50 protein-coding genes (1 of these 50 cut by a window edge) are annotated in these 56,200 nt (G+C 70.7%); 30 read left to right on the forward strand and 20 right to left on the reverse strand.

Annotated elements, in window-relative coordinates; genetic code table 11:
* The 5 genes from NON00_RS04055 to NON00_RS04075 form a co-directional block, all read right to left on the reverse strand.
* A partial coding sequence (locus tag NON00_RS04055; protein ID WP_256017806.1) for an iron chelate uptake ABC transporter family permease subunit occupies window positions 1-1,039 on the reverse strand: 1,039 nt, incomplete at its 3' end.
* Window positions 1,032-1,868 carry an ABC transporter substrate-binding protein gene (locus tag NON00_RS04060; protein ID WP_256017807.1) on the reverse strand — a complete coding sequence of 279 codons (837 nt, stop codon included), beginning with the start codon at window positions 1,866-1,868 and terminating at the stop codon, window positions 1,032-1,034. The genes NON00_RS04055 and NON00_RS04060, both read right to left, overlap by 8 nt.
* Before the next feature lie 98 nt (window positions 1,869-1,966).
* On the reverse strand, window positions 1,967-4,378 hold the full coding sequence (locus NON00_RS04065; RefSeq protein ID WP_256017808.1) for a TonB-dependent siderophore receptor: 2,412 nt from the start codon (window positions 4,376-4,378) through the stop codon (window positions 1,967-1,969).
* 167 nt (window positions 4,379-4,545) lie between these two features.
* Window positions 4,546-5,511 carry a FecR family protein gene (locus NON00_RS04070; protein ID WP_256017809.1) on the reverse strand — a complete coding sequence of 322 codons (966 nt, stop codon included), beginning with the start codon at window positions 5,509-5,511 and terminating at the stop codon, window positions 4,546-4,548.
* A complete protein-coding gene (locus tag NON00_RS04075) occupies window positions 5,508-6,011 on the reverse strand; it encodes a sigma-70 family RNA polymerase sigma factor (protein WP_256017810.1) in 504 nt (167 codons plus the stop codon). Before NON00_RS04075 ends, NON00_RS04070 begins: the two co-directional genes overlap by 4 nt.
* Before the next feature lie 172 nt (window positions 6,012-6,183).
* Between NON00_RS04075 and NON00_RS04080 the strand changes: the two genes are divergently transcribed.
* Both NON00_RS04080 and NON00_RS04085 read left to right on the forward strand, forming a co-directional pair.
* Window positions 6,184-7,203 carry an ABC transporter ATP-binding protein gene (locus tag NON00_RS04080; RefSeq protein WP_256017811.1) on the forward strand — a complete coding sequence of 340 codons (1,020 nt, stop codon included), beginning with the start codon at window positions 6,184-6,186 and terminating at the stop codon, window positions 7,201-7,203.
* On the forward strand, window positions 7,200-8,108 hold the full coding sequence (locus tag NON00_RS04085) for an ABC transporter ATP-binding protein (RefSeq protein ID WP_256017812.1): 909 nt from the start codon (window positions 7,200-7,202) through the stop codon (window positions 8,106-8,108). The genes NON00_RS04080 and NON00_RS04085 overlap by 4 nt, the downstream gene beginning before the upstream one ends.
* 75 nt (window positions 8,109-8,183) lie before the next feature.
* Here NON00_RS04085 and NON00_RS04090 read toward each other — a convergent pair whose 3' ends face one another.
* Window positions 8,184-8,726: a hypothetical protein gene (locus tag NON00_RS04090; RefSeq protein WP_256017813.1), complete on the reverse strand. Its 543-nt coding sequence runs from the start codon at window positions 8,724-8,726 to the stop codon at window positions 8,184-8,186.
* Window positions 8,727-8,986: 260 nt separating this feature from the next.
* On the opposite strand from NON00_RS04090, the gene NON00_RS04095 reads away from it, so the two are divergent.
* Window positions 8,987-10,330, forward strand: a complete 1,344-nt coding sequence (locus NON00_RS04095; RefSeq protein WP_256017814.1) for an FAD-binding oxidoreductase — start codon at window positions 8,987-8,989, stop codon at window positions 10,328-10,330.
* 127 nt (window positions 10,331-10,457) lie between these two features.
* Here NON00_RS04095 and NON00_RS04100 read toward each other — a convergent pair whose 3' ends face one another.
* Window positions 10,458-11,429, reverse strand: a complete 972-nt coding sequence (locus tag NON00_RS04100) for an AraC family transcriptional regulator (protein ID WP_256017815.1) — start codon at window positions 11,427-11,429, stop codon at window positions 10,458-10,460.
* A 202-nt stretch (window positions 11,430-11,631) separates the two neighbouring features.
* Between NON00_RS04100 and NON00_RS04105 the strand changes: the two genes are divergently transcribed.
* The 8 genes from NON00_RS04105 to NON00_RS04140 all read left to right on the forward strand — a co-directional run bounded on the left by NON00_RS04105 (window position 11,632) and on the right by NON00_RS04140 (window position 19,769).
* Entirely contained in the window at window positions 11,632-12,810 is a 1,179-nt protein-coding gene (locus tag NON00_RS04105) for an ABC transporter substrate-binding protein (protein ID WP_256017816.1), read from the forward strand.
* Entirely contained in the window at window positions 12,810-13,727 is a 918-nt protein-coding gene (locus tag NON00_RS04110) for a branched-chain amino acid ABC transporter permease (RefSeq protein WP_256017817.1), read from the forward strand. The genes NON00_RS04105 and NON00_RS04110 overlap by 1 nt, the downstream gene beginning before the upstream one ends.
* A complete protein-coding gene (locus tag NON00_RS04115) occupies window positions 13,724-14,692 on the forward strand; it encodes a branched-chain amino acid ABC transporter permease (RefSeq protein ID WP_256017818.1) in 969 nt (322 codons plus the stop codon). The genes NON00_RS04110 and NON00_RS04115 overlap by 4 nt, the downstream gene beginning before the upstream one ends.
* On the forward strand, window positions 14,692-15,444 hold the full coding sequence (locus tag NON00_RS04120) for an ABC transporter ATP-binding protein (protein WP_256017819.1): 753 nt from the start codon (window positions 14,692-14,694) through the stop codon (window positions 15,442-15,444). Before NON00_RS04115 ends, NON00_RS04120 begins: the two co-directional genes overlap by 1 nt.
* Window positions 15,444-16,139 carry an ABC transporter ATP-binding protein gene (locus NON00_RS04125; protein WP_256017875.1) on the forward strand — a complete coding sequence of 232 codons (696 nt, stop codon included), beginning with the start codon at window positions 15,444-15,446 and terminating at the stop codon, window positions 16,137-16,139. The genes NON00_RS04120 and NON00_RS04125 overlap by 1 nt, the downstream gene beginning before the upstream one ends.
* Window positions 16,140-16,157: 18 nt before the next feature.
* Entirely contained in the window at window positions 16,158-16,607 is a 450-nt protein-coding gene (locus NON00_RS04130; RefSeq protein WP_256017820.1) for a cupin domain-containing protein, read from the forward strand.
* Window positions 16,608-16,775: 168 nt separating this feature from the next.
* Window positions 16,776-18,008, forward strand: coding sequence for a flavin-dependent oxidoreductase (locus NON00_RS04135; RefSeq protein ID WP_256017821.1), 1,233 nt, complete (start codon window positions 16,776-16,778; stop codon window positions 18,006-18,008).
* 168 nt (window positions 18,009-18,176) lie between these two features.
* On the forward strand, window positions 18,177-19,769 hold the full coding sequence (locus NON00_RS04140; protein ID WP_256017822.1) for an ABC transporter substrate-binding protein: 1,593 nt from the start codon (window positions 18,177-18,179) through the stop codon (window positions 19,767-19,769).
* 63 nt (window positions 19,770-19,832) lie between these two features.
* On the opposite strand, the gene NON00_RS04145 is transcribed toward NON00_RS04140, so the two are convergent.
* Together NON00_RS04145 and NON00_RS04150 are read right to left on the reverse strand one after the other, a co-directional pair.
* Window positions 19,833-21,170 (reverse strand): LLM class flavin-dependent oxidoreductase, encoded by a 1,338-nt coding sequence (locus NON00_RS04145; protein WP_256017823.1) that lies wholly within the window; start codon window positions 21,168-21,170, stop codon window positions 19,833-19,835.
* 13 nt (window positions 21,171-21,183) lie between these two features.
* Window positions 21,184-22,185 (reverse strand): tripartite tricarboxylate transporter substrate-binding protein, encoded by a 1,002-nt coding sequence (locus tag NON00_RS04150; protein ID WP_256017824.1) that lies wholly within the window; start codon window positions 22,183-22,185, stop codon window positions 21,184-21,186.
* A 140-nt stretch (window positions 22,186-22,325) separates the two neighbouring features.
* On the opposite strand from NON00_RS04150, the gene NON00_RS04155 reads away from it, so the two are divergent.
* The 5 genes from NON00_RS04155 to msrP all read left to right on the forward strand — a co-directional run bounded on the left by NON00_RS04155 (window position 22,326) and on the right by msrP (window position 28,031).
* A complete protein-coding gene (locus NON00_RS04155) occupies window positions 22,326-23,369 on the forward strand; it encodes a TauD/TfdA family dioxygenase (protein WP_256017825.1) in 1,044 nt (347 codons plus the stop codon).
* Window positions 23,370-23,511: 142 nt separating this feature from the next.
* Window positions 23,512-24,186 (forward strand): RraA family protein, encoded by a 675-nt coding sequence (locus NON00_RS04160; RefSeq protein ID WP_256017826.1) that lies wholly within the window; start codon window positions 23,512-23,514, stop codon window positions 24,184-24,186.
* 260 nt (window positions 24,187-24,446) lie between these two features.
* Complete coding sequence (locus tag NON00_RS04165; protein WP_256017827.1) at window positions 24,447-25,535, forward strand: glycosyltransferase family 2 protein; 1,089 nt, start codon at window positions 24,447-24,449, stop codon at window positions 25,533-25,535.
* Window positions 25,532-27,007, forward strand: coding sequence for a glycosyltransferase family 39 protein (locus NON00_RS04170; RefSeq protein WP_256017828.1), 1,476 nt, complete (start codon window positions 25,532-25,534; stop codon window positions 27,005-27,007). The genes NON00_RS04165 and NON00_RS04170 overlap by 4 nt, the downstream gene beginning before the upstream one ends.
* Before the next feature lie 79 nt (window positions 27,008-27,086).
* On the forward strand, window positions 27,087-28,031 hold the full coding sequence (gene msrP, locus NON00_RS04175; protein ID WP_256017829.1) for a protein-methionine-sulfoxide reductase catalytic subunit MsrP: 945 nt from the start codon (window positions 27,087-27,089) through the stop codon (window positions 28,029-28,031).
* A gap of 66 nt (window positions 28,032-28,097) precedes the next feature.
* On the opposite strand, the gene NON00_RS04180 is transcribed toward msrP, so the two are convergent.
* The 6 genes from NON00_RS04180 to recG form a co-directional block, all read right to left on the reverse strand.
* Window positions 28,098-28,538 carry an NUDIX hydrolase gene (locus tag NON00_RS04180; RefSeq protein ID WP_256017830.1) on the reverse strand — a complete coding sequence of 147 codons (441 nt, stop codon included), beginning with the start codon at window positions 28,536-28,538 and terminating at the stop codon, window positions 28,098-28,100.
* Window positions 28,535-29,641, reverse strand: coding sequence for a DUF4340 domain-containing protein (locus NON00_RS04185; RefSeq protein WP_256017831.1), 1,107 nt, complete (start codon window positions 29,639-29,641; stop codon window positions 28,535-28,537). Before NON00_RS04185 ends, NON00_RS04180 begins: the two co-directional genes overlap by 4 nt.
* A 13-nt stretch (window positions 29,642-29,654) precedes the next feature.
* The gene (locus NON00_RS04190; RefSeq protein WP_256017832.1) at window positions 29,655-31,607 is read right to left on the reverse strand and encodes a GldG family protein; all 1,953 of its coding nucleotides are present in this window, start codon (window positions 31,605-31,607) and stop codon (window positions 29,655-29,657) included.
* Between the two features lie 3 nt (window positions 31,608-31,610).
* Window positions 31,611-32,342: an ABC transporter permease gene (locus tag NON00_RS04195; RefSeq protein WP_256017833.1), complete on the reverse strand. Its 732-nt coding sequence runs from the start codon at window positions 32,340-32,342 to the stop codon at window positions 31,611-31,613.
* Window positions 32,342-33,070: an ABC transporter ATP-binding protein gene (locus tag NON00_RS04200; RefSeq protein ID WP_256017834.1), complete on the reverse strand. Its 729-nt coding sequence runs from the start codon at window positions 33,068-33,070 to the stop codon at window positions 32,342-32,344. The genes NON00_RS04195 and NON00_RS04200 overlap by 1 nt, the downstream gene beginning before the upstream one ends.
* A gap of 116 nt (window positions 33,071-33,186) precedes the next feature.
* Window positions 33,187-35,268 carry an ATP-dependent DNA helicase RecG gene (gene recG, locus NON00_RS04205; protein ID WP_256017835.1) on the reverse strand — a complete coding sequence of 694 codons (2,082 nt, stop codon included), beginning with the start codon at window positions 35,266-35,268 and terminating at the stop codon, window positions 33,187-33,189.
* 34 nt (window positions 35,269-35,302) lie between these two features.
* Between recG and NON00_RS04210 the strand changes: the two genes are divergently transcribed.
* Together NON00_RS04210 and mfd are read left to right on the forward strand one after the other, a co-directional pair.
* Window positions 35,303-35,644, forward strand: coding sequence for a succinate dehydrogenase assembly factor 2 (locus NON00_RS04210; RefSeq protein ID WP_256017836.1), 342 nt, complete (start codon window positions 35,303-35,305; stop codon window positions 35,642-35,644).
* Complete coding sequence (gene mfd / locus NON00_RS04215; RefSeq protein WP_256017837.1) at window positions 35,641-39,081, forward strand: transcription-repair coupling factor; 3,441 nt, start codon at window positions 35,641-35,643, stop codon at window positions 39,079-39,081. The genes NON00_RS04210 and mfd overlap by 4 nt, the downstream gene beginning before the upstream one ends.
* Before the next feature lie 94 nt (window positions 39,082-39,175).
* On the opposite strand, the gene NON00_RS04220 is transcribed toward mfd, so the two are convergent.
* Window positions 39,176-39,898, reverse strand: coding sequence for a DsbA family oxidoreductase (locus tag NON00_RS04220; protein WP_256017838.1), 723 nt, complete (start codon window positions 39,896-39,898; stop codon window positions 39,176-39,178).
* 123 nt (window positions 39,899-40,021) lie between these two features.
* On the opposite strand from NON00_RS04220, the gene NON00_RS04225 reads away from it, so the two are divergent.
* Window positions 40,022-40,690 carry a metal-dependent hydrolase gene (locus NON00_RS04225; RefSeq protein ID WP_256017839.1) on the forward strand — a complete coding sequence of 223 codons (669 nt, stop codon included), beginning with the start codon at window positions 40,022-40,024 and terminating at the stop codon, window positions 40,688-40,690.
* Here the strand turns inward: NON00_RS04225 and NON00_RS04230 are convergent.
* On the reverse strand, window positions 40,687-42,105 hold the full coding sequence (locus tag NON00_RS04230) for a PLP-dependent aminotransferase family protein (RefSeq protein ID WP_256017840.1): 1,419 nt from the start codon (window positions 42,103-42,105) through the stop codon (window positions 40,687-40,689). The genes NON00_RS04225 and NON00_RS04230 overlap by 4 nt on opposite strands.
* Window positions 42,106-42,220: 115 nt before the next feature.
* On the opposite strand from NON00_RS04230, the gene NON00_RS04235 reads away from it, so the two are divergent.
* Window positions 42,221-43,081: a DMT family transporter gene (locus NON00_RS04235; RefSeq protein ID WP_256017841.1), complete on the forward strand. Its 861-nt coding sequence runs from the start codon at window positions 42,221-42,223 to the stop codon at window positions 43,079-43,081.
* A gap of 172 nt (window positions 43,082-43,253) precedes the next feature.
* On the opposite strand, the gene NON00_RS04240 is transcribed toward NON00_RS04235, so the two are convergent.
* The gene (locus NON00_RS04240) at window positions 43,254-44,369 is read right to left on the reverse strand and encodes a class I SAM-dependent RNA methyltransferase (RefSeq protein WP_256017842.1); all 1,116 of its coding nucleotides are present in this window, start codon (window positions 44,367-44,369) and stop codon (window positions 43,254-43,256) included.
* A 214-nt stretch (window positions 44,370-44,583) separates the two neighbouring features.
* On the opposite strand from NON00_RS04240, the gene NON00_RS04245 reads away from it, so the two are divergent.
* The 10 genes from NON00_RS04245 (at window position 44,584) to mazG (ending at window position 54,609) form a co-directional block, all read left to right on the forward strand.
* Window positions 44,584-45,627: a lipid A deacylase LpxR family protein gene (locus NON00_RS04245; protein WP_256017843.1), complete on the forward strand. Its 1,044-nt coding sequence runs from the start codon at window positions 44,584-44,586 to the stop codon at window positions 45,625-45,627.
* 205 nt (window positions 45,628-45,832) lie between these two features.
* Entirely contained in the window at window positions 45,833-46,804 is a 972-nt protein-coding gene (locus NON00_RS04250) for a lytic transglycosylase domain-containing protein (RefSeq protein WP_256017844.1), read from the forward strand.
* A gap of 4 nt (window positions 46,805-46,808) precedes the next feature.
* Entirely contained in the window at window positions 46,809-47,720 is a 912-nt protein-coding gene (locus NON00_RS04255) for a septal ring lytic transglycosylase RlpA family protein (RefSeq protein WP_256017845.1), read from the forward strand.
* A gap of 23 nt (window positions 47,721-47,743) precedes the next feature.
* Entirely contained in the window at window positions 47,744-48,958 is a 1,215-nt protein-coding gene (locus tag NON00_RS04260; RefSeq protein ID WP_256017846.1) for a D-alanyl-D-alanine carboxypeptidase family protein, read from the forward strand.
* Between the two features lies 1 nt (window position 48,959).
* Window positions 48,960-49,604, forward strand: coding sequence for a dTMP kinase (tmk, locus tag NON00_RS04265; protein ID WP_256017847.1), 645 nt, complete (start codon window positions 48,960-48,962; stop codon window positions 49,602-49,604).
* Entirely contained in the window at window positions 49,601-50,605 is a 1,005-nt protein-coding gene (locus tag NON00_RS04270) for a DNA polymerase III subunit delta' (protein WP_256017848.1), read from the forward strand. Before tmk ends, NON00_RS04270 begins: the two co-directional genes overlap by 4 nt.
* A gap of 11 nt (window positions 50,606-50,616) precedes the next feature.
* Entirely contained in the window at window positions 50,617-52,182 is a 1,566-nt protein-coding gene (metG, locus tag NON00_RS04275; RefSeq protein ID WP_256017849.1) for a methionine--tRNA ligase, read from the forward strand.
* Window positions 52,182-52,955 (forward strand): TatD family hydrolase, encoded by a 774-nt coding sequence (locus NON00_RS04280; protein ID WP_256017850.1) that lies wholly within the window; start codon window positions 52,182-52,184, stop codon window positions 52,953-52,955. Before metG ends, NON00_RS04280 begins: the two co-directional genes overlap by 1 nt.
* A 55-nt stretch (window positions 52,956-53,010) precedes the next feature.
* Window positions 53,011-53,757, forward strand: coding sequence for an MBL fold metallo-hydrolase (locus NON00_RS04285; protein ID WP_256017876.1), 747 nt, complete (start codon window positions 53,011-53,013; stop codon window positions 53,755-53,757).
* Window positions 53,758-53,817: 60 nt separating this feature from the next.
* On the forward strand, window positions 53,818-54,609 hold the full coding sequence (gene mazG / locus NON00_RS04290; protein ID WP_256017851.1) for a nucleoside triphosphate pyrophosphohydrolase: 792 nt from the start codon (window positions 53,818-53,820) through the stop codon (window positions 54,607-54,609).
* A 52-nt stretch (window positions 54,610-54,661) separates the two neighbouring features.
* Here the strand turns inward: mazG and NON00_RS04295 are convergent, their stop codons facing one another.
* Window positions 54,662-55,486 (reverse strand): inositol monophosphatase family protein, encoded by an 825-nt coding sequence (locus NON00_RS04295; protein ID WP_256017852.1) that lies wholly within the window; start codon window positions 55,484-55,486, stop codon window positions 54,662-54,664.
* 12 nt (window positions 55,487-55,498) lie between these two features.
* Window positions 55,499-56,200, reverse strand: the 3' portion of a protein-coding gene (gene hflX / locus NON00_RS04300) for a GTPase HflX (RefSeq protein ID WP_370688665.1). It continues 657 nt past the right edge of the window; 702 of the gene's 1,359 nt are visible here — the last part of the coding sequence; its start codon lies beyond the right edge, outside the window; the stop codon is at window positions 55,499-55,501.

Here is a 56,200-nt window from a genome sequence, read left to right on the forward strand (position 1 = left end):
CCTCGGCGGGGGCCGCCGGTTGCGGCGCGGCACCCGCCGCCCGCTGCCGCGCCACGAGCCAGAGCAGCAGCGGCGTGCCCAGCAGCGTCGCCAGACTGCCGGCGGGCGCGGAAGGGCCAAGCAGGGCGAGCAGGCCCTGATCCGTCAGCGCCAGCAGCCCGGCGCCGGCCAGCGCGCTCCAGCTCAGGCGCTGCCCTGGGCGCCGCGCTCCGGCCATCCGGGCCAGGGCCGGGGCGATCAGGCCAATGCCCCCCAGGGCACCGAGTTCCGCCGTCACCAGCCCCGCCAGCAGCATGGCCAGGAGCAACCCGACGAGGCGCAGCCGCGCGGGAGAAAGGCCGGCGGAGCGTGCCCCCTCCGCCCCCAGTTCCAGCAGCGCCAGCGGCCGTGGCAGCAGGGCCACCAGCGGCAGCAGCGCCAGCACCGGCAGCCCGAGCCGCGCCACCCCGCGCCAGCCATTTTGCGCCAGCAGCCCGGCCTGGGTGGCGCTGAGTTCCAGAAGGGCCTCGAACTGCACCAAGAGCAGGGCCTTGTTGGCCGCCTCCAGCGCGAGGGTGACGACCAGCCCGGCGAGAATCACCGCCAGCGGGGCGAAGCCCTGCCGCCGCGCCAGCAGCAGCACCAGACCGACCGCCATCGCCCCGCCGCCGAGCGCGACCGGCCAGGGGCCGAAGGCCAGCAGCCCCGGCGCCCAGAGCGTCGCCCCCACCAGCGCGAAGCGCGCCCCGGCGAAAAGGCCCAGCGTGCCCGGCTCGGCCAGAGGGTTGCGCAGCACCTGCTGGAACACTGCCCCGGCGAGGCCGAGCACCGCCCCTGCCAGCAGCGCCATGGCGAGGCGTGGCAGCGCCGCCTGCCAGAACAGCAGCCCCGCCAGGGCATCGCCCTGCCCGGCGCGACCGAGGAGGGAGAGGGCCTGCGGCAGCGCCAGCAGCAGCGCCAGCAGCACGGGCAGGCCCAGGAGTGACAGACCCAGGAGTGACAGGTCGGGGAATGACGGGCCGGGGAGCGGCCGGGCCAGGGGCAGGCGCCGTTCAGCCATGCGGGCTCTCCCCCACGGCGCGGGGCAGAGCCTCCGCCAGTGCCCCGGCGAAGCGGCGGGCCGAGACGAGGCCGCCATTCGGATAGACCACCGGCAGGGCCAGCACCCTCCTGGCCAGCAGCGCCGGCAGGTGAGGCCAGAGCGCGCCCTCGGCGAGGCGGGCCAGGGCGCGCCCCGTCTCGGCCCCGCGGTCGAAATGCACCAGCCAGGCTTCCGGCATGGCGAAGAGGCTCTCCAGCCCTGCCACGGCCACACCCGCGGCATTGCCGCGCCCTGGCCAGGCATTGCGCAGCCCGAGCGCCTGCAGGACATGGCCCAGCATACTGTTGCCACCGAACAGGGCGATGTTGCGGCCATCCTCCAGCAGCCTGGCCAGAAAAACCGGCCGCCCGGCGCAGGGGGCGAGGCGCGCCCGTGCTGAGGCCAGGGCGGCGGCGAAGCGGGCTTCCTCGGCCGCTGCCTCGGCCTCCCGTCCCGCCAGGGCGGCGATGCGGCGCAGCAGCAGGGTGGCGAGGCCAGTGGCATCGCCCTCCGGCGCGAGGGTGGGCAGCCAGAGCACCGGCGCCACCTGCCCGAGGCGCGCCAGTGAGGCGCGCAGCCCGGAGGGGGCCAGGATGGCATCCGGCGCCAGTGCGGCCAGGAATTCCAGGTTCGGCTCCTGCGCCGGGCCAAGATCGGGCAGGCCGGCGGGAGGGGCGGGCTCCGCCACCAGCCGCCGGTAGAGCGGCAGATTGGCCAGCGCCGCCGGGCGCAGCTCCAGGGTGAGCAGGCACTCCGCATGCAGCAGGTCGAGCGCCACCAGCCGGGGCGGGGCCGCCGCCCACGCCATCCCGCTTCCTGCACCCAGGGCTGGCAGCGCCAGGGCTGCCGCCCGCAGGAGCTTCCTGCGCCGCAGGTTCGTCTGTCCCGGCCTCACCCGGAGGCGCCTCACCAGCGGTAGCTGAGCGTGGCGAGCCAGCTGCGCGGCGCGCCATAGCGGCAGCCCGTGCTGGTGCCCGAGCAGGTGAAATACTTCTCGCCCGTCAGGTTGGCGACATTGAGAGAGAGCGCGGCGCCCGGCAGCTGCGGCAGCAGGTCGCCGAGTTCATAGCGCGCCATGGCGTTGACCAGCGTATAGGCCGGCACATCGCCGCTATAGCCGGGGATATTGTCCTCGCCGAAATACCGCAGGCCGCCACCCAGCGTCAGACCCTGCGCGCCGAGGCGGTCCATCCTGTAGGTGGCCCAGAGCGCGGCGGTGTTGAGTGGCATGAGGCCGACGCGCTGGCCCACCTCCTCCGGCAGCGCGCTCTTGCGGATGCGGGCATCGGTATAGGCATAGCTCGCCACCAGCCCGAGCGGCCCGAACTGCCCGCGCGCCTCCAGCTCCAGCCCGCGCGAACGCACCTTGCCGTATTGCAGGCTGTTGCCGGCGGCATCCGTCGTCAGCGCATTGGTCTGGGTCAGCTCATAGACGGCGGAGGAGAAGAGCAGCTCCGTCCCTGGCGGCTGGTAGCGCAGCCCCGCCTCGTATTGCGTGCTGTGCGAGGGATCGAGCGGATTGCCATTGGCATCCACCGCGATGACCTGGGCGAAGGACTGGCTGAAGCTCACATAGGGCGCGAAGCCGCTGTCGAAGAGATAGACGGCGCCGGCGCGGCTCGTCACCGCGCTGTCATTCTGCTTCACGTCGCTGCCGCTGCGGTAGACATGCGTCAGGCGGTTGGCCTCGTCATAGCGCAGGCCGAGGGAGAGCACGAGCCGGTCGATCCGCGCCTGGTCCTGGAGATAGGCGCCATATTGCTCGCCCGTGGTGCGCGAGCCCCGGTCGACGCTGCGGTTCACCACGGGGGTGCTGCCATAGACGGGGTCGTAGATACTCAGGCTGGTGGCGCTGCCCTGGTAGCGGTGCGAGCTGTAGAGGGCATGGAAATAATCGATGCCGGCGAGCAGCGTATGCTGGACCGGGCCGGTGGCGAAGCGCGTCTCCAGCGAATTGTCGAGGGTGATGCTGCTGGACTGTTCATCGCGCACGCTCACGCCACGGCTGAGGCGGCCATTGGCCGCGAGGCTGCCATAGGTGAGGTAGTCCCACGCCCCGGTGGAGGAGAAGCCGCGCGCGCTGCTGCGCCAGGTGACCGCATCGCTCAGGCGGCGCTCCAGCGTGTAGCCGAGGCTATAGGCCTCGACCTCGAACTTGTCGAAGCCCGGCTCGCCGATGAAGCGGTCCCGCGGCATGGTGCCGGCGCTGAGCACGGCATAGGGCATGGGCGGTGCGAATTGCGTCGAGGTGCGCTGGTAGCTGGCGAGCAGCGTCAGCGCCGTCTCGGCATCCGGCTTCCAGGTGATGGCGGGGGCGATATAGACGCGGTCATCCCGCACATGGTCCACCCAGTTCTGGCCATCGCGCCACAGGCCGGTCAGCCGGTAGAGCAGGGTGCCATCCTCGTTGAGGCGGCCACTGGTGTCACCTGAGACCTGGGCGCGGCCCTGGCTGCCGGCGCTGAGATTGACCTCGCTGAAGGGCGCCTCGGTCGGCCGCTTGCTGAGGCTGTTGACGAGGCCGCCGGGGGCGAGCTGGCCATAGAGCACCGAGGCCGCGCCGCGCACCACCTCGATGCGCTCCAGCCCGTAAGGCTCCTGCGCCATGGCATAGACATTGGGGGCGAGGCGCAGCCCGTCGCGCATCATGCCGCTATAGGCATCGGCGACGTTGAAGCCGCGGATCATGAAGTCATCCACCGCCCGGCTGAAGGTGGAGGATTGCGAGGTGACGCCCGGCGTATAGGCCAGCGCATCGCTGAGGCTGGAACTGGCCGTGTCGCGCATCTGGTCGCGCGGGACGACGGAGAGGGATTGCGGCGTTTCCACCAGCGGCGTGTCTCCGCGCATGGCGGAGGCGCCGAGCGTGGCGAGATAGCCCTGGACGGGATCGGTGGCGCGTGGCGTGGCGGCGGCCACGCTGACCTCGGGCAGGGTGGTCTCGGCGGAGGAGGCAGGGGGGGCGGGCAGGGGCTGTAGCATCACCACCCCGCTCTCTCCCCCACGGGCGGCAAGGCCGGTGCCGGCGAGCAGGCGGTGCAGCGCGGCCGCGCGGCTCATCCGCCCCGTCACCCCCGGCGAGGCGCGCCCTTCGAGCAGGCTGGCCTCAGCCGAGAACTGCCACCCCGCCTGCCGCCCGAACAGCGCCAGCGCCGAGGCCAGGGGTTGCGGGGCAATGGCGAAGTCGAGCGCTTCCGCCGCGGCGGTGGCGGGCGGCTGCTGCGCCCGGGCGCCGGGCGAGGCCGGGGCGGGCGCGAGCAGGGCGAGGGCGGTGCTGGCCAGCAGCCAGGCCAGGCGGCCGATCCGGGGATGGGGCATGGAGGGGGTCGGTCCTTGTCGTGACAGCCATTGCGGCGCCGTCGCATGGAAGGCATTGCGACGCACTCGCAGTCAGGGTGTCAGACGAGGCCATGCGGCGGGTTTTTCAGAAATTCCGCATTCGTGATGAAAAACGGGCCGTATGAAAAAATTGGCCGGGGCCATGCTCAGGCGGCCTCGACCAGATAGAGCAGTGGCGAGAGCCGCCGCACCATACCCCCCACCGGCGCCACCATGGCCCGCAGCGCCCGCTCAGGCTCGCGCGGATCATACAACCCGGTGAGGCGGCGCTGCCCCAGGGTCGCATCCCGCAGCAGCACCCAGCCGTGATGATAGCGCCCGATCAGGTCGATGGCGTCGGACAGGCTGGTATCCTGCAGGAAGAGCGGGCCATCGCGCCAGGTGGCGATGCTGGCCGGGGCCTGCCGCCCGCGCTGCCAGCTGCAGGCCCCGGGCGCGAGCCGGAGGCTCTCCCCCGCCGCGAGTTCCTGGCGCAGGGCCGGGGAAGGCCGGTCATCCTCCAGCGTGACCTGCCCGCGCTGCACCGCGACCTGAAAGCCGCCGCCGAGCAGTTGCAGGTCGACATCCGCCCCCGGCACGCGCAGCCGCGTGCCCTGGGCCAGCACCAGCAGGGGTTGTGCCGGGGCGGTGGCGGCTTCCAGGAAGGCGCCGCCCTCCAGCACCTCCAGCAACCGCCGCTCCGGCCCGAAATCCAGCCGCAGCGCGCTGCGTGGCGCCAGGGCGATCCGGCTGCCATCCGGCAGAGTGGCGTTGCGCTGTTCGCCGGTGCCGGTGCTGAGATCGGCCTGCCACGCCCGCCGCAGACCGGGGGCGAGCAGGGGCAGGGCGATGCCGGCGGCCAGGGCCGGCCAGAGCGCGCGGCGGGCCAGGGCCACCGGAGCCACCGCACGGGCCGGCTGCCGGGCGTGCGGCAGGCTTTGCTGCTGGGGCCCCACGGCGCCGAGGCCGTGCCAGAGGTGGGCCGCCCGTGTCCAGGCGGCGGCATGGGCGGGGGCAGCGGCCAGCCACGCCGCATGAGCCCGGCGCAGGCCCGCATCATGCGGGGCCTCGCGCAGGCGCAGCAGCCAGTCCAGTGCCTCTTCCAGCGCCGGGTCTGCGGCGGGGCCGGTCATGGCGCGGCATCCGGCAGGGCGGCGGCAAGACGCAAGAGGGCATCCTTCACAAGGCGATGGGCCGTCGGCACCGACACGCCGAGGCGGGCGGCGATCTCCTCCAGCCGATAACCGCCAAAGCGGTGCATTTCGAGCGCGATGCGGCTTTGTTCGGGCAATTCCGCGAGATGCGCAGCCAGATGCCGCAGGCTCTGGCGCAGGGCGGCCTCCTCCTCCGGCGTGGGGGGCGGGGCGGGGTGCAACCAGTCCTCGGGCTGCTCGCGGTGGCGCTGGTCGGCCAGATGCCGCCGCCCCCGGTCCCAGACCAGGTTGCGCACGATGCGGAAGAGATAGGCGAGGGGGCGGCGGATCTCCGCCGTGCTGGCCTCGGCCGGCAGGCGGAAATAGGCGTCCTGCAGCACATCCTCCGCGCTGCTGCGATCCCCGGTCAGGGCGGCGGCATAGTCGAGCAGCCGCGGCTGATGCCGCAGATACAGCTCAAGGGGGCTGTGGTCGGGCAAACCGGCACCTGCGCTGCGGCTGACTGATATTGATACTTATTATCACTTTATGAAACCCGACGGCAAGAGGCGCAGGCCAAGCCTGGCCCCGGGGCCATGCCGCTGGGCCATGTGGCTTGCAGGCACCTCAAAATTGATATTAAGAATCATTCGCGATTTATCGGAGCGCCGCATGCCCCTTCTCGACATCCAGGACCTCACCGTCCGCTTCGATACCGGCGAAGGCACGGTCCATGCCGTCAACGGGGTCACCTACAGCCTGGAGGAGGGCGAGACCCTGGGCGTCGTGGGCGAAAGCGGCAGCGGCAAGAGCGTGCATGTGCTGAGCCTGCTCGGGCTGATCCCGCGGCCGCCGGGGCGCATCGCCGGCGGCCGCGCGCTCTTCCGGGGGCGCGACCTCCTGGCCATGTCCGAGCCGGAACTGCGCGCCATCCGTGGCGCGGAGATCGGCATCATCTTCCAGGACCCGATGACCGCGCTGAACCCCGTGCTGCGCGTCAGCACGCAGATCGTCGAGGCCCTGGTCTGCCACCGCCGCATGAGCCGCGCTGCCGCGCTGCGCCGCGCCGTGGAGCTGCTCGACCTCGTCGGCATCCCCGAGCCGCACCGGCGCGTCACGCAATACCCGCATGAATTCTCCGGCGGCATGCGGCAGCGGGTGATGATCGCCATCGGCATCGCCTGCGAGCCGAAGCTGCTGATCGCCGATGAGCCGACCACGGCCCTCGACGTCACCGTCCAGGCCCAGGTGCTGGAACTGATGCGCGACCTCAAGAAGCGCCTGGGCATGGCGATGATCTGGATCACCCACGACATGGGCGTGGTCGCCGGCATCGCCGATACCGTGCAGGTCATGTATGGCGGGCGCATCCAGGAGCGCGGCCCGACCCGCGCCGTCTTCCACGATACGCGCAGCGCCTATACCTGGGGCCTGCTGCGCTCCCTGCCGGATCACGGGCAGGCGCCGGAGCCGGATGCCGAAGGGCGGCGGCCACGCCTGCTGCAGATCGGCGGCCAGCCGCCCGATCTCTTCCAGACCCCCAAGGGCGACCCTTTCGCCCCCCGCAACCCCTGGGCCACCGAGCGCTGCCAGCAGGAGGTCCCGCCGCTGGTGCAGGCCCCCGGCGGGGCGCCCGGCCACATGGTCGCCGCCTGGTATGACCTGCGCGCGGCGAAGGAGAAGGCAGCATGAGCAGCACCGGGACACCCCTCCTCGCGGTCGAGGGCCTGACGCGGGATTTCGTGACACGGCGCGGCCTCTTCGGCCAGCCGGTGCAGGTGATGCGCGCGGTGGACAATGTCGCCTTCGACATCCAGGCCGGCGAGACGCTCGGCCTTGTCGGCGAGTCCGGCTCGGGCAAGAGCACCACGGGCCGCATGGTGCTGCGGCTCGACGATCCCAGCGCCGGCAGCATCCGCTTCGAGGGGCAGGACATCACCCGCCTCGGCGGCGCCGGCCTCGCCGCGGTGCGGCGACGCATGCAGGTGGTGTTCCAGGACCCTTACTCCTCGCTCAACCCGCGCATGCGGGTGGGGGAAAGCGTGGGGGAGCCGCTGCGCACCCATGGCCTCGTCGCCGGCAAGGGCGAGCAGCGGGACCGCGTGGCCGCGCTCTTCACCCAGGTTGGCCTCGACCCGCGCTTCATGGACCGCTTCCCGCACCAGTTCTCGGGCGGCCAGCGCCAGCGCATCGGCATAGCCCGCGCCATCGCGCTGGGGCCGAAGCTGATCGTGGCGGATGAGCCGATCACCGCCCTCGATGTCTCGATCCAGGCGCAGATCATCAATCTCTTCCTGGATCTGCAGGAGCAGATGGGCATGGCTTATCTGTTCATCGCTCATGACCTCGGCATGGTGCGCTATCTCTGCCACCGCGTCGCCGTCATGCTGCGCGGACGGATCGTGGAAATGGGGCCGACGGCGCAGGTCTTCGGCGATCCGCGCCACCCCTATACCCGCGCCCTGCTCTCCGCCGCGCCGATCCCGGACCCGGACCGCGAGTTGCAGCGCCAGCGCATTGCCTACGAGATCGTGCCGCCGCCGCCCGGCGCGGTGATGCAGGAAGTCACCCAGGGCCATTGGGTCATGGCCGCCTGAGCGGCGGCTTGAAGGCGCTGGTTGATGACGCTGGTCTGAGGGGGCCTTGCCCCCTCAGCCATCTCCCGCCCCCTCTCAGTGGAGGCAGGTGGAGGGCGCCGGACCTTCCCAGGCCCGCAGCGCGCGGAAGCCATGCCGGCGCAGCGCCGCCGAACCGCGCGGCAGGTGCAGCCCCGCCTGGTGCAGCAGCGCCACCAGCATCCCCGCATGCTGCGCGATGGCCAGCGCATCGCGCGGCGCCGCCATCCCCAGCAGCACGGCCACCGCATCCTCCTGCCGCCCCTCCTGCTGCAGGGCGAGCAGATCGACGAGGTCAAGCTCATCGGCGCTGAGGTTGGGATGACAGACGCAGTTGACGTCGATCATCCGCGTGGCGCCCTGGTTGAGGGCCAGCATCATCGCGTCCAGCACGGCGGCGCCCTCCGGAATGCCGAGATCGGCATAGAGGGCGGCGATTTCCTGGCCCGTGGCGATGCCCCGGCTCAGCCCGATCGCCCAGGCGCGCATGCTCCACAGCAGGGCGCCCTCCAGCGGCGAAAGCGCCGCGCAGAGGTTGGGCTGGTCCCCGTCGGCCCCAGGAGCTGGCGCGGTGGCGGCATTCCGGTGGGTCATCTCCATGGCGGCTTTCCTTTCCCTGCGGCACGAGGCGGAGATTATCGCTATTGATAATCATTCTCAATAACCCATCCTGCATCCCGCGAGGGCACAGAAAGAGGGCAGGGCGCGCAGAAAACACACATCCCGCCGCGGCGGGCGGGCGATACGGCAAAATCTTTTTCGGCCCGTGACCCGGCTGGCATTTGCTGCCCCTCCAGGCCCCGTTAGAGTCCTGCCTCTGGCGCACCAAACCGTTACGCCGATCAAGGGAAGCCATTCGAATGCCGTTGCTTGCCGAGCCCGTCGCCGACGACGCCACCCTGCCGCAGGAGGTGGATGTCGCCATCATCGGTGGCGGCATCGCCGGGGTCACGGCCGCCTATTTCCTCGCCAAGGCCGGGCAGCGTGTCGCGGTGCTGGAAAAGGGCGTGATCGCCGGGGAGCAATCCAGCCGCAACTGGGGCTGGTGCCGCGTGCAGAACCGTGACGAGCGTGAAATCCCGCTGATGCTGAAGAGCATGGCGCTGTGGGAGAGCCTGCCAGCCGAGGCGGGCATCGATGTCGGCTTCCGCCGCACCGGGCTGATCTATGCCACCAGCAGCCGGCAGGACATGGAGAACTGGCGCACATGGCTGGATATGGCCCGCGCCTACCAGGTCCATAGCCGCCTGCTGACGGCCGAGGAGGCCCGCGCCATGACCCCGGGCCATAGCGGCGCGGATCAGTGGATCGGCGGCGTGCATTCCCCGAATGATGGCATGGCAACGCCGAGCCGGGCGGCCCCCGCCATCGCCGGGGCGGCGCGCGCCCTGGGCGCCACGCTGCATCAGCGCTGCGCGGTGCGCGGGCTGGATATCCAGGGTGGGCGCATCGCCGGTGTCATCACCGAGCGCGGCACCGTCCGCGCGGGCTCGGTGCTGCTGGCCGGTGGCGCCTGGTCCTCGCTCTTCCTCAAGCGCCATGGCATCGACCTGCCGCAATCCAGCATCCGCTCCACCGTCTTCGCCACGGAGCCGGCGGCGGAAGTGACACCGGGCGGCCTCTACACGCCGGAAATCACCATCGGCCGGCGCGAGGATGGCAGCTACATCATCGCCGCCAGCAACCGCGGCGATATCGAGATCACGCCGCAGGGCATCCGCTACGCGCTCAAATTCTGGCCCACCCTGGTGGCGCGCCGGAAGATGGTGCGCTTTGCCATCGGCGAGTCGTTCTTCCGGGGGCCGCAGGCGTTGATGCGCCCCTGGCGCATGGACCGGCCCACCATCTTCGAGGCTGATGACATGCGCATCCTCGACCCGACGCCGAAGGAGAGCATCGTCGCCCCGGCGTTGCGCCAGCTTGGCATCTCCTTCCCGGCCCTCCAGGGCGTGAAGCGGGGGAAGCTGTGGGGCGGCTGGATCGACTCCACGCCGGACGCCGTGCCCGTCATCTCTTCGGTGCAGGCGATGCCGGGGCTGTTCCTCTCCACCGGCTATAGTGGCCATGGCTTCGGCATCGGGCCCGGCGCCGGGCATCTGGCGGCCGATCTCATCCTCGGCCGCGCGCCGATCGTCGACCCGACGCCCTTCCGCTATGAGCGACTGGTGGATGGCTCGCCGATCCAGAAGCCGGGAATGATGTAAAAACAAGAAAGGGTTCTTTTTTGTAAAAAAGAACCAAAAAACTTTTCTCAGTTTGGTGTCCCGCCTCAGGCCGTGGGGCGCCAAACTGAAAGAGTCTTTTTGCTTCTTTTTCTTCAGAAAAAGAAGATTAGACCCTTCTGGTCTGCGAGGGCATCTCGCCAAACCGTGCCCGGTATTCCTGGCTGAAGCGCCCGGGATGGCCGAAGCCGCAGGCAGCGGCCACCTCGGCCACACTGCCTCCCTCGCCGCACCGGAGTTTCTCCCGCGCCATGTCCAGCCGCACCTGCCGCAGATAGCGGATGGGGCTGGTTTCCCGGAAACGCGCGAAGCCCTCCAGCAGGGTCCGCACCGGCACGCCCGCGGCGGTGGCGATGCGCTGGAGGTCGAGTTCTTCCGTGGCATGGGCGTGGATGAAGCGTTCCGCCCGCACCACCATGGCCGGTGCGGCTCCACGGGCCGGGGGGGCCTCCACCGCGCGGCGAGGCAGGCCGGCCAGCAACAGGCTGATGAGCAGTTGCTCATACTCCGCCCCGATACGTGGCTGGTCGCGGGCCAGTTCCGCCAGTCCCTCCTCCTGCATCAGCAGGCGCAGCAGGCCGAGGGCAGGGGCCAGGGCCGGGCGTGCCAGGTCGATCTGCGGCGCCAGGGCCAGGGTGCCCTCGCCATGGTGGCGCGCCAGGGCCGCACGATCGAGGCGGACAAAGAACTGCTCGCAATCGGCGGAGAAGCTGGCCTCGAAGCTCTGGCCGGGGGCGCAGGCGAAACCGTGGCGCTCATCCAGGCGGATCTCGTCACCGCCGCGCAGCCGCACGACGCCACTCCCCCGCGGGCAGAGGATGAGGAGGTGATAGCCCGCCATTTCGGGCACCCGCACCCCCATGGCGCCCCCGTAGCGCAGCGCCCCGAAGCCCAGCCCGGCCATGCGGACGAAGCTCATGCGGGAAACGCCATCCTGCGCCACGCCCTGCGGCAGCAGGTGGTGGGGCGCCAGGACGCGCGTGATGCGCTCCCGCGTCTCGTCCAGGTCGTGCGATTCGAAATAGCGCCAGGCGCGCAGCAGGGGCGCGGGGGCAAGCGTGCTCGCCAGGGGCGTCGCCATCGTGCGGGGCCTCGTCCATGCGTCGTGTCTTTTATTCCGCACAGCTTATGCAAGTGGCACGCCATGGCCAGCCCTATCCGCCGGCGGCGGGTGGGCGGCGCCCTGTCCGGTTTCCGCAACAAATTGCGCCGGCATGGCGGAAGGCCCTTGCCGGCCTGCCTGCCCCACCGGCCCAATGCGGCAACGGAGAGGGACTTCACGCATGCTCAGACGAACCGTCCTCGGTGCCGCCGCCCTGCCGCTGCTCGGTGGGCTGGCGCGCCCCGCCCTGGCGCAGAACGCCCCGGTCAAGGTTGCCTTTCTCGGCACCCTGTCCGGGCCGGCCGCCAGCCTCGGCAACCAGCTGCGCGATGGCTGGCTGACCGGTGTGAAGCACCTGGAAGGCAGGCTCGGCGGCCGCCCCGTCGAGACCCTGGTGCTCGATGACGAGCTGAAGCCCGATGTGGCCCTGACGAAGATCCGCGCCGCGCTGGAGCGGGACAAGGTGGATTTCGTCGTTGGCGTGGTGTTCAGCAACATGCTCCAGGCGATCTTCCGCCCGGTGACGGAGAGCGAGACCGTCCTGATCACCACCAATGCCGGGCCTTCGACCTATGCCGGGCGCGGCTGCAACCCCTTCATGTTCACCACCGCCTACCAGAACGACCAGCCGCACGCGACCATGGGGCAGGTGGCGCAGGAGGAGGGCTACAAGCGCGTCTTCATCCTCGTTCCCAACTACCAGGCGGGCAAGGACGCCGTGAACGGCTTCAAGAGCCGCTTCAAGGGCGAGGTGGTGGACGAGGTCTATGTCCCGCTCAACCAGCTCGACTTCTCGGCCGAGGTGGCGCGCATCGCGGCGTTGAAGCCGGATGCCATCTTCACCTTCATGCCCGGCGGGCTCGGGGTGAATCTGGTGCGGCAATACCGGCAGGCGGGGCTGGCCAATATCCCCTTCCTCTCCACCTTCACGGTGGACGAGGCGACGCTGCCGGCACAGCAGGATGCGGCGCTGGGCTTCTTCACCGCCGCCACCTGGGCGCCGGACTTCCCGGGCGAGGCCAGCCAGCGTTTCGTGCGTGATTTCGAAGCGGCCTATAACTACGTCCCCGGCAATTACGCCGCGCAATCCTATGACGCCGCGCTGCTGATCGACTCCGCCCTGAAGGCCACGGGTGGCCGCACCAGCGACAAGCCCGCCCTGCGCGCCGCGCTGGAAAAGGCGGATTTCCCCTCCCTGCGCGGGCGCTTCGCCTTCGGCCGCAACCACTATCCGGTGCAGGATTTCTGGCTCTGCAAGGTGGTGAAGCGTCCGGACGGGAAATTCGCCACGGCAACGGTGCGCAAGGTGCTGGAGAACGACACCGATCCCTATGCCGGCGAATGCCGGTTCCGCGGGTGATGTCCGGCCTCTTCCTGGTCCAGCTGCTGAATGGCGTGCAACTCGGCGTGCTGCTTTTCCTGGTGGCCGCCGGGCTGACGCTGGTCTTCGGCGTCATGCACTTCATCAACCTGGCGCATGGCGTGCAGTACATGCTGGGCGCCTATCTCGCCGCCTCGCTCGGCATCTGGACGGGCAGCTTCTGGCTCGGCCTGCTGCTGGCGCTGCCACTCTCGCTGGCGGCGGGGCTGCTGCTGGAATTCCTCGTCTTCCGCCATCTCTATGACCGTGACCATCTGAGCCAGGTGCTGGCCACCTTCGGCGTCATCCTCTTCCTGGACGAGGCGGTGCGCGCCCTCTGGGGCAGCGCGCCGCTGCCGGTGCCGCAGCCAGAGGGGCTGGGCAGCATCGTGCTGATGCCGGGGCTGCTCTACCCGGTCTACCGGCTGGTCATCATCGGCGCCGGGCTGGGGGTGGGGCTGCTGCTGTGGCTGCTGGTGGAGCGCACGCGCATGGGCATGCTGGTGCGCGCCGGGGCGAGCAATGCGCCGATGGTCTCGGCGCTTGGCGTCGATATCCGCCGCCTCTTCACCATCGTCTTTGGCTTCGGGGCGATGCTGGCGGGCTTTGGCGGCGCGCTGGCCGGGCCGGTCTTCGCCGTGGTGCCGCGAATGGGGGATACGGTGCTGATCCTCGCCTTCGTCGTCATCGTCATCGGTGGCATCGGCTCCATCCGGGGCGCTTTCCTGGCGGCTTTGCTGGTCGGGCTGGTCGATACGCTGGGCAAGGCCATGCTGCCGGACTTGCTGCGGCTGGTGCTTGATGCCGCCCCGGCGCGGCAGGCGGGGGCGGCGCTGGCCTCCATGCTGGTCTATCTGCTGATGGCGGGCATCCTCGCCTTCCGCCCGGCCGGCCTGTTCGGGGGCGTGCGGGCATGACCGCCCTGCTGCGCCGGCAGGCGCTGCCGCTCGCCCTGCTGCTGGCGCTGGCCCTGGTGCCGGTGCTCGGCGTGCAGGATGGCTTCTCGCTCGGGCTGCTGGCACGGGCGATGATCCTGGGCATCGCTGCCACCAGCCTCTCGCTGCTGGTCGGCGGCGCGGGGCTGGCCAGCCTGGGCCATGCGGCGGCACTCGGCATCGGCGCCTATGCCGTGGCCACGCTCGACCTGCTTGGCATCACGGAGGGCGCCGTCGTCTTCCCCGCCGCCATCCTGGCGGCTGCCCTTTATGCGCTGCTGACGGGCCTTGTCTCGCTGCGCACAGGGGGCGTGCATTTCATCATGATCACCCTGGCCTTCGGGCAGATGGTCTATTTCGCCACCTCCTCGCTCTCCGCCCTGGGCGGGGATGATGGCTATACCCTCTATGGCCGCACGGAATTCCTGGGCGCGCGGCTGCTGGAGGGGCGGCTGCCCTTCCATTACCTCTGCCTGGGGCTGGCCGCCGCCACCTGGCTGTTCTGCTCCATGCTGCTGGAGAGCCGCTTCGGCCGGGTGCTGCGCGCGGCGAAGGAAGAGCCGATGCGGGTGCGCGCGCTCGGCCTGTCCCCTTACCCGTATCGCCTTGTGGCCATGACCATCGCCGGGGCGCTGGCCGGGCTGGCCGGGGCGCTGATGGCGAATGCCATGGAATTCGTCTCTCCGGCGATACTCTCCTGGCCGCGTTCGGCGGACCTCCTGTTCATGGTGATCCTGGGCGGGGTGGGGCATCTGCATGGCGCCCTGCTCGGTGCCCTGGCACTGGTGCTGGCGGAGGAGGTGCTCTCCCATCTCTGGGACCACTGGCGGCTGCTCTTCGGCCCGCTGCTGATCCTGGCGGTGATCTTCCTGCGCGGCGGGCTGGCGGGGCTGCCGGCGCTGCTCGCCCAGAAGCTTGTCCAGACTCTGGACCGGAGGGCACGGTGATGGCGCCCCTCCTCGAACTGCGCGGCCTGAGCAAGAGCTTCGGCGCCCTGGCGGTGACGCGCGGCGTCTCGCTGGCGGTGGCACCGGGCGAGATCCATGCGGTGATCGGCCCCAATGGCGCGGGCAAGACGACGCTGATCCACCAGATCAGCGGCACGCTGCGCCCTGATGCCGGGCAGGTGCTGTTCCGCGGCCAGGATGTGACGGCGCTGGACCTGCCGGCGCGGGCGCGGCTCGGCTTGGCGCGCAGCTTCCAGATCACCTGCATCATCCCCGGCTTTACCGCCCTGGCCAATGTGGCGCTGGCGGTGCAGGCGCGCAGCGGCTCCTCTTTCCGCTTCTTCCGCCGCGCCGAGGCGGAGGAGGCACTGAACGCCCCCGCCCGCGCGGCGCTGGAACGCGTCGGCCTCGGCCATCGCGCCGGGGCGGTGGCGGGCACGCTCTCGCATGGCGAGAAGCGGCAGCTGGAACTGGCTATCGCGCTCGCCTCCGCCCCCAGCCTGCTGCTGCTGGACGAGCCATTGGCCGGGGCCGGGCCGGAGGAGACGGCGCGCCTCGTCGCGCTGCTGCGCGCCCTGCGCGGCGATTACGCCATCCTGCTGGTCGAGCACGACATGCAGGCCGTCTTCGCCCTGGCGGACCGCATTTCCGTGCTGGTCTATGGTCAGCTCATCGCCAGCGGCACGCCGGAGGAGATCCGTGCCCATCCCGAGGTGCGCGCCGCCTATCTCGGCGAGGACGAGCTGGCATGATGCTGGAGATCGACAGCCTGCGCGCCGGCTATGGCGAGACAATGGTGCTGCACGGTTTTTCTCTCGCTGTCGCCCAGGGCGAAGTCCTGGCGCTGCTTGGCCGCAACGGCATGGGCAAGACGACGAGTCTGCGCGCCCTGCTCGGGCTGCTGCCCAGCCGGGGCGGGGGGCGCCGCTTCCGCGGTCATGACCTCGCGGGGATGAAGCCGCACCAGGTGGCGCAGCTCGGCATTGGCCTGGTGCCGGAGGGGCGGCAGATCTTCCCGACGCTGACGGTGGAGGAAAACCTCGTCGCCACGGCGGCGCTGCGGGCCGGGGCGCGCTGGTCACTGGCGGAGGTCTATGCGTTGTTCCCCCGCCTGCGCGAGCGGCGACGCAACCTCGGCAGCCGCCTCTCGGGCGGCGAGCAGCAGATGCTGGCCATCGGCCGCGCGCTGATGACCAACCCCCACCTGCTGGTGCTGGATGAGGCAACGGAAGGGCTGGCCCCGGTGATCCGGGCGGAGATCTGGTCCGTCCTCGCCACGCTGAAGCGGGAGGGGCTGTCCATCCTGCTGGTGGACAAGAATCTCGGCGCGGTGCTCCGCCTCGCGGACCGCGCCGTGGTGATCGAGAAGGGCCGCGACGTCTGGTCGGGCACGAGCGCCGCGCTCGCTGCCGCGCCGGAACTGCGCGAGGCCTATCTGCATGTGTGAGACAAGGGAGACAACGCGATGACGATACCGGTCAATGACGCGGGCATTACCCCCGCCGGGGAAGGCATTGGCGGGGTGGTCTGGAACATCCTGGGCCAGACCTACAAGCCGGTGCAGCATACCGAGCATTCCTTCGCCTTCGACACGCTCTTCCCCCCCGGCACCTTCGTGCCGCCGCATGCGCATCCGGACCAGGACGAGTTCATCCGCGTGCTGGAGGGCGAGTTCGACATCTGGCTGAACGGCTCGGAGGCCAAGGCGAAGGCGGGGGACCTGATCCGCATGCCGATGGGCTCGCAGCACGGCATCTTCAACCGCTCCGCCCTGCCGGTGCGCGCCCTGTTCTGGGTGGCGCCGTCGCGGCAGCTCTACACGCTGTTCACGCGCCTGCACAACCTGGCCGACCCGGCCGAGGTCGTGCGCGTCGCCGCCGAGCACAATATCCACTTCCTGCCGCCGCCGGCCTGAGCTGCCAGCCTGGGCCGCCAGGCCTGGGCCGCCAGCCTGGGCCGCCAGCCTGGGCCGGGGGGGGGCATGCCGGGCGTGGCCTCCCGCCCGGTTGTCCCGCCTGCCTTCCCCCGTGTTCCGAGCCCGTTTTTCCGGTGAGGCCATCCTGCCTGCCAGGGAGATGTGACCATGCGTGTCCTGATCGCCGGGGGAGGCATTGGCGGCCTGACCCTGGCCCTGATGCTGCACCAGCGCGGCATCGGCTGCGCTCTCTTCGAGGCCGCGGCCGAGGTGCGGCCGCTTGGCGTCGGCATCAACGCCCTGCCGCACTGCATCCGCGAACTGGCGGCGCTGGGTCTGCTGCCGCAGCTGGATGCCATCGGCATCCGCACCCGCCGGCTGACCTATGCCAACCATCTTGGCCAGACCATCTGGTCCGAGCCGCGCGGGATGCATGGCGGGCACGATGTGCCGCAATTCTCCATCCATCGCGGCCGCTTGCAGGCGATGCTGTGGGAGGAGGCCGCGCGGCGCCTGGGCAGGGAGGCGATCCGGCCCGGCCAGCGCCTCACCGCCGTCACGCAGGAGGGCGAGGCTGTGACCGTCCGCCTCACCGCCGCCGATGGCACGGAAAGCCTGGAGCGCGGGGACGTGCTGGTCGGCGCCGATGGCATCCATTCGGCGCTGCGTGCCCTGCTGCATCCGCAGGACCCTGGCATCCGCTGGAACGGCATCCAGATGTGGCGCGGCGCGGTGGAGTGGCCCGCCTTCGAGGGCGGGGATGCCATGGTGGTGGCGGGGGATGGGGTGGCCAAGCTCGTGCTCTACCCCATCGCGCCGGGGCTGACGCCGGAGACGCGGCTGACCAACTGGGTGATCTATGCCCGCACCGCAGAACCCGGCGCCCCTCTGCCGGCGCGCGAAAGCTGGTCCCGCCGCGGGCGCTACGAGGATTTCGCGGCCTTCGCCGGCCGCCTGAACCTGCCCTTCATCGCGGTGGAGGCGCTGATCCGCGCCACGCCGGATATTTTTGAGTATCCGATGTGCGACCGCGACCCGCTGCCCTTCTGGACCCAGGGGCGCGTCACCCTGCTCGGCGACGCGGCGCATGCGATGTATCCGGTGGGTTCCAATGGCGCCTCCCAGGCCATCCTGGATGCGCGCTGCCTGGCTGACCTGCTGGAGCGCCACCCGGCGCCCGAGGCCCTGGCGCGCTACGAGGCGGAGCGCCTGCCGGCCACGGCGGCCATCATCCGCTCCAACCGCACCGGCGGGCCGGAACGGGTGATCGACCTGCTGGCCGAACGCGCCCCGGCGGGCTTCACGCGGCTGGAGGATGTGATCGACCCGCGCGAGGTGGCGGAGGTGGCGCAGGGCTATGCCCGGCTGGCCGGCTTCGCCGTGGCGTCCTCCCCCGGCTGAGAGGCAGCGGGGGGAAGGAGGGGGCAGGAAGGAGAGGACGGGGAGGGAAGAGAAGGGCCCTGGCCAGCGGCGCCCGCGCCGCCTAATCCTGGCCCGATGGCAAGGCACGCCCCGCCGCCCCCGTGGCGCGCCTTGCGGCTTCCTGCCTCGAAAGGCCCGTTCTCCGCCATGGATCGCCGTTCCTTCCTGCTGGGGGCCAGCTCGGCCGCCGCCTTCTTCAGCTACAATTCCTGGCGCGCGGCCTATGCCGAGACGCCGAAGAGCGTGCTGGTCGTGGCGCAGCAGCTCGACAACGTCACCAGCCTCGACCCGCATGAAAGCTTCGAGGCGGTGGCGGGCGAGATCGCCAACAACATGTATCAGCGGCTGGTGCGGCCGCATCCCGAGCGGCCGGAGGAATTGCTGGGCGACCTCGCCGAGCGCTGGGAGGTGATGCCGGGCGGCGGGCTGCGCTTCACCCTGCGGGCGGATGCCCGCTTCGCCTCCGGCGCCCCGGTGACGGCGGAGGATGCCGCCTTCTCCCTGGCGCGCGCCGTGACGATGAACAAGGCCCCGGCCTTCATCCTCACCCAGTTCGGCTTCACGCGGGAGAATGCGGCGGCGCGCCTGCGCGCCCGCGATGCCCGCACCCTGGAGGTGGAGCCGGTGGGGCAGCATTCCCCGGCCTTCCTGCTCTATTGCCTCTCCGCCAATGTCGGCAGCATTGTCGAGAAGGCGGCGCTGCTGGCCCATGCCCAGGGGGATGATCTTGGCAATGGCTGGCTGCGGCAGAATTCGGCGGGCTCCGGCCCCTGGGCGCTGCGCAGCTGGAAGCCGAGCGAGAGCGCCATCCTGGAGGCCACGCCGCAGCGCGGGGCGGGGGGCATCCGCCGCATCATCCTGCGCCATGTCGTCGATCCCTCGACCCAGCTGCTGATGCTGCGCACGGGGGATGTGGACATCGCGCGCAACCTCACCACCGAGCAGATCAAGGCACTCCAGGGCCAGCCCGGCTTCGAGCTGCTGCGCCGGCAGAATGCCACGCTGATGCTGCTGCAGATGAACGTGGCGCATCCCGCCTTGTCCAAGGTGGCGGTGCGGCAGGCGATCAAATGGGCCATCGATTATGAGTCGATCCAGGCCAATCTCGCGGCGCTGACGCACCAGGTGCACCAGAGCTTCCTGCCGCGCGGTTTTCCCGGCGCCGTGACGGAAACGACCTTCCGCAAGGATCCCGCCCGGGCGCGCGCCCTGCTGGCCGAGGCCGGGCTGGCCGATGGCTTCGAGATCACGCTGGATCACTACAACGCCCAGCCCTACCCGGACATCGCCCAGGCGCTGCAGGCGGACCTCGCCGCCATCGGCATCCGGCTGCGGATGCTGCCCGGCGAGAACCGGCAGGTGCTGACCAAGACGCGCTCCCGCCAGCACGAGATGGCGCTCACCGCCTGGGGGGCGGATTATTTCGACCCGAACACCAATGCGGAAGCCTTCTGCGTCAATGCCGATAACGGGCCGGAGGCGCGCGCCCGCACCCTGGCCTGGCGCAACAACTGGCAGGATGCGGCGATGACGGAGCGCTCCCTGGCCGCCCTGGCGGAGACGGACGGCACCCGCCGCCTCGCTCTCTACGAGGCGCTCCAGCGCGACCATATGCAGGCCAGCCCCTTCGCCTTCCTGCTCCAGGGCACCACCACCGCCGCCTGCCGCAAGGGAGTGGAGGGGGTGCGCCTCGCCACCATGGCGAATGACAACTCCTATGCCGAGGTGCGCAAGCCCTGAGGCCGTGCTCCCGCCGGCGGTCCCCCACCGCCGGCGGGCGCGCCCCTCTCCGGGGCGGCGGGCCTATTCGGCCGCCGCCTGCCGGGAGAAGGCATTCGCCGGCCGCGGCAGGCCCAGATTCTCGCGCAGCGTCGGCCCGTCATAGTCTGTCCTGGCCAGGCCGCGCCGGCGCAGGATGGGCAGCACATCCTCGACGAAGCGCTCGAACTGCGTCGGGAAGAAGGGCGGCATGATGTTGAAGCCATCCGCCGCCCCGGCCCGGAACCAGCTTTCCAGCGCATCGGCGATCTGCTCGGGCCTGCCCCAGACGATGCGGTGCCCGCGCGCCCCGGCCACCAGATAATACAGCTCCCGCAGCGTCAGATTCTGCGTGCGGGCGAGGTCGGTCAGCAGTCTGGCGCGGCTCTGGAGCTGGTCGCTCTCCGGCAGGTCGGGCAGGGGGCCATCGAGGTCGAAGCCGCTGATGTCGTGCCCCAGCCGGTCGGACAGCAGGCGGATCGCCGCCGCCGGGTCGATCCCGCCCTGAAGCTCGGCATAGAGGGCGCGGGCCTCGGCCTCCGTGCCGCCGATCACCGGGCAGACACCGGGCAGGACCAGAAGGTGGTCCGGGTCGCGGCCAAAGGCGCGGGCCTGCTGCTTCAGCCCCTGGGTGAAGGCACGGCCCTCCTCCAGCGTCTGCTGCGCGGTGAAGACCATGTCCGCCGTGCGCGCCGCCAGCCGCTGCCCCGGCGCCGAGGAGCCCGCCTGGATGACGACGGGGTGCCCCTGCGGCGGCCGCGAGACGTTGAGCGGCCCCTTCACCGAGAAATACCGCCCCGCATGGTCGAGCGTGCGCAGCGCGCCGGGGCGGATGAAATGCCCGCTGGCCTTGTCCTGGATGATGGCGCCGTCGTCGAAGCTGTCCCACAGCCCGCGCACCACCTGGAGGAATTCCTCGGCGATCGCGTAGCGCTCATCATGCGCCGGGTGCTCGCCGCGCGAGAAATTCGCCGCCGAGCGGGCATAGGAGGTGGTCACCGCATTCCACGCCGCCCGCCCGCCCGAGACATGGTCAAGCGAGGCGAAGACGCGCGCGACGTGGAAAGGCTCGCTGTAGGTCGTCGAGGCGGTGGCGGCGAGGCCGATCTGCCGCGTCACCATCGCCAGGGCCGAGAGCAGCACCAGCGGCTCGATCCGCGCGATGGTGGAGGGGTGGGCATCCGCCCCCGTCGTCAGCCCGTCGGCGAGGAAGAGGAGATCGAATTTTCCCGCCTCGGCGGTGGCGGCGATGCGGCGGAGCAGGGGCAGGTTCTCACCGCCCGATTCCGCCTCCGGGTGCCGCCAGCCCGCCACGTGGTGGCCCGCTCCCTGCAGGAACAGGCCAAGGCGCATCGGCACCGGGCGCATCGGCTGCTTGCTCATGCGCGTCTCCTCCTCAGTCCAGCACCAGATTGGTGCTCTCGCGCAGCCGCGTCCACTTGGTGATCTCGCGCTCCAGCTGCTGCGCCAGTTCCTCCGGCGTGCCGCCGACGAACTCCACCCCCTCCTCGGCGAAGCGGCGGCGCAGCTCTTCCCCAGCGATGGCACGGTTGAGGGCGTCATTGAGGCGCCGCACCACCCCGGCCGGCGTACCGGCGGGGGCGTAGAGGCCGTTCCAGCTTGTCACCTCGAAGCCCGGCACCCGCTCGGCCACCGCGGGCACCCCGGGCAGGATGGGCGAGCGCGTGGCGCCGGAGACGGCGATGGCGCGCACCTGCCCGCCCCTGAGCATCGGCAGTGCCTCCAGCGTCTGGGCGAAGGAGGCGTGCACCCGCCCGCTGGTGATGTCGAGCGCCGCCGCCGCGCCGCCCTTGTAGGGCACGGAGGTGATCGCGAGGCCCGCCTGCTGGGCCAGCAGGTCGCCGGCGAGGCGCGGCGCCGTGACGGCACCCGAATTGGCGAGGGTCAGCTGGCCCGGATGCCGCTTCGCCCAGGCGATCAGCCCTTCGAGATCCTCCACCGGCAGGGACGGGCCGGCCACCAGAACATAGGGCAGCGTCGCCACGCGCCCGACAGGCAGCAGCGCCTGGCGCGGATCGCCCGGCGGCAGGGCAGGCTGGAAGACCGGGTTGATGGACAGCGCCGGTGTGCCGAGCAGCAGCGTGTGCCCGTCCGGCTCGGCGCGGGCGACAAGGGCGCTGGCGATCGAGGTCGAGCCACCGGCGCGGTTGTCCACCAGCACCGGCGTGCCCAGCAGGGGCGCCAGCCGCTCGGCCAGGGCGCGGGCGATGATGTCCACCCCGCCGCCGGGCGGGAAGGGGACAACCAGCGTCACCGGGCGGGAGCCGAAGGCGGCGGCGCGTGCCACGCGCGGCGCGGCCATGCCCAGCGCGAGGCCACAGCCCAGGGCCGAGAGCAGGCAACGGCGGGGGAAGGGCGGAAGCGGGGCAGGCGGCATGGCGGCGCTTTCACACGAAAAAATATTGTGAATTAATGAGAATATTCGGATGCTTTGATGGATTGCGTATCGGCTTGCGCGGGTCAATATAATTCACGTAAAAATTCATATGAATTTTTTGAACCACAGGATATTTCGCCATGCCGCTGGATGAGGCCTTCTCTTCCCACCGCCCGATTGGCGGCCCCGCCGCCTGGCGCGGCCCGGCCATCGCCGCCGCGCGGGACTGGGAATACCGCCTGAGCCCGGCGGATATCGAGGACATCGCCGCAGCCCTCGCCGTTGCCAAGGCCTCCGGCCGGGCAGCCTCCGCCATCGGCCGAGCGGAATTTCCCCTGCCGCATTTTGGGGAAACCCTGGCCGGGCTGCTCGCCGGGCTACGCGGCGGGCGGGGCTTCCTGCTCCTGCGCGGCCTGCCGGTGGACCGCTTCAGCGAGATCGAGCGGGAGGTGATCTTCTTCGGCCTCGGCGCCCATCTCGGGCGGGCAGTTTCACAGAATGCGCATGGGGAATTGCTCGGCTATGTCTTCGACCAGGGCCGCACCCATGCCATGGCCAATACGCGCGGCTACCAGACCAAGGCCGATCTGACCTTCCACACCGACCGCTGCGACCTCGTGGGCCTGCTGTGCCACCGGGCCGCGAAACAGGGCGGGGAAAGCAGCGTCGTCAGCACCGCCGCCATCCATGACGAAATCCTGCGCACCCGGCCTGACCTGCTGCCGCTGCTCTATCGTGGTTTCCACTATGGTGAGCGGGAGGCGGCGGATAGCGCCGATGGCGTCTCCGCCCGGCGCATCCCGGTCTTTTCCGAACGCGACGGGGTGGTGAGCTGCCGCTTCATCAGCCGCGCCATCGAACTGGCCTGGAAGCGCGGCGTGCCCGCCAGCCCGGCCGAGGTCGAGGCGCTGGAACTGATGAAGCACTACACCGAACACCCGGATTTCCGCCTCGACATGGTGCTGGAGGCGGGGGACATGCAGTTCTGCAACAATTATGTCACCGCCCATGCGCGCACCGCCTTCGAGGATTTCCCCGAACCGGAGCGCAGGCGGCTGATGGTCCGCCTCTGGCTCTCCTTCCGCGATCCCTGGCCGCTGGCCAGTGATTTTGGCGAGCATGAGGGCATTCCCTTCCGCCCCGAGGCCGGCCCCGCCCCCGCGCCGCCGCCACGCCAGGGTTGAAGGCGGCCAGGGCTGAAGGCGGGCAGGGGGGCTTTGCGGCAGCGGCCGGAGCGCGCAACATCCGCGGCCCATCTTGTCCGGAAGCCTGTGCGATGCCGTGTCTCTTCTCCCTCCCTCTGCTCACCGTCGCGGGACAGCCACGGTGAGCGCCGTGCTGCCGGGCGCGCGGCGCCTGCCCTCTGCCCCCCAGGCCGATGCCGCGCTGGTCGAGGCCTTCCGGGGCCGTGCCGTGGCCAACATCAGCGACAATCTGGCGCGGCTGAGCGTCGCGGTGGGGCTGCGCCCCTTCCACCGCGGCGGCACCCTTGCCGGCACGGCGCTGACCGTGCGCACCCGCCCGGGGGATAATCTGGTGATCCACCAGGCGCTGGAGATCCTGCGCCCGGGGGATGTGCTGGTGGTCGATGGCGGCGGCGACATCAGCCGCGCCCTGGTGGGGGAGATCATGAAGGCCGTGGCGCAGAGCCGGGGCTGCGTGGGCTTCGTCATCGATGGTGCCATCCGCGATGCCGATGCCTTCGCGCGCGATACCTTCCCCTGCTTCGCGCGCGGGGCGATCCATGCCGGCCCCTACAAGAACGGCCCCGGCGAATACAACGTGCCGGTGAGCATCGGCGGCATGGTGGTGCAGCCGGGTGATATCGTGGTGGGGGATGGCGACGGGGTGGTGGCCTTCCCCGCCGAGGCCGGCCCCGCCCTGCTGGAGGCGACGCTGCGGCAGGAGGAGCACGAGGCCGCCACCCTGCGCAGCATCGCCGAGGGCCGCTACACCGGCAGCTATGGCCGCCCGGACGCCGCCGCCGCGCCACGCGGCTGAGAGAGTGTTTGGAAATTCCTGGCCCTTGCAGGTTTGAGGGGGCTTTGCCCCCTCAAACTCCCCCAGCAGGGGACGGGGTCCCCTGCACCCGCCAGCAGGGGGCATCCACAAATGGGTTTCCAAAGGCCTCAGGCCTTTGGTCGGGAGAGTTTGAGAGGGGCGAAGCCCCTCTCAAGAGCGCATGCCGTTGAGGCTATCCCGTGCCGCCTGTTGCGTTCGGTTGCTGGTGCGCCGGGCGGTCTGGCGCTAAGCACGCGGCGATGTCTCCGCCGATTCTGACCGTCGTCATCCCCTGCTACAACGAGGCCCTGAACGTCGCGCCCATGGTCGCGCGGCTGGAGGAGGCCCTGCACGGAATCGCCTGGGAGGCGATCTTCGTCGATGACAACAGCCCCGACGGCACCACCGCCGTGGCGAAGGCGATCGCGGCGCGCGACAGCCGCATCCGCTGTATCCGCCGCGTCGGCCGGCGCGGCCTCTCCTCCGCCTGTGTCGAGGGCATGCTGGCCTCTTCCGCGCCTTATGTCGCTGTCATCGATGGCGACCTCCAGCATGACGAGACGCTGCTGCCGCGCATGCTGGCGGCGCTCCAGGCCGGGGAGGGGGAGGTGGCCATCGGCAGCCGCCATGTCGAGGGCGGCGCCTCCACCGAGGGCTTCTCCGCCCTGCGCCAGAAGATCAGCGATGGCGGCATCACCCTGGCGCAGCTGTTCCTGCCGGTGCGGGTGGCGGACCCGATGAGCGGCTTCTTCATGCTGCCCCGCCCGCTGCTGGAGGAGGTGGCCCCCCGCCTGACCGGGCGCGGCTTCAAGATCCTGCTGGACATCCTGCTCTCGGCCGGGCGGAAGCTGCGGGTGGTGGAACTACCCTACAGCTTCCGCGCCCGGCAGGCCGGGGAATCCAAGCTGGATACCCGCGTGCTGCTCGATTTCGCCGCCCTGCTGGTGGACAAGGCCACGGGCGGGCTGCTGCCGCTGCGCTTCCTCTCCTTCGCCCTGATCGGCGCGCTGGGCATCCTGGTGCACATGGCGGTGCTCGCCGTGGTGCTGGGGCCGCTGGCCTTCCACAGTGCGCAATGGCTGGCCAGCTTCGCCGCCATGACGGTGAATTTCTGGCTCAACAACCGCCTCACCTACAATGACGTCCGCCTGAGGCGCGGCGCGCTGTGGCGCGGGCTGGCGCTGTTCTATCTCGTCTGCGGCGTGGGCGTGGCCGCCAATGTCGGCGTGGCCGGGCTGCTGCTGCGCGAGGGCGTGGCGAATTGGGGCCTGGCCGGCGCGGCCGGCGCGCTGCTGACGGTGGTGTGGAACTATGCCGTCTCCGCCACCCTGGTCTGGCGCGCCCGGTGAGCCTGCTCCCCCGCTTCCGGGCTGCGGCGCCCTGGGCCGGCGCCTGGCTTTGGGCCCTGGCGGGGCTGACGCTGCTGCGCCTGCTCGCCGCCTTCTGGCTGCCGCCGGCGCCGGATGAAGCCTATTACTGGGTCTGGGGGCGTGCCCTGGCCCCCGGCTATTACGACCACCCGCCGATGGTGGCGCTATGGACCGCCGCGGGCAGCGCCCTGGCGGGGGATACGGCACTGGGCCTGCGCCTGCTCGGCCCGCTCGGGGTGGCCATCGCCTCGGTGCTGCTGGCATGCGGGGGGGAGGCGCTCTATCCCGGCCGGAAGGCGGGGGTCTGGGCGGCGGCGCTGCTCAACGCCACCCTGTTCTTCGGCGCCGGCGCGGTGCTGATGACGCCGGACACGCCGCTGCTGGCCTTCTGGTGCGCCGCGCTCTGGGCCCTGGCCCGGCTGCAGGCCAGCCAGGATGGCCGCTGGTGGCTGGCCTTCGGCGTGCTGGCGGGGCTGGCGCTGCTCTCCAAATACACCGCCGTGCTGCTGGGCGGCGGGGTGGTGCTCTGGCTGCTGGCCGAACCCACCGCCCGCCGCTGGCTGCGGGGCTGGCATCTCTGGGCTGGCGGCGCGCTGGCGGTGCTGGTGTTCAGCCCCGTCATCCTGTGGAACGCCGCGCATGGCTGGGCCAGCTTCGCCAAGCAGGGCGGGCGCGCCGGCTCCTCCGGCGGTGGCTCGGCGCTGCGCTATCTGGCGGAATTGCTGGGCGGGCAGCTGGGCCTCGCCACACCGGTCATCTTCGTGCTCTGTGTGGCGGGCACGGCGCTGGCCTGCCGCCGCTGGTGGCGCGGGCGGGATGCCACTGCGGGGCTCCTCGTGGCGCTGACCGTCCCCGCAGCGCTGCTCTTCCTCTGGCAGGCCACCGGCAACCGGGTGCAGGGCAATTGGCCGGCCATCCTCTACCCAACCGCCTGCCTTGCCGCCGCGGCGTATCTGCAGGGGCGCTGGCTGCCCTGGCGGCGCATCGGCATGGGGTTGGGCCTCGCCCTGGCGGTGCTCGCCCTTGCGCAGGCGGCCTTTGCCCCCCTGCCGCTCGCCCGCCGCCATGACCCGACCCTGGCCCGGCTGGGCGGCTGGGACGCTTTCGCCGCCCGGGTCGAGCAGGCCCGGCGCGAGCAGGGCGCCACCTTCGTCGCCGCCGAGGAATATGGCCTGGCCAGTGAACTGGCCCTGCACCTGCCGCCCGGTGTCGCCGTGGTGGCGCTGGGCGACCGCTGGGACATGTTCGACCTCCACGCCCCTCCGGCCGCCGGCCAGGGCCTGCTGGTCCGCAGCGAGCGCCGCAGCGAGGCCCCGCTCTGGCCCAGCGCGGTGGAGCAGGGCGGGCTCACACGCAGCCGGAAAGGCATCGAGGCAGAGCGCTACCGCCTCTACCGGGTGGATCTTTCGGCGCGGACGCCGCCCCTGGCCCTGCTGCCCAGCCGTCGCTGAGGCAGCACGCGCTGAGGCAGCACCCTGGCATGGGCGGCGCGGCACCCTACATGCGTTGCAGCGCAGGGAGAGCGAGACCATGCCGATCCATATCCCCCGGGGCTGGGAATTGCCGGACTCCGCCGCCACGCCGGAGCATCTGGTGCTGGGGCGGCGCCGGGCGATGGGGCTGGGGGCCGGGCTGATCGCCGGCGGCCTCGCCGCCCCGGCCCTGGCCCAGGCGCCCGCCTCCGGCCTGGCGGCGATGCGCAACACCCGCTACCCCGCCGAACGCGCCCTGACCCCGGAGCGCGATGCCACCAGCTACAACAACTACTACGAGTTCGGCAGCAGCAAGAGCGTGGCCGCCACCGCCCAGCGCCTGCCGCTTCGCCCCTGGAGCATCAAGCTGGAAGGGCTGGTCGAGAAGCCGCAGGAAATCGGGCTGGACGACCTCCTGAAGCGCGTCAGCCTGGAAGAGCGCGTCCTGCGGCACCGCTGCGTCGAGGCCTGGGCCATGACCGTGCCCTGGACCGGCTTCGCCATGAGCGAGCTGCTGAAAATCGCCGCCCCGCTGGCCAGCGCGAAATACGTCGTGTTCGAGACGCTGCGCGACCCCGCCATTATGCCCGGCCTGCGCCAGAGCTGGTATCCCTGGCCCTATATCGAGGGCTGCACCATCGCCGAGGCGGCGAATGAAATGTGCTTCATGGCGGTGGGCCTCTATGGCAAGCCGCTGCCGCCGCAGAATGGCGGGCCGCTGCGCGTGCTCTTTCCCTGGAAATACGGGTTCAAGAGCGGCAAGTCCCTCGCCACCATCCGCTTCACCGAGACCCGGCCGGTCAGCTTCTGGGAGAAGCTGCAATCCAGCGAATACGGCTTCTGGGCCAATGTGAACCCCGAGGTGCCGCATCCGCGCTGGAGCCAGGCCACCGAGCGCCTCCTCGGCAGCGATGAGCGCGTGCCGACGAAGCTCTTCAATGGTTATGGCGCCTTTGTCGCCGATCTTTATCAGGGGCTGGAGAAGGAACGGCTCTTCGTGTGACAGGGAGAGCAGGGGCTCCGCCCCTGCGACCCCGCCGGGGTAGCAGGGCTACCCCGGACCCCGCCCTCAGGGGAGCTCGGCGAGGCGGCGGCGGCCCTCGGCGATGGCACGCAGTGCCTCGGGCCAGAGGCCGAGGCCGGCCACCTCCCCGGGGGAGAACCAGCGCGCCTCGCTGACGTCATCCCCGGCCACCGGCTCGCCCGACAGCCAGCGCCCGGCGAAGTCGATGATGGTGTAGTGGAAGCGCACCCGGCCCGCCGCATCCTCGGTCAGGGCATCCACCACCACAGCCAGGGCCAGCGGGCCGACCTCGATGCCCGTCTCCTCGCGCAATTCACGCCGCGCGGCGGCCTCGGCCGTCTCGCCCAGATGCTGCGCCCCGCCGGGGATGGACCACTCCCCCTGGCGCGGGGGCTTGCCGCGGCGGACCAGCAGCACATCCTCCCCCCGGAAGGCGATCAGGCCAATCCCGACCCAGGGGCGGTCCGGGTAGTCCCGCGCGCTCACGGGCGACCAGGGGCAGGAGGGGGGGCAGGAGGGGGGGCAGGAGGGGGGGCAGGAGGGGGGGCAGGAGGGGGGGCAGGAGAGGGGGCTGGGGCGGCGGCGGGTTCCGGCCTCAGGGCTTCCAGCCGGGGCAGCAGGCTCTTCTCGCGCCATTCGGGAACCTGATAGGCCCAGCCCTGCCAGCGCCCATTCAGCGCCGCCGCCTCCGGGCTGTCCCCCTCGGCCTTCAGCAGCAGCCAGAGCGCGGCCTCCTTCCGGCGCAGCGCCACCGTGATGGCGAGGCCATCGGTGAAGCCGAAGCGCGCTGTGCCCAGCAGATCACCCGGCACATCGGCCGCGCGCTGCACGTCAGTCAGCGTCAGGAATTCGAAGGCCCCGGCGATGGCGTCGATGGTGGCGGGTTCGGGCGCGGGGGTATCGGCCGGCTCGGTGATGGCCAGCCGCCCCTCCGGCCCGCCATCGGCCCGGCGCAGTTCCAGCGGCGCCTCGCCCTCCCGCCGGATGCTGGCGGAGAGCATCCGGTCGCGCGGCAGATTGGCGATGTCGCGGTCGATCCAGAGCTGGGCATCCGCCTCCAGCGGCAGGCGGCCTTCGGCCAGCCAGGTCTGGCTGTCGCCGGGGCGGCGGACATAGACGCTCTCCGGCACATTCCCCTGCACCCGCACACGGCGCCGGCCCACCAGCAATTCGGCGATCGGCTGCCCCGCCCCGTCCAGCACCCGCAGCAGCGAGGCGGTGGAGCCAGGCTTGCCGATCTCCTCCAGCCCCAGCCGCTCGAAATTCTCCGGGTTGGTGGTGCGCGGCTCGGTCAGGCGCAGCTCGGTCAGGCCGACCAGGATTTCCCGCACCTTCTCCTGCCGCACCGGATAGCCGGCGGTATCGGGCAGCACCCAGAGATCGCCCGGCCGGCGCAGCAGGGTCAGGCTGGCCTCGTGCCGCCGCACCTCGATGCGCATGGCCCCGGCGAGGCGGGCGGCGAGATTCTGGAACATCAGCGGCGCGGTGCCGGGGTCGCGCGGCGCCGGGCCGCCCTGGCCCAGCGCGAGCACGGCAGCGGCCGAGGCCAGCGCGGCCCCGCCCAGAATCAACAGGCTCCGGCGTTCCATGGCCTCTTCCTCCTCAGGCGCGGGCGGCGGCGCGGCGCCGGCTGCGCAGCACCGCCAGCCCCAGGGCGAAGGCCGTCAGCAGCGCCGGGACCAGGGCGATGTTAAGGATCCGCAGCCTGCGCTCCAGCCCCTCGATATCCCGCCGCAATTCCAGCTGCACGGCGCGCAGCTGGCCGCGCGTGGCGACGATCTCGGCCCGCGCGCGGTCGATCTCGGCGCGCTGGTCGGGGGTGATGACGCTCTGGGTGGTATTGCGCTCGCCCGACGCGGCGGTCCCCTGGCGCAGCTGGCGCAGGCGGCGCTCAGTGGCCTCCAGCCGCTGGGTCAGCGCCTGCTCGGTCTGGCGGTAATGCGCCTCCGCCTCGCGCCGCATCTCCTCCACCACGCCGAAGGGGCGCAGCGACTCCCCGCGCGAGCGCAGGCTGATCAGCGCATCGCCGCCGGCCAGCGTGTCCGTCAGGTTGGCGATCAGCGCGCCATTGTCGCTGAAGGGCGTGGCCACCTGCTGGCCGAAGAAATCCTGCACCTGGACCCAGAAGCGGTCCTCCAGCAGGTCCGAATCATTGGCGATGACGAGGTTGGCCGGCCCCGTGCTCTGCGCCAGATGGGCGGGGAAATCGGCCGGGCGCGTGGTGCCCTCGGGCGGCGGCGGCGGGCCGTCGGGGAAGGCGCTGCGCAGGATGCCGCGGGCGCGCGCCACCAGCACATAGCGCTGCCCGTCGGGCTTGAAGCCGGCCAGGAGCTGCGCCGGGTTCGGGTTGCTGCGCACCTTCGCCGCATCCACCAGCATGGCGCGGTCGCTGCTGGTGATCAGCGGCGTGAACTCGATGCCCGCGCCCTCCCGGCGCCGCACGGGGCCGGCCGAGGCAAAGGTGACCTGCTGGAGGTCCGCCGTCGCCACATCGCCATGGCTGAGGGAGTCCCCCGTGGCGTTGAACCAGGCGAGATAGTCCACCGCCTGGAGCCGGTCCTGCGGATTGGCGCGCACGCGCCAGGCCCCGCGCTGGTCCAGCACCACCTTGTCCGCCGGCGTCTCGATGCCCCAGGCATTCAGCAGCCGGTCCAGGCTGGAGGCGGTCTCGGCCGGCGGCTGGCCCATCGGGCCGGGGCGGCTGGCCTGGCCCTCGCTGTGCGGGTCCGTCATCACGAAGAGCTTGCCGCCGCGCATGACGAACTGGTCGATGGCGTAGAGCGTCGTCTCCGGCAGGCCCTGCGGCTGGGCGATGATCAGCACCTGCGTATCGGCCGGGATCACCGGCGTATCGGCAGCCACCTCGCGCAGGGTGAAGAACTGGCGCAGCTGGTTGGCCACGACATAGGGCTGCCCGGCGCCGGGGACGCGCATCATCATGGCCCGCGGGTCGCCATTCACCGGCAGGGCCGAGAGCAGCCCGACCACCGGGCGCTTCGGGTTGGACAGCTCATAGACCAGCCGCGTCAGGTCGTATTCCAGGAAGCGCTCGCGCTCCGGCTGGAGGAAGGGCAGCACCCGCTCGTCATCCAGCAGATTATGCCCGGCGAGGCCGAAATAGACCTGCTCGCCGGACTGGTCAATCGGCACGGCCTGGATGCCGGCGGCCATCGCCCGGTCCTCGGTGTCCGAATAAGGCTCGGGGTCGAGGTATTCGAGGCGGATCCTGCCCTCGGAGACAGCGGCGTATTCCTGCAGCATCTCCCGCACCCGGTCGGCATAGGCGCCATAGAGCGGGATGCTGCTGCCGAGGCGGCTGGAATAGTAGAGCCGCAGCGTGATCGGGTCCTGCAACCCGGTCAGCACCTGCCGCGTGCCGTCGGAGAGGGTGTAGAGATGCTGCTGCGTCAGGTCGAGCCGCAGGCGCGGCAGGGCCCGGTCCACCAGCAGGTTGGCCGAGACCGCCAGCACCAGCGCCGCCCCCAGCCCGCCCAGGGAATAGGCGAGGCGGCGGGAGGCGGGCTTCGGCGCGGGAAGGGGGGTGGCGTCGCTCATGGCTCAGTCCGCCTTGCGATGGTCAACGGCCACGGCATTGGCGAAGAGCCAGAAGCCGATGAAGCTGGCGAAGAAGACGAGGTCGCGCAGCGCCACCACGCCGCGCGCGAAGCCGCCCAGCCGCTCGGTGACCGAGAGGCCGCGGGCGATCTCCGCCAGCAGCGGCAGGCGGACGGAGAGGAACTCCGTCACCACCGGGCTGCCGGCGGCGGCGAAGAGGAAGCACACCGCGACGGCCAGGACAAAGGCGATGACCTGGTTCTTGGTCAGGGCCGAGATGGCCGCGCCCACCGCCAGATAGGCCCCCGCCACCAGCAGGCAGCCGAGATAGCCGGTGAGGATGACGCCATTATCCGGCTCGCCCAGATAGTTGACGGTGAGCACCAGCGGGAAGGTCAGCGCCAGGGCGATGGCGCAGAAGGCCCAGGCCGCCAGGAACTTGCCCAGCACCGCCTGCCCCTGGGTGAGCGGCAGGGTCAGCAGCAGCTCGATGGTGCCGAGGCGCCGTTCCTCCGCCCAGAGCCGCATGGTCAGGGCGGGGACGAGGAAGAGGAACAGCCAGGGGACGAAGCCGAAGAAGGGCTGCAGATCCGCCGTGCCGCGGCCGAAGAAATTGCCCAGCGTAAAGGTCAGCGCCCCGGACATCACCAGGAAGATGACGATGAAGACACAGGCGACGGGGGTGGCGAAATAGCCGGCCAGCTCGCGCCGCGCGATGGTGAGGGCGGGGCGCATCAGGCGGCGTCCTTCGGCAGGGTGAGGGCGCGGAAGACAGCCTCCAGCGAGGGGCCGCGCCGGGCGAGATCAGCCGGGGTGGCATCGGCCAGCACCCTGCCGCGCGCGATGATGATGGCGCGGGTGCAGAGGACCGAGACCTCTTCCAGGATATGGGTGGAGATGATGATGGCCTTGTGCGGCGCCATCTGGCCGATCAGGCGGCGCACCTCGTGCTTCTGGTTGGGGTCGAGGCCATCGGTCGGCTCGTCGAGCACCAGAACCGGCGGGTCGTGCAACAACGATTGCGCAAGGCCGACACGGCGCTTGAAGCCCTTCGAGAGGGTTTCCACCGGCTGCAGCCGCACCCCCTCCAGCATGGTGAGGCGCATGGCATGGGCCACGCGGTCCGCCGCCTCGCTGCCATGGAAGCCGCGCACCCGCGCGACGAAGCTCAGGAAGGCGGAGACCGTCATCTCCGGATAGGTCGGCGCGCCCTCCGGCAGGTAGCCGAGGTTGCGCTTGGCGGCCACGGGGCGGTCCACCACATCCTCGCCGCAGATGCGGGCGGTGCCGGCGCTCGGCGTCATGAAGCCGGCCAGCATCTTCATGGTGGTGGATTTGCCCGCCCCGTTCGGGCCGAGGAAGCCGAGCACCTCGCCCCGGGCCACGGTGAAGGACACGTCGTCGACGGCGGTGAAGCCGCCGAACCGCTTGGTGAGGCGGTCGATCTCGATCAGCGCGGGCAAGCGGGCATTCCCCTGAAGGAGCGAAGTGCTCCGGGTTTAATCGGGGCAGGGGCCATTGCAACCCCTTGGCCTGTATCGAAGCGTGGCATCGCGTGGCGGAAGGGCACCCCGCCGGTTCAGCCGGCGGCCAGCGGGGCCAGGGTGAGGTCATGCCCGAACAGCGCCAGCAGGAGCCGCGCCGCCCGCCCGCGCGGAGTGGCGGAGAGGTCCGGGTCCTTCTCCAGCAGCAGGGCGGCATCCTGGTGGGCCATGCGGATCAGCCCGCCATGGCGCTGCGGGTCGGCGAGCCGCCGGCCCATATGCCCGGCCTGCCGCACCCCCAGCGCATCGCCGCCGCCGCGGTAATCCAGGTCGGCATCGGCGATGACGAAGCCGTCCTGCGTCTCGCGCAGCACGGCGAGGCGGCGCTGCTCCGAGTCGTTCAGCTCGGCCGAGGGCAGCAGCAGGCAGAAGGACTGCGCCTTGCCCCGCCCTACCCGCCCGCGCAGCTGGTGCAGGGCGGCGAGGCCGAAGCGCTCCGCCTGCTCGATGATCATGATGGTCGCCTCCGGCACATCCACGCCCACCTCGACCACGGTGGTGGCGACCAGCAGCTGCGCCCGGCCGGCGGCGAAATCGGCCAGGGCGGCCTCGCGCACATCCAGCTTCTGCGCGCCATGGGCGAGGCGCACCTTCCCCCCGAAAATGGCAGCCAGCTCGGCATAGGTGGTCTCGGCGGCGGCATTGTCGTGCTTCTCGCCTTCCTCGACGGCGCGCACCACCCAATAGGCGCGGTGCCCCTCGGCGAAGGCGGCGCGCAGCCGGGCCACCAGCTCCTCCCGCCGCTCGCGGCTGACGATGCGGGTGATGATGGGCTGCCGCCCGGCGGGCAGGCCCTCCAGCCGGCTCACCGCCATCTCGCCCCACTGGGTCAGCAGCAGGGTGCGGGGGATGGGGGTGGCGGTCATCACCAGCACGTCGGTCGTGCCCTTCTCGGTCAGCGCCAGGCGCTGGGCGACGCCGAAGCGGTGCTGCTCATCCACCACCACGAGGCCGAGATCGCGGAAGACCACCCCTTCCTCGATCAGCGCATGGGTGCCGATGACGAGGGGGATGGTGCCATCCGCGAGCCCCGCCAGGACACGCCGGCGCTCCTTCCCCTTCACCGAGCCGGCGAGCAGGGCGCAGGCCACCCCGGCGGCGCCGGCCAGCTTCTCCAGTGTGCGGAGATGCTGGCGGGCGAGCAGCTCGGTGGGGGCCATCAGCGCCGCCTGGGCGCCGCCCTCCACCGCGCGCAGCATGGCCATGACGGCCACCAGCGTCTTGCCGGCGCCGACATCGCCCTGCAACAGGCGCAGCATGCGGCGCGGCGCGGCGAGATCGGCATCGATCTCGGCGATGGCGCGGGCCTGCCCCGGGGTGGGCGGGTGGCCGAAGGCGTGCAGGGCGGCGGCGCGCAGGCGACTGTCGCCGGTCAGGCTGCGGCCGGGGCGTTGCAGCACGCTGCGCCGCACCAGCCCGATGGCCAGCTGCCCGGCCAGCAATTCGTCATAGGCGAGGCGGTCGCGCGGGGCGTCCTCCGGGGCCTCCTCCGGGGCCTGGAGGGCATGCAGCGCGGCGGCGAAGCCCGGCCAGCGGCGGCGCGCCAGCAGGTGCGGGTCCTGCCATTCCGGCAACTCGGGCAGCAGGGCCAGGGCCTCGGCCATCGCCCGGCCGAGGTCGCGCTGGCTCAACCCCTTGGCCAGCGGCCAGATGGGCTGGAGGTCGGGGATGACATCGGGCGGCTCGACGAAATCCGGCGCCTCCATCTGCCAGCGGTCGCGGAAGCGCTTCATCCGGCCGGAGACGCGGCGCGGCGCCCCCTCCGGGTAGATCCGCCCGAGCCAGGGGCCGAGCCAGGAGCGGCGGCCGAAATAGATGAGGTCCACCGGACCCTCGGCCGAGTCGCAGCGCACCGCCCAGGGCTGCACCGGGCTGCCCGGCGGAGCGATGCCGAGCACGCGCACCGCCAGGGTGGCGGCCTCGCCCTCACGCGGCTGGGTGTTGCGGCGGTCCTGGTAGCGCTCGGGCAGGTGGAAGAGCAGATCCATCACCCGCCCGCCCCCGACCAGGGCGGCAAGGCGCTTCCGCTTCTCCTCCGGTGCGGGCAGGCTGTCGAGCGGCGCGAAAAGCGGCGCCACACGATCCATTTCGGCCTCTCGGGCTGACACGATTCCCATCCGCCTCTATATGCCAGCCTCCAGAGGCCGCGACATGTCCCAGACCGATCAAACCTCCCCTGACGAAAATTCCCCCGAACTCTCCCCGCGCCGGCGGCGGCTCCTGTTCCGCGCCAACCACCGCGGCACCAAGGAGACGGACCTGATGGTGGGCGGCTTCGTCAACCGCAACATCGCCACCTTCACCGAGGGCGAGCTGGACGAGCTGGAATCGGTGCTGGAACTGCTGGATGTCGATCTGGCGGACTGGCTCTCCGGCCGCCGCCCCATCCCGGCGGAGGTGGCCAGCCCCATGCTCTCCCGCATGGCCGAGGAATGCTCGCGCCGTGGCGCCGGCGTGCCCGAGGGCGCGCGCGAGGCCATGCCGCGCGGATGACCGAGCTCACCGTCCACGGCGCGCCCGAAGGCTTCGATGCCCTGTTGCTGACGCGCCGCAGGGCGGAGGCCGAGGGCTTCGTCCTGCATGTCTGCCGCGACGATGCCCGCATGGCGCGGATGCAGGACGGGCTGGCCTTCTTCGGCCCGGATATCGAGGTGCTGCGCTTCCCGGCCTGGGACTGCCTGCCCTATGACCGTGTCTCCCCGCATGCCGAGCTGGTGGCGGAGCGCGTGGCCACCCTGGCCCGGCTGCTGGAGCCCGCCGCGCGGCCGCGCATCGTGCTGACCACCGTCAACGCCATGCTCCAGCGCGTGCCGCCGCCGGCGGTCTTCGCGGGCGCGACGCTGCACCTGAAGCGCGGCGGGCGCATCCGGCCCGAGAAGCTGGCCGCCTTCCTCGACGCCAATGGCTATAACCGTGTCGCCACGGTGATGGAGCCGGGCGAATACGCGGTGCGCGGCGGCATCCTCGACCTCTACCCCGCCGGGGAGCCGGAGCCGCTGCGCCTCGACTTCTTCGGCGACGAGATCGAGACGCTGCGCCGCTTCAGCACCGAGAGCCAGCGCAGCGGCGCGACGGTGCCCGAGCTGTGGCTGCGCCCGGTGGGCGAGGTGCTGCTGGACGAGGCCTCGATCGCCCGTTTCCGCGCCGGCTACCGCGACCTCTTCGGCACGGCGGCGGCGGAGGATCCGCTCTATGTCTCCATCTCCGCCGGGCGCCGCCACCCCGGCATGGAGCATTACGCCGCGCTGTTCCATGACGGCATGGCGACGATGCTGGACTACATGCCCGGCGCCTCCGCCAGCCTGGACCACCAGGCGGAGGAGGCGCTGACCGCCCGCCTCGAAATGATCGAGGACCACTATGAGGCCCGGCGCGGCCCGGTGCGGGAGGGCGAGGTGCCCTACCGCCCCGTGCCGCCGCGCCGCCTGTATCTCAGCCGCCGGGACTGGGAGGCGATGCTGGCGGCCGGCCCGCTGCTGGCCTTCAACCCCTTTCCCAGGCCGGAGGGGACAGAGGGCGTCGAGGCTGGAGGCCGCCCCGGGCGCCTTTATGTCGAGGCGCGGACGGCGGGCGAGAATGTCTTCGCCGTCTATCGCGAGCAGGCGGAGGCCCAGGCCAAGGCCGGGCTGCGCCCCGTGGTCGCCGCCTGGACGCGCGGCTCGCGGGAGCGGCTGGCCAATCTGCTGCGGGAAAACCGCGTCCCCGCCCAGGCGGTGGAGGATTGGGCGGCGGCGCGCCGGCTGCCGGCTGGCACGGTGGCGCTCGCCATCTATGGCGTGGAGCGCGGCTTCACCGGGCCGGGCATCGCCCTGACCAGCGAGCAGGACCTGCTGGGCGAGCGCATCGCCCGCCCGCCGCGCCGCCGTAAGCGGGCGGACCAGTTCATCGCCGATGCGACGGAGATCGCGGAGGGCGACCTCGTCGTCCACCAGGACCACGGCATCGGCCGTTATGACGGGCTGGAGACCATCGCCGTCTCCGGCGCGCCGCATGACTGCCTGCGGCTGCTCTACGAGGGCGGCGACAAGCTGTTCCTGCCGGTCGAGAATATCGAGCTGCTCTCGCGCTTCGGCAGCGACAGCGCGGGCGTGGCGCTGGACAAGCTCGGCGGCACCTCCTGGCAGAACCGCAAGGCCAAGGCGAAGCAGCGCATCGCCGACATGGCCGGGCATCTCATCCGCCTCGCCGCCGAGCGGCAGGTGAAGGAGGCGCCGCTCATCGCCCCGCCCGAGGGGGCGTGGGACGAGTTCTGCGCCCGCTTCCCCTTCGCCGAGACGGAGGACCAGCAGCGCGCCATCGGCGATGTGCTGGAGGATCTGGCCGCCGGGCGGCCGATGGACCGGCTGATCTGCGGCGATGTCGGCTTCGGCAAGACCGAGGTGGCGCTGCGCGCCGCCTTCGTCGTCGCCATGACGGGGGCGCAGGTGGCTGTGGTGGTGCCGACCACGCTGCTCTCCCGCCAGCATTTCCGCACTTTCTCGGCCCGCTTCGCCGGGCTGCCGGTCAAGGTGGCACAGCTTTCGCGCATGGTCACCGCGAAGGAAGCGGCGCAGGTCCGGGCGGGCCTCGCCGATGGCACCATCAACATCGTCGTCGGCACCCATGCGCTGCTCGCCAAGGGGGTGGAGTTCGCCGATCTTGGCCTCGTCATCGTCGATGAGGAGCAGCATTTCGGCGTGGCGCACAAGGAGCGGCTGAAGTCGCTCAAGGCCGATGTGCATGTGCTGACGCTGACAGCGACCCCCATCCCGCGCACCCTGCAACTGGCGCTGACCGGCGTGCGGGAGATGAGCGTGATCGCCACGCCGCCGGTGGACCGGCTGGCGGTGCGCACCTTCATCATGCCCTTCGACACGGTGGTGATCCGCGAGGCGATCCAGCGCGAGCGCTTCCGCGGCGGGCAGGTCTTCTGCGTCGTGCCGCGGCTGGAGGACCTGCCGAAGATGGTCACGCGGCTGGCCGAGATCGTGCCGGAGGCGCGGGTCGTCCAGGCGCATGGCCGCCTCACCCCCACCGAGCTGGAGCGGGTGATGACCGAGTTCGGCGACGGCAAGTTCGATATCCTGCTGGCGACGAACATCGTCGAGAGCGGGCTGGACATGCCGGCGGTGAACACGCTGGTCATCTACCGCGCCGACATGTTCGGCCTGGCCCAGCTCTACCAGCTGCGCGGGCGGGTGGGGCGGGGCAAGCAGCGCGGCTATGCCTATCTCACCTGGCCGGCGACGCAGCGCCTTTCCGCCGCCGCCGAGAAGCGGCTGGCGGTGATGCAGACGCTGGACAATCTCGGTGCCGGCTTCACGCTGGCGAGCCACGACCTCGACATCCGCGGTGCCGGCAACCTGCTGGGCGATGAGCAGTCCGGCCATATCCGCGAAGTCGGCATCGAGCTTTACCAGCAGATGCTGGAGGAGGCGGTGGCCGACCTGAAGGCCGGGCAGGGCCGGCGCGGCGAGGCCGGGGACCGCGACTGGACGCCGCAGATCAATCTCGGCCTGCCGGTGCTGATCCCCGAGGCTTATGTGGCGGACCTGCCGGTGCGGCTGGGCCTTTATCGCCGCATCGGCGCGCTGGCCGGGGATGCGGAGGTGGAGGCGATCGCCGCCGAGATGGTCGACCGTTTCGGCCCGCTCCCCCCGGAGGTGGAGAACCTACTCCAGGTCGTCTCCATCAAGCAGCTGTGCCGGCAGGCCGGTGTGGAGAAGCTGGATGCCGGGCCGAAGGGCATCGTGGCCAGTTTCCGCCAGAACCGCTTCGCCAACCCTGGCGGGCTGGTGGCCTGGGTGACGGCCCAGAAAGGCTTGGTGAAGCTGCGCCCCGACCACAAGCTGGCGATGGTGCGGGAGATGGACCTGCCCACCCGCGTGCGATCCGCGAAGGACATGCTGGTGGCTTTGTCGAAGGTTGCCCGCCAGTCCCGCGCCGCGTGACCGCTGCCGGGCGCCAGCGGCGCCCGGCCCTGGCAGAAAAGAAGGGGGCGCGGGGGAATGCTTTCCCCCGCCTCTTTTTGCTGCCCTTCGCTCCCTAAAACTCCGCCGCCTCGGCCAGCGCCACGTCGATCAGGCGTTCCAGGACTTCCGGCTCCTGCGCCCCGGCGATGGCGTGGCCGGCGCCCTGCCCATGCTGCCCCATCATGACGAAGCAGGGCACGCCATTGATGCCAAGACGGTGGGCGCGGAGATTCTCGGCATGGACGGCCTCGGCCTCCAGCCCGCTGGCGAGGAAGCGCAGGGCGATGCGGCGTTCCAGCCCGTGCTGCGCGGCGATGGTGGCGAGGGTGTCCTGGCTGCCGAGATCGGCGCCCTCGCAGAAATGCGCGGTGAAGAGCGCATCCACCAGGACATCCGCCAGCCCGTGCTGCGCCGCCAGCCGCACCAGCCGGTGGGCATCGACCGAGGCCGGGATGCGGTGGATGCGGTCGAAGCGGAAGGCGATGCCCTCGGCGAGGCCGAGATCGGTCATGGTGGCGTGCAGGCGGCGGGCGCGCTCCTCACCACCGAATTTGCGGGCCATGTAGTCCTGCCGCTGCACGCCGGCGGAGCCGAGATCCGGGTTGAGCAGGAAGGGCCGCCAGCGCAGATCCACCGAGAGGTCGTGCCGCCGGGCGAGGGCGCGGCGCAGCCGCCGTGTGCCGAGGAAGCACCAGGGGCAGACCAGATCAAACACCACCTCGATCTCGAGATGGGGGCGGGGCGGGGTGAGCATGTTCACACCGCCATCATAGCCCAGGATGGGGCCGCTTTTCATCCCCGCCCCACATCTGCCTGAAAATCGAAGGTTTTCTTACGAAAATCTCTAAAATCAGGCTTGTAGCGCCGATTCCTGACTCCTAGTTTGAGACGACACCACGCAGGACACGCAGACAGGGCCATGATGGCGGGGTCGCATATCGCGCTGGGGGCGGCCGCGTGGTTCGTGGCGGCGCCGCGGCTGGGGTTGCCCGCGCTGGATCCGGCCCTGCTGGGGCTGGCGGTCTTCGGGGCGCTGCTGCCGGATATCGACCACCCGAAATCCTGGCTGGGCAAGCGGCTGCGCCCGGTTTCCACGGCCTGCGCCACACTGTTCGGCCATCGCGGGGTGACGCATTCGCTGCTGGCGGTGGTGGGCTGCGCGGCGCTGCTGTTCAGCCAGAACGTGCCGCTGGCGGTCACGGCGCCGCTGGTGGTGGGCTATCTCTCGCATCTGGCGGCGGACCTGCTGACGCCGGCGGGGCTGCGCCTGGCCTGGCCGCTGCGTGGCACCTATGCGCTGCCGCTGTGCCGCAGCGGCTCGCCCTTCGAGCCGCTGGTGGTGGCGCTGATGCTGTCCTGGGCCTGGGGCAGCACCTCGGAGCAGATCAACTGGCATGCCGGCTTGCGCGCCCTGGGGGTGTGCCGCGTGGCGGCGCAGTCCTGGCCGGCGCTGTGCCCGCCGGGGCCGGAACCGGTGGCTGCCCTGCCCAGGCCGGACCTGGAGAAGACCCTGGCCCGGCTGCGCGAGTCGAGCCAGACGCTGCTGGCCCGCAACGGGATGCGCCCGGCGGCTGAGCCCGCCAATTAGGTTGTGCCCGGCGCTTCCTGCCCGGGCCGCCGGGGCTCGCGCAGTGTCCGGCGCAGCACCTCGAAGAGCCGGGGATCGGCGGACTGGGCCACGTTGAAGCGCAGATACCCCGCGGCGGTGCCGGAGAGGCTGAAGGCATTGCCGGGCGCCAGCATGACATGCTCCGCCATGGCGGCCTGTGCCAGGGCCGTGGCGTCCTGCCCCTCCGGCAGGGTGCACCAGAGGTAGAAACCGCCACGCGGCGAGAGCCAGGGCCGGATGCCCAGCGCCTCCAGCCGGCCGGCGGTCTCGCGCCGGGCACGGGTGAGACGGTGGCGCAATGCCTCCAGGTGCCGCCGGTAGCCGCCCGCGGAGAGGATGCCGGCGATGACCTCCGTGGCGATGGGGCTGGGCCCGCCGAAGCCGGTGGCAATCTGGAGATCGATCAGCCCTTCGATCCAGTCCGGCCGGGCGGCGATATAGCCGCAGCGGAGTGAGGCCGAGAGGGTCTTGGAGAAGCTGCCGATCCGTATGACGCGGCTCAGCCCATCGAGCACGGCGAGGCGCGGGGAGGGATCGGGCTCGAAATCGGCGAAGATGTCGTCCTCGACGATGGTCAGGTCATGGCTGGCGGCCAGGGCCAGCAGGCGGTGCGCGGCCTGGGCGGAGAGGGTCGCGCCGGTCGGGTTGTGCAGCGCCGCATTGGTGAGATAGAGGCGCGGCCTTTCCTCCCGCAGCAGCGTGGCGAAGGCGGTGAGGTCCGGGCCGGAGCGGGTATAGGGCACCCCCAGCACGCGCACCGGGTGGGCGCGCAGCAGGGCCTGGAAATTGAAGTAACAGGGGTCGTCGAGCAGCACCGTGTCACCGGGGCGCAGCAGGAAGCGGCAGATCAGATCGATGGCCTGGGTGCCGGAGGCGGCCAGCAGCAGGTGGTCCGGCGCGATGTCCAGCCCTTCCTCGGCGAAGCGCGCGGCCAGCAGGCGGCGCAGCGCGGCGGCACCGCGCGGCGGGCCGTAATCGGCCAGCACCGCATCGCTGCTGCGGGCCAGGGCGCGGAAGCCCCGGCGCAGCGCCGCCTGGGGCATCCATGCCGGCGGCAGCCAGCCGCAGCCGGGGCGCAGGACATGGGCCTCCGCCTCCAGCCCCTGGCGTGAGACCCAGAAGGGGTCCACCGCCCGGTTCCGCCGCGGGCCGGCTTCGGCCAGGGCCAGGGGTGGCGGGGCCGTGCCAGCCACGTAGAAGCCGGAGCCGGGCCGCGCGCGGATCAGCCCTTCCGCCACCAGCCGGTCATAGGCCTCGGCCACGGTGGAGGGAGACAGCCCCATGCTGGCGGCCTGCCGGCGGATGGAGGGCAGGCGGTCTCCGCGCGCCAGGGCGCGGCTGGCCACCTGGGCGCGAATGGCCGCCATGACCCCGGCCGTGCGTGTTTCCGCCATCCCGCCTTCCCCAACTGTATGGCCCGATGTCTCCCTACAGTCTGGCCGGATTGTATGGAACTGTCCCTGGCCCGGGAAGCCCGGCGGCGCCACACCTGCCGCCGAGGAGAAAATGATGAACCGTTCAACCGAGGGCTGGCTGCATGGCCTGCTGGGGGTGGTGATCTTCAGCGGCTCGCTGCCCGCGACGCGCCTGGCCGTGGCGGATTTCTCGCCCCTGTTCCTGACGGCGGGGCGTGCCGTGGTGGCCGGGCTGCTGGCCGCCCTGCTGCTGGCCGCGCTGCGCCCGGCGCGGCCAGGGCGGGCGGAGCTGATGGCGCTGGCCGTCATCGCCCTGGGCGTGGTGGTCGGTTTCCCTCTGCTGACAGCGCTGGCGCTCCAGCATATCAGCGCGGCACGCTCCATCGTCTTCATCGGGCTGCTGCCCTTGGCCACGGCGGCCTTTGGCGTGTTGCTGGGCGGTGAGCGGCCACGCCCGGCCTTCTGGCTCTTCTCCGGGGCGGGGGCGGCAGCGGTGGCTGGCTTCGCCCTGCTGCACGGCACGCCCGGCGCCCTGGCGGGGGATGCGCTGATGGTGGCGGCCGTCCTGCTCTGCGGCCTCGGCTATGCCAAGGGCGCCGTGCTTTCCCGCCGGCTCGGTGGCTGGCAGGTGATTTCCTGGGCTTTGCTGCTCGCCCTGCCCCCCATGGCGGTTTTCGCCCTGGTGACGCTGCCGCCCTCCTGGCAGGGCATCCATGGCCCCGCCTGGCTCGGCTTTGGCTATGTCTCCGTCTTCAGCATGCTGGTGGGCTTCATCTTCTGGTATCGGGGCCTGGCGCTGGGCGGCATTGCCGGGGTGGGGCAGTTGCAGCTGCTGCAACCCTTCCTCGGGCTGGTCCTGGCCGCGCTGCTGCTGGGCGAGGCCATCCCCTGGACGATGCTGGCCACCACCGGGGTGGTGGTGCTCTGCGTCGCCGGCGCCCGGCGCCATGCCTGAGAAGCCTTGAGAGGGCTTTGCCCCCTCAAACTCCCCCCTTTATCTTCCCTTGGGCAGGGGACAGGGTCCCCGCACCGCCATCAGGGGCGCTCCCTGATGGGTTTCCAAAGGCCTCAGGCCTTTGGTGGGGAGAGTTTGAGAGGGGCGAAGCCCCTCTCAAGAGCAAGCGCCTTCAGGGTAGGGCGGCGGTGCGGTAGAGCGTGACGCGCAGCCCGCCATGCGGCACCGGCGCTTCCGTGGGCAGGAAGGGCAGGGCCGTGGCGCGGGCCAGCATCGGTTCACTGGTGATCAGGCCCACGCGCCAGCCGGAGAAGCGGCTGGCCAGCACCTGCCCCAGAGCACGGTAAAGCGGGGCCAGCTTGCCCTTGTCGCCGATGCGGGTGCCATAAGGCGGGTTGACGATGACCAGCCCGGGCGGCCCCTCGGGCGGCTGAAGCTCGCTGACCGTGCCCTGGCGGAATTCGGTGAGAGCCTCCACCCCCGCCCGCGCGGCATTGGCGCGGCTCATGGCGATGGCGCCGGCATCGCGGTCGCTGCCGTGGAAGCGCACCGCCGGCTCCCGCCGGCTGTTCACCGCCCGCATGCGCTGCCAGGCCTCGGCATCGAAACTCGCCAGCTTCTCGAAGGCGAAGGGCCGGGCACGGCCAGGGTTGAGCCGGGCCGCGATCTCCGCCGCCTCGATGACGAAGGTGCCCGAGCCGCACATCGGGTCCAGCACCGGCTCCTGGCCGTCATAGCCGCATTGGCGCAGAAAAAGCGCGGCCATGGTCTCGCGCATCGGAGCGGCATTCACCGCCTCCTTGTAGCCGCGCTTGTGCAGGGGCTCGCCCGAGGTATCGACGCTGAGGGTGCAGACATCGTCCTCGATGCGGACACGCACCAGGATCTCACCATCCGGCGCGGCGGGTGCGCCCAGCGTCTCGCGGATGGCCTTCTCGACCCGCTCCGCCGCCGCGCCGCTGTGATAGATGCGTGAGCCGGCACAGGTGGCCTCGACCCGGAAGGAGACATCCGGGCGCAGCACATGGCCCCAGGGCACATGGCGGGCCCGCGCGTCGAGCTGCGCCAGATGGGTGACCCTGAAGCTGTCGAGCCGTGCCAGCACCCGCCCGGCGCCGCGCACCCAGAGATTGGCCCGCCACACCTCCGGCCAGCCGCCGCGCAGGGTGACACCCCCGGGGACAGGCTTCGGCTGCCGGAAGCCCTTGCCGCGGATCTCGGCGAACAGCGCGGCCTCCAGCCCCGGCGGGGCGGTCAGGAAAATCTCGAAATCCTTGTCCGTGCTCATCTGATCCGCGGGGCTGCCAGCCCGGTTCGCCAGCGCCCCGGGCGGCCCCGCCCGGATGGCGGGACGGGGGGATGGTCCTCATGCCGGCCCCCTGTATCACCGGCGCGGCGCGGCGGCCACCATCACCGGGGGCTGCCATATTGCTGCCCTGCCGAAGCCTGAAAACCTCCACCCTGCGGCTGCGTTCTCGCTCGCGTCGCCAGAAGGAAGAGCCATGCGCGCCCGAGCCACCCTGTTTCTCTCCTGCGCCCTGCTGGGCCTCCAGGCCCTGCCGGCGGCGGCGCAGGACATCACCCCCTCCGCACCGCTGCCGCAAAGCCTGGCCGAGGACCGTGCCCCGCCGCCCGACCCGCGCGGCACCTTCACCTTCTCCATCGAGAACGACATGTTCGGCGGCAGCGACCGCTACTACACCAACGGCTTTCAGTTCGCCTGGCGCTCGCCCTCGGCCGACCTGCCGGGGCCCCTGGCCTGGATGAACGACCGGCTGGACTGGCTGATGGGCCCCGGCAGCCTGCGCTGGGGCGCCGCCCTGGGCCAGAGCCTCTACACCCCCCAGGATACCCAGACGACCCAGCCCAGCAGGCTCGACCGCCCCTATGCCGCCTATCTCTACGGCGCCCTCTCGCTGAACCGCAGCACGGAACTGACCTCCACCCTGGCGGAACTGCAACTCGGCGTCGTCGGCCCCTCGGCGCTCGGCGAATTCGTCCAGAACAATTACCACGACCTGATCAACGTCCATCAGGTGAATGGCTGGAAGACCCAGTTGAAGGACGAGCCTGCCGTCACCGCCCTCCTCGAACGCAAATGGCGCCTGCCGCTGGGCGAGGTGGCCGGAATGCAGGTGGAAGCCATCCCCGTGCTGGCCGCCAGCCTGGGCAATGTGCAGGCCTATGGCGCCGCCGGCGGGCTGTTCCGCATCGGGCAGGGGCTGGAGGCGGATTTCGGCCCGCCGCGCATCCGCCCCGCCCTGGCCGGTTCGCACTGGATCCAGCCGCGCCAGGATTTCGGCTGGTATGTCTTCGCCGGGGCGGAGGGGCGTGCCGTCGCGCGGGATATCTTCCTCGACGGCAACAGCTGGCGCGACAGCCGAAGCGTCGACAAGCGCATCTTTGTGGGTGACCTCCAGGCCGGTGTCGCCGTGCTCTGGCGGGGCATGCGCTTCGCCTATACCCAGGTCTGGCGCAGCGAGGAATTTTATGGCCAGCAGGGTGTGCAGAGCTTCGGGTCGCTCAGCGTCTCTTTTCGATTTTAAAGAAAATTAGATATATCTTCTTTTTCTGGAGAAAAAGAAGCAAAAAGACTTTTTTCAGGCTGCCGCCATCCCCCGTCACAGCGGGACGCCAAACTGAAAAAGTTTTTTTGGTTCTTTTTTTCAAAAAAGAACATGACTTTTTTCTGAACCCTCCTGGCGTGGCCGAGGTTGCAGGGCAGGGGGTGGTCATGGCACCTCTGCGGCCATGCTGAACCGCCGCTTCCTGCTGGGCCAGATCACGGCCGCCTCTCTCCTGGCGGCTGGCCCGGCGCGTGCCGCCAGCATCAGCTTCGAGAGTTTCCTGGCTGATGTGGCGGCGGAGGCGCAGCGCGGCGGCGTCTCCCCGGCGCTGCTGCAACGCGCTCTGGCCAGCCTGAAGCCCAACGACAAGGTGCTGGAGCTGGACCGGCGCCAGGCCGAATTCACCCTGAGCTGGGAACAGTACCGCGATGGCCGCCTGTCGCAGCAGCGGGTGGACCGCGGGCGGCAGGCTTTTGCCGATAACCGCGCCCTGCTGGATCAGGTGGCGGAGCGCTTCCAGGTCTCCCCGCGCATTGTCGTGGCGATCTGGGGGCTGGAGACCAATTACGGCGGCTTCACCGGCAATTTCCGCACTGTCGAGGCGCTGGCGACGCTGGCCTGGGATGGCCGCCGCAGCGCCTTCTTCCGGCGCGAGCTGATGGCGGCGCTGCGCATCCTCCAGGCCGGGCATGTGGCGCCGGAGCGGATGCGCGGCAGCCATGCCGGGGCCATGGGCCAGCCGCAATTCATGCCCACCAGCTTTGAGGCCATGGCGGTGGATTTCGATGGCGATGGCCGGCGCGACATCTGGGACAGCCGCGCTGATGCCCTGGGCTCCATCGCCAACTACATGGCCCGCAATGGCTGGCGGGAGGAAGAGCGCTGGGGGCGGGAGGTGCTGCTGCCCGAGGGTTTCGACCCCGCCCAGGCCGGCCGCGCCACGGTGCGTCCGCTGCGCGCATGGCTGGAACTGGGGGTGGCCGCCGCCAATGGTTCAACCCTGCCGCCGCTGGAGATGGAAGCCTCCATCCTGCTCCCCGGCGGCCCCAATGGACAGGCCTTCGTCATTTACCCGAATTTCCACGTGATCCGCCGCTACAACCCCTCTGACTACTACGCCCTGGTGATCGGCCTGCTGTCGGACCGGGTGGCCTGACGCCATGCGCCGCCGCCTGCTGAACGCCACGCTGCTGGCGCTGCCGCTGCTCGCCACGGCCTGCAATCGCCCTCCTGCCACGCCCGGCAGCGGTGCCAGCCGCTACAGTGTGGGCGAACCCTATGAGATGGGCGGCGTCTGGTACTATCCGCGCGAGGATTTCGCCCTGCAGGAGACGGGCCTTGCCGCCGTGGTCGCCGACAGCCGGGCGGGGCGCAACACGGCCAATGGCGAGATCTACGATCCCACTGCCCTGGTGGCCGCCCACCGCACGCTGCAGCTGCCCGCCATCCTGCGCGTGACCAACCTGGAGAATGGCCGGGAAATCCGCGTGCGGGTGAATGACCGTGGTCCGGCCCAGGCGGGCCGGGGGCTCGCCCTGTCACGGCGGGCGGCGGAGTTGCTCGGGGTGCCGCTGTCCGGGGGCACGCAGATCGCGCTGGCGGTGGAGGCCGATCTCTCGCGCCAGCTGGCCGGCAGCCTGCCGCAGGCGGAGAACCGCGCCCTGGCGGTGGCCACGGCGCCCCGCGGCGCGCTGGAGGCCGAGGCCCTGCCGCCCCCACCCGGCGCCCAGGCCGCCACCCAGCTGCGCCAGGCCCGCCCTGGCCCCGCCATCCTTTCCGCCGCCGCTGAGGCGGGCGCCTCCCCGGTGCCGGACCGCCTGCCGGAACAGGTCTGGCAGGGGCCGGCGCGGCCGGGCCGGCTCTATGTGCAGGCCAGCACCTTCAGCAACTGGTCCGATGCGCAGCGCCAGGCGGCGCGCATTGGCGGCGCGCGGGTGGAAAGCTTCGGCCCGCCGCGCCGGCCGGAGTATCGTGTCCGCCTGGGCCCCTTCCCGCAGGTCTCCCAGGCGGATACAGCGCTTGAGATGGTGCGCCGCGCTGGCGTATCCGAGGCCCGCATTCTGGTCGACTAGATCCAATCAGGAGATTTCCCGCGATGCCGCTTCGCCGTGCCCTGCTGGGCGGTGCCGCCGCGGTGCTTGCCGCCGGCACGCTGCCCGCCCCCGTCCTGGCGCAGGCCCGCCGCCCCGCGGGACGCCCCGCCCCGGCCGCGCCGACCGCCTCCGGCAGCCCCGCCACCACCCCGCTTGGCCCGCTCGACACGAGCGCGCAGCAGGCGATCATGATCGACTGCGACACCGGCGCCGTGCTGCTGGAGAAGAACGCGGACGAGCGCATGCCGCCTTCCTCCATGTCGAAGCTGATGACGATGTATGTCGTCTTCGACCTGCTCAAGCAGGGGCGGCTGCGGCTGGACCAGACCCTGCCGGTGAGCGAGCGCGCCTGGCGCATGGGCGGCTCCAAGATGTTCGTCGAGCTGGGCAGTTCCATCTCGATCGACAATCTGGCGCGCGGCGTCATCGTGCATTCCGGCAATGATGCCTGCATCGTGCTGGCCGAGGGCATCAGCGGCAGCGAGCAGCAATTCGCCGAGCTGCTGAACGAATACGCCAAGAAGATCGGCCTGCACGACAGCACCTTCCGCAACGCGACCGGCTGGCCCGACCCCGAGCACAAGATGACGGCGCGCGACCTCGGCATCCTGGCGCGCCGGCTGATCACCGATTTCCCGCAATACTTCCCGATCTACAGCGAGCGTTCCTTCCTCTGGAACGGCATCACGCAGGAGAATCGCAACCCGCTGCTCGGCCGCGTGCCGGGGGCGGACGGGCTGAAGACCGGGCATACCGAGGCGGCGGGCTATGGCCTCGTCGGCACGGTCAAGCGTGGGGACCGGCGGGTGATCCTGGTGGTGAACGGCCTGACCTCCATGCGCCAGCGCGGCGAGGAGGCGGAACGCCTGATCGAATGGGGCTTCCGCGAGTTCGAGAGCGTGGTCCTCTTCCGCGCCGCCGACACGGTGGAGAGCGCCCCGGTCTATCTGGGCGAGCAGGCCACGGTGCCGCTGGTGGGCGGCAAGGACCTGGTGCTGACCCTGCCGAAGCAGTGGCGGCGCAACCTGCAGGTGAAGCTACGCTACAACGGCCCCATCCCGGCGCCGATCGCCAAGGGGCAGGAGGTCGGGGTGCTCGACATCTCCGGCCAGGGCGTGCCGCCGATGCAGCTGCCGCTCTATGCCGGGGCGGATGTGCCGAAGCTGGGCCTGATCCCGCGCATTCCGGCGGTGATCGGCCGGCTGGTCTCGGGCTGAGATGGCGGCGCCCGCGCGCGGCCGCTTCATCACGCTGGAAGGCGGGGAGGGGGCGGGGAAGACCACCCTCTCCCGCGCCCTGGCGGCACGGCTGGCGGCGGCCGGGCTGCCGGTGCTGCGCACCCGCGAGCCGGGCGGCGCCCCGGGGGCGGAGGCGCTGCGCGGCCTGCTGCTGACGGGGGGCATCGCCTGGGACCCGGTGGCCGAGGCCATGCTGATGTTCGCGGCGCGGCGGGAGCATCTGGCCAAGACCATCCTGCCGGCGCTGCAAGCCGGCATCTGGGTGGTGTGCGACCGCTTCGCCGATTCCACCCTGGCCTATCAGTGCCACGGCCATGGCCTGCCACGCCGGGTGTGGGAGGGGCTGGCCGCCGTGGCGCTGGAGGGTTTCGCACCCGATTGCACCCTGGTGCTGGACCTGCCGCCGGCGCAGGGCATGGCCCGCGCGCTGGCGCGCAGTGGCGGCGCGCCGGACCGCATCGAGGCGATGGGCGAGGCCTTCCACAGCCGCGTCCACGCCGCCTTCCAGTCCATCGCCACGGCCGAGCCGGGGCGCTGCGCCGTGCTGGATGCCAAAATGCCGCCCGCCGCCCTGGCCGAGGCCGCCGGGGCCGTGCTGCGGGACCGCCTGGGCGCACCGCTGTGACCCCGCCCGAGGCCCGCGCCAACCCCGACCTTTTCGGCCATGAGCATGCCGCCGCCGCGCTGGCCGAGGCGGCGGGGGCGGGGCGGCTGCACCATGCCTGGCTGCTGGCCGGGCCGCGCGGGGTGGGCAAGGCGACGCTGGCCTATCGCTTCGCCCGCTGGCTGCTGGCCGGGCGCCCGCCCGGGCCGTCGCCCCTCTCTCTCCCGCCGGGGGATGCGGTGTTCCGCCGTGTCGCCGCCGGCGCCCATGCCGATCTGCGCAGCCTCGCCCCCAATGCCGGCGAGCGCGGGGTGAAGCTGATCATCCGTGTGGACGAGGTGCGGCAGGTGCCGCGCTTTCTCGGCCTGACGGCGGCGGAAGGGGGGTGGCGCATCATTGTGGTCGAACAGGCCGAGGCGATGAACGCCGAAGCCCAGAACGCCCTGCTGAAAACCCTGGAGGAGCCGCCCGCCCGCGCCCTGCTGCTGCTGACCACGGCGGCGCCGGACCGGCTGCTGCCCACCATCCGCAGCCGCTGCCGGCGCATTGACCTTTTCCCGCTGCCGGAGCCGACCATGGAGCGGGTGTTGGGGCACTGGCTGCCCGAGATGCCGGAGGCGCAGCGCGCCACCCTGGCACGCATTGCCGGAGGCGCCCCGGGCCGCGCCCTGCAACTGGCCGAGGGCGATGGGCTGGCCCTGCAGCAGCAGGTGGAGGGTTTTCTGGCCAGCCTGCCACGCCCGGAGCCGCGCGCCCTGCACGAGCTGGGCGACTTCCTGGCATCGCGGCGTGACGGCAGTGCCTTCACCACCTTCATCGCGTTGCTGCGGCAGGAGCTGGGTGGCGCCATCCGCGCTGCCGGCCGCGGGCAGCCGGCGCCGGGCTACATCGCAACCCGCCCGCTTGCCGATTGGGCGGCGCTGTGGGACACCCTGGGCCGCCTGGCCGACGAGACCGAAACCCTGAATCTGGACCGCAAGCAGGCGGTGCTGAGCGGACTCTCGCAACTGGCCTCGCGCTGAGGACCAAGAGCATGACGAGCGAGCGGCGCTTCTACCTGACGACGCCCATCTACTACGTGAACGACAAGCCGCATATCGGCCACGCCTACACCTCGCTGGCGGCCGATGTGCTCGCGCGGTGGAAGCGCATGACCGGGCATGAGGTCTTCTTCCTCACCGGCACGGACGAGCACGGCCAGAAGGTCGAGAAGGCCGCCGAGGCGCGCGGCATGGATCCGCAGAGCTTCACCGATACGGTGAGCCATGCCTTCCGCGATCTCGCGGCCCGGATGAACTATTCCAACGATGCCTTCATCCGCACCACGGAGGAGCGCCACAAGGCCGCCTGCGCCGCGCTGTGGAAGACGCTGGAGGAGAAGGGCGAGATCTATCTCGGCCATTACGAGGGCTGGTACGCGGTGCGCGACGAGGCCTTCTATGGCCCGGACGAGATCACCGAGAAGGACGGCCAGAAATTCGCCCCGACCGGCGCGCCGGTGGAGTGGGTGAGGGAGCCTTCCTACTTCTTCCGCCTGTCCAACTGGCAGGATCGACTTCTGACATTTTATGAAGAAAATCCGGACTTTATCGCACCGGTTTCGCGTCGCAACGAAGTCATCAGTTTCGTCAGGAGCGGGCTGAGCGACCTGTCCATTTCCCGCACCTCCTTCAAGTGGGGTGTGAAGGTGCCGGGTGACGAAGCCCATGTGATGTATGTCTGGCTGGATGCGCTGACAAACTACATCACCGCCCTCGGCTATCCCGATGAAAAGGCAGAATCCTGGAAATTCTGGCCGGCGGATATCCATTTCGTCGGCAAGGATATCGTCCGCTTCCATGCGATTTTCTGGCCGGCCTTCCTGATGGCCGCCGGCCTGCCCACGCCGAAGCGCGTCTTCGCCCATGGCTGGTGGACGAATGAGGGGCAGAAGATCTCCAAGTCCCTCGGCAATGTCATCGACCCGCTGGCGCTGGTCGAGGAATTTGGCCTGGACGCGGTGCGTTATTTCCTCCTGCGCGAGGTGCCCTTCGGTCAGGATGGCGACTTCCAGCGCAAGGCCCTGATCGGCCGCCTGAATGGCGAACTGGCGGATGCCCTGGGCAACCTCGCCAACCGCACGCTCAGCCTGATCCAGCGCAATTGCGGCGGCCTGTTGCCGGAGCCCGCCGCCGCCCAGGCGGAGGCGGACCGTGGCTTCCTGGCGGCCACCGGCCATGGTGATGCCGAAGGCAGCCCCGCCTGGCTGGCCGCCAAGGTCGATGCGCTGCTGAACGAGCAGAAATTCGATGCCGCTCTGTCGCTGCTCTTCGCCTCCATCCGCGAGGCCAATGGGTACATCACCCGTGAACAGCCCTGGGCGCTGAAGAAAACCGACCCGGAGCGCATGGTGGTGGTGCTGCGCACCCTGCATGATGCCCTGCGTGTCTTCGCCACGCTGCTCTGGCCTTTCATGCCGGAGACGATGGCGAAGCTGCTGGACCAGCTCGGCGTGCCAGCCGAGGCGCGTGGGGTGGATGCCCTGGCGACGCCGCTGCCCGGCGGCATTGCCCTGCCGGCGCCCAGCCCGCTCTTCCAGAAGATCCAGGGCGAGGCCTGATGCTCGTCGACAGCCACTGCCACCTCGACTACTTTACTGAGGCGGAGATCGAGGACATCCTGGCCCGCGCTGCTGCGGCCGGGGTGGGCCGGATGGTGACCATTGGCGTGCGCATGTCGCAGGCCGAGACGGTGAAAGCCCTGGCCGAGCGCTTCCCGCAGGTCTGGGGCACGGTTGGCGTCCATCCGCAAAGCGTCGGCGAAGCTCCGCTGCCAACGGTGGAGGAGATCGTCTCCGCCACGCAGCACCCGCGCATCATCGGCATCGGCGAGAGCGGGCTGGACTATTTTTACGACAAGGCCCCGCGCGCGGTGCAGCAGGAAGGCTTCCGCCGCCATATCCGCGCGGCCCAGGCCACGCAGCTGCCGCTTGTGATCCACGCCCGCGATGCGGATGAGGATATTCTGGCGCTGCTCAAGGAAGAAAAGGGGCAGGGGGGTGACTTCCCCTTTCTCCTCCACTGCTTCAGTTCTGGACGCAAGCTTGCCGAGGAAGCTCTTGATCTTGGAGGATATGTCTCCCTTTCGGGCATCTTGACATTCCCCAAATCCCAGGAAATCCGCGACATCGCTCGCGATGTGCCGATGGAGCGGTTGCTGGTGGAGACTGACTCGCCCTACCTGGCGCCGGTGCCGTTCCGCGGAAAGCGCAACGAGCCTTCCTATGTCGCCCATACGGCGCGTGTCTTGGCCGAAGTGAAGCAGGTGAGCCCGGAGGAACTGGCTCGCATCACCACCGAGAATTTTTTTCGGCTATTCCAGAAAGCCCGTTAAAGCTTTGAACTTAAAAATAACCATTCTGGGCTGCGGTGGCTCGGCTGGCGTGCCCATGCTGGGTGGCCCGGATGGGGCCGGTGATTGGGGCCTGTGTGATCCAGCCGAGCCACGCAATAACCGGACGCGTTCCTCGATCCTGATCGAGGCCGAGGATGGGCGCCGTCTGCTGGTCGATGCCGGGCCGGATCTGCGCCGCCAACTCCTGGCCTGTCGGATCGGTCGTGTTGATGCGCTGTTGGTCACGCATGGCCATGCCGACCATATCATGGGCCTGGATGAATTCCGTCCTTTGAACCGGGCCATTGGCGCGGCCATTCCGGTTCATGCCATGCCGGATACCTTGGCTGAGTTAAGGGCGCGCTTTGACTACGTTTTCCGTGAGCCGACCGCGCCAGCCTTCTATCGGCCCGCATTGACGCCACATCCGGTGGAGCCAGGGGATACGCTGGACATCGCCGGCCTTCCGGTGACGCTGTTCCGCCAGGACCACAAGGTGATGGATACCTTGGGCCTGCGGATAGGGCGCTTCGCTTATTCCACCGATGTTGTGCATCTGCCGGATGAAAGCCTTGAGGCTTTGAAGGGCGTGGAAACCTGGATCGTGGGGTGCTTCCAACGCCGTCCGCACAGTGTTCATGCCCATCTGGAGCGGGTTCTTGAATGGCGGGATCTGCTGAAGCCACGCCGTGTCGTTCTGACCCATATGGGGCCGGACATGGATTGGGCGTGGCTGAGGGCTCATTTGCCTGAGGGTGTGACGGCTGCCTGGGATGGCATGGTCCTGCATTCACTCTTTTAAATTTGTCATAATCTTCCTTATGCGCTATCTTAAGCGCAACTCAAATAAAGGGCTTTGACCATGACCGCCGCCGCTTGCACCCTCACCCGGCTGCTGGAGATCATGGCCCGACTACGTGCCCCTGATGGTTGCCCGTGGGACCGTGTGCAGGACTTCGCCTCGATCGCGCCCTACACGATCGAGGAAGCCTATGAGGTCGCCGATGCCATCGCCAAAGCGGACATGCCCGCACTTCAGGATGAACTGGGCGATTTGCTCTTCCAGGTCGTCTACCACGCTCAAATGGCGAGCGAGGCCGGCGCCTTTGATTTCGCCGCTGTTGCTCAGGGCATTTCGGACAAGATGATCCGCCGCCACCCGCATGTCTTTGGCGAGGCTGCCGCGCGGGATGCCGCCACCCAAACCGAGGCCTGGGAAACCCAGAAGCAGGCCGAACGCGCCGCCCGTGCTGAAACCGGCACCCTGGCTGGCCTTCCTGTTGCCCTGCCAGCCCTGACCCGCGCCGCCAAGATCACCCGCCGCGTGGCCCATGTGGGCTTCGACTGGCCGGATGCCGCCGGCGTGCTGGATAAGCTGGCAGAGGAAACCGCCGAACTGCGTGCTGAGCTGGACACTGGCTCGCGCGAGGCCATCGCGGAAGAGTATGGCGACATGCTCTTCGTCCTGGCCAACCTCGGGCGCAAGCTGGATCTCGACCCGGAAGCCTGCCTGCGGGCCGCCAATGCGAAGTTCGAACGCCGCTTTGGAGCCGTAGAAGCACGGCTATCCGCGGAAGGCCTCACGCCACAGGAAGCTGGGCTGGAGCGGATGGAAGCCGAATGGCAGGCCGTGAAGCGGGCCGAAAAAGCCTAACTCTGAAAGCGGGGTCTGGGGGGATCTCATCCCCCCAGCCTTCTTCTCTGTCTTATGCGAGCAGCGCCTCGCGCGCCGCCTGCCAGCTTTCCCTGTCCGGCGCCGCCAGCAATCCGCCCCCCGTATGCTCGGGCTGATATTCGCTACCATCGAAGCGCGCGCTATAGCCGCCCGCCTCCCGGTGCAGCAGCCAGCCCGGCAGGTGGTCCCAGGGCATCAGCCTATTATAGATGACGATATGCGCCCCGCCCGAGGCCACCAGGCGATACTCATGCGCAGCGCAGCGGAACTGCACACCGCTCGCCAGCCGTGGCAGCCGGGCGGTGACCTGGCTGCGCAGAGGCTCCGCCATCCAGGTCCAGGAGACGGCGCCGATCATCCGCTCAACCGGCACCGGCGCCGCCACCCGCAGGTCGCTCCGCTCGCCGGAGGGGGTTTCGATCCAGGCCCCCTCCCCGCGCAGCGCGATGGCGGTATCGTCGCCCAGCGGATCATGAATCCAGGCGCCCACCACCTCGCCCTTCACCACGGCAGCGGCCATGCAGCCGAAAAGCGGCACGCCGGCAGCGAAATTGGCCGTGCCATCCACCGGGTCCACCACGAAGGCGAGATCCGCCCCCGCCAGCCGCCCCAGGAGGGAGGGATCCGCGGCACAGGCTTCCTCCCCCACCACGACGCAGCCCGGGAAGCGGGCCTGCAGGGCGGCGGTGATCTGGCGTTCCGCAGCCTCATCGGCATCGGTCACCAGATCCATCGGGCTGGACTTGCTGCGGATGGCCTCGGCCGAGAGCCGCCGGAAGCGCGGCAGGATCTCGGCGCGGGCGGCCTCGCGCAGCAGGGCGGCGAGGTCGCTCGCCTGGGCATGGGTGAAGCGCATCGGATATCCCCGTCAGGCCTGTTCGAAGCGGGCGCGGTTGGCGGGAGACAGCCGCACCGTCAGGCGCACCGCGTCCTCGGCATCCTCGCGGGCGAGCACCTCGCCATGCTGGTAGAGCCAGGCGATACGGGCACCGTCACTGGGTGGCAGGCTGTATTCGGCCACCTCCATCCCGGCCGCCATGCGGGCATCGAGGGCCGCGCGCAGCGCATCCAGCCCCTCCCCCGTCAGCGCCGAGACGGCGACGGAGCCGGCATCATTCACCCCCGGCACCTCGGCCGTGCCGCCCAGCAGATCGGCCTTGTTCAGCACCTCGATGGTGCGGGCCGGCCAGTTCTCGTCCAGCGTGGCATGGGCGCCGCCCGCCATCTCGGTGAGCACGCCAACCACGTCGTTGCGCTGGGCCGTGGTGTCCGGGTGCGCCACATCCCGCACATGCAGGATGATGTCAGCCGCCGCCACCTCCTCCAGCGTCGCGCGGAAGGCCTCGATCAGCTGCGTCGGCAGGTCGCTGATGAAGCCCACCGTGTCGGAGAGGATGACGGTCCGCCCGCTGGGCAGGCGGATGGCGCGCATGGTCGGGTCCAGCGTGGCGAAAAGCTGGTCCTGCGCGTAGACACCGGCGCCGGTCAGGGCGTTGAACAGGGTGGACTTGCCGGCATTGGTATAGCCCACCAGCGCCACCACCGGAAACGGCACGCGGGTGCGCGCAGC

Origin of the sequence: Roseomonas sp. GC11 (genome assembly GCF_024437745.1) — a bacterium.
Lineage (GTDB): Bacteria > Pseudomonadota > Alphaproteobacteria > Acetobacterales > Acetobacteraceae > Pseudoroseomonas.

Excerpts from the sequence above, each read along its gene's own strand:
- NON00_RS04060 (WP_256017807.1), bottom strand. The coding sequence starts at position 1,868 with ATGGCGTGGGCGGCGGCCCCGCCCCGGCTGGTGGCGCTCGACCTGCTG.
- NON00_RS04065 (WP_256017808.1), bottom strand. The coding sequence starts at position 4,378 with ATGCCCCATCCCCGGATCGGCCGCCTGGCCTGGCTGCTGGCCAGCACC.
- NON00_RS04070 (WP_256017809.1), bottom strand. The coding sequence starts at position 5,511 with ATGACCGGCCCCGCCGCAGACCCGGCGCTGGAAGAGGCACTGGACTGG.
- NON00_RS04080 (WP_256017811.1), top strand. The coding sequence starts at position 6,184 with ATGCCCCTTCTCGACATCCAGGACCTCACCGTCCGCTTCGATACCGGC.
- NON00_RS04085 (WP_256017812.1), top strand. The coding sequence starts at position 7,200 with ATGAGCAGCACCGGGACACCCCTCCTCGCGGTCGAGGGCCTGACGCGG.
- NON00_RS04090 (WP_256017813.1), bottom strand. The coding sequence starts at position 8,726 with ATGGAGATGACCCACCGGAATGCCGCCACCGCGCCAGCTCCTGGGGCC.
- NON00_RS04095 (WP_256017814.1), top strand. The coding sequence starts at position 8,987 with ATGCCGTTGCTTGCCGAGCCCGTCGCCGACGACGCCACCCTGCCGCAG.
- NON00_RS04100 (WP_256017815.1), bottom strand. The coding sequence starts at position 11,429 with ATGGCGACGCCCCTGGCGAGCACGCTTGCCCCCGCGCCCCTGCTGCGC.
- NON00_RS04105 (WP_256017816.1), top strand. The coding sequence starts at position 11,632 with ATGCTCAGACGAACCGTCCTCGGTGCCGCCGCCCTGCCGCTGCTCGGT.
- NON00_RS04110 (WP_256017817.1), top strand. The coding sequence starts at position 12,810 with ATGTCCGGCCTCTTCCTGGTCCAGCTGCTGAATGGCGTGCAACTCGGC.
- NON00_RS04115 (WP_256017818.1), top strand. The coding sequence starts at position 13,724 with ATGACCGCCCTGCTGCGCCGGCAGGCGCTGCCGCTCGCCCTGCTGCTG.
- NON00_RS04120 (WP_256017819.1), top strand. The coding sequence starts at position 14,692 with ATGGCGCCCCTCCTCGAACTGCGCGGCCTGAGCAAGAGCTTCGGCGCC.
- NON00_RS04125 (WP_256017875.1), top strand. The coding sequence starts at position 15,444 with ATGCTGGAGATCGACAGCCTGCGCGCCGGCTATGGCGAGACAATGGTG.
- NON00_RS04130 (WP_256017820.1), top strand. The coding sequence starts at position 16,158 with ATGACGATACCGGTCAATGACGCGGGCATTACCCCCGCCGGGGAAGGC.
- NON00_RS04135 (WP_256017821.1), top strand. The coding sequence starts at position 16,776 with ATGCGTGTCCTGATCGCCGGGGGAGGCATTGGCGGCCTGACCCTGGCC.
- NON00_RS04140 (WP_256017822.1), top strand. The coding sequence starts at position 18,177 with ATGGATCGCCGTTCCTTCCTGCTGGGGGCCAGCTCGGCCGCCGCCTTC.
- NON00_RS04145 (WP_256017823.1), bottom strand. The coding sequence starts at position 21,170 with ATGAGCAAGCAGCCGATGCGCCCGGTGCCGATGCGCCTTGGCCTGTTC.
- NON00_RS04150 (WP_256017824.1), bottom strand. The coding sequence starts at position 22,185 with ATGCCGCCTGCCCCGCTTCCGCCCTTCCCCCGCCGTTGCCTGCTCTCG.
- NON00_RS04155 (WP_256017825.1), top strand. The coding sequence starts at position 22,326 with ATGCCGCTGGATGAGGCCTTCTCTTCCCACCGCCCGATTGGCGGCCCC.
- NON00_RS04165 (WP_256017827.1), top strand. The coding sequence starts at position 24,447 with ATGTCTCCGCCGATTCTGACCGTCGTCATCCCCTGCTACAACGAGGCC.
- msrP (WP_256017829.1), top strand. The coding sequence starts at position 27,087 with ATGCCGATCCATATCCCCCGGGGCTGGGAATTGCCGGACTCCGCCGCC.
- NON00_RS04185 (WP_256017831.1), bottom strand. The coding sequence starts at position 29,641 with ATGGAACGCCGGAGCCTGTTGATTCTGGGCGGGGCCGCGCTGGCCTCG.
- NON00_RS04190 (WP_256017832.1), bottom strand. The coding sequence starts at position 31,607 with ATGAGCGACGCCACCCCCCTTCCCGCGCCGAAGCCCGCCTCCCGCCGC.
- NON00_RS04195 (WP_256017833.1), bottom strand. The coding sequence starts at position 32,342 with ATGCGCCCCGCCCTCACCATCGCGCGGCGCGAGCTGGCCGGCTATTTC.
- recG (WP_256017835.1), bottom strand. The coding sequence starts at position 35,268 with ATGGGAATCGTGTCAGCCCGAGAGGCCGAAATGGATCGTGTGGCGCCG.
- NON00_RS04210 (WP_256017836.1), top strand. The coding sequence starts at position 35,303 with ATGTCCCAGACCGATCAAACCTCCCCTGACGAAAATTCCCCCGAACTC.
- mfd (WP_256017837.1), top strand. The coding sequence starts at position 35,641 with ATGACCGAGCTCACCGTCCACGGCGCGCCCGAAGGCTTCGATGCCCTG.
- NON00_RS04220 (WP_256017838.1), bottom strand. The coding sequence starts at position 39,898 with ATGAAAAGCGGCCCCATCCTGGGCTATGATGGCGGTGTGAACATGCTC.
- NON00_RS04225 (WP_256017839.1), top strand. The coding sequence starts at position 40,022 with ATGATGGCGGGGTCGCATATCGCGCTGGGGGCGGCCGCGTGGTTCGTG.
- NON00_RS04230 (WP_256017840.1), bottom strand. The coding sequence starts at position 42,105 with ATGGCGGAAACACGCACGGCCGGGGTCATGGCGGCCATTCGCGCCCAG.
- NON00_RS04235 (WP_256017841.1), top strand. The coding sequence starts at position 42,221 with ATGAACCGTTCAACCGAGGGCTGGCTGCATGGCCTGCTGGGGGTGGTG.
- NON00_RS04240 (WP_256017842.1), bottom strand. The coding sequence starts at position 44,369 with ATGAGCACGGACAAGGATTTCGAGATTTTCCTGACCGCCCCGCCGGGG.
- NON00_RS04245 (WP_256017843.1), top strand. The coding sequence starts at position 44,584 with ATGCGCGCCCGAGCCACCCTGTTTCTCTCCTGCGCCCTGCTGGGCCTC.
- NON00_RS04250 (WP_256017844.1), top strand. The coding sequence starts at position 45,833 with ATGCTGAACCGCCGCTTCCTGCTGGGCCAGATCACGGCCGCCTCTCTC.
- NON00_RS04255 (WP_256017845.1), top strand. The coding sequence starts at position 46,809 with ATGCGCCGCCGCCTGCTGAACGCCACGCTGCTGGCGCTGCCGCTGCTC.
- NON00_RS04260 (WP_256017846.1), top strand. The coding sequence starts at position 47,744 with ATGCCGCTTCGCCGTGCCCTGCTGGGCGGTGCCGCCGCGGTGCTTGCC.
- tmk (WP_256017847.1), top strand. The coding sequence starts at position 48,960 with ATGGCGGCGCCCGCGCGCGGCCGCTTCATCACGCTGGAAGGCGGGGAG.
- metG (WP_256017849.1), top strand. The coding sequence starts at position 50,617 with ATGACGAGCGAGCGGCGCTTCTACCTGACGACGCCCATCTACTACGTG.
- NON00_RS04280 (WP_256017850.1), top strand. The coding sequence starts at position 52,182 with ATGCTCGTCGACAGCCACTGCCACCTCGACTACTTTACTGAGGCGGAG.
- NON00_RS04285 (WP_256017876.1), top strand. The coding sequence starts at position 53,011 with ATGCTGGGTGGCCCGGATGGGGCCGGTGATTGGGGCCTGTGTGATCCA.
- mazG (WP_256017851.1), top strand. The coding sequence starts at position 53,818 with ATGACCGCCGCCGCTTGCACCCTCACCCGGCTGCTGGAGATCATGGCC.
- NON00_RS04295 (WP_256017852.1), bottom strand. The coding sequence starts at position 55,486 with ATGCGCTTCACCCATGCCCAGGCGAGCGACCTCGCCGCCCTGCTGCGC.